56 protein-coding genes and 2 pseudogenes (2 of these 58 cut by a window edge) are annotated in these 55424 nt (G+C 71.7%); 38 read left to right on the top strand and 20 right to left on the bottom strand.

Annotated elements, in window-relative coordinates; all coding sequences use genetic code 11:
- Window positions 1-269, bottom strand: the 5' portion of a protein-coding gene (locus AB0H71_RS06080) for an HSP20 family small heat-shock protein (protein WP_357015317.1). 178 nt of this gene lie to the left of the window's left edge; 269 of the gene's 447 nt are visible here — the first part of the coding sequence; it begins with the start codon at window positions 267-269; its stop codon lies beyond the left edge, outside the window.
- A 137-nt stretch (window positions 270-406) separates the two neighbouring features.
- Between AB0H71_RS06080 and AB0H71_RS06075 the strand changes: the two genes are divergently transcribed.
- Both AB0H71_RS06075 and AB0H71_RS06070 read left to right on the top strand, forming a co-directional pair.
- Window positions 407-739: a MerR family transcriptional regulator gene (locus AB0H71_RS06075; protein ID WP_357015315.1), complete on the top strand. Its 333-nt coding sequence runs from the start codon at window positions 407-409 to the stop codon at window positions 737-739.
- The gene (locus AB0H71_RS06070; RefSeq protein WP_357015313.1) at window positions 736-1473 is read left to right on the top strand and encodes an alpha/beta hydrolase; all 738 of its coding nucleotides are present in this window, start codon (window positions 736-738) and stop codon (window positions 1471-1473) included. Before AB0H71_RS06075 ends, AB0H71_RS06070 begins: the two co-directional genes overlap by 4 nt.
- A gap of 10 nt (window positions 1474-1483) precedes the next feature.
- Here AB0H71_RS06070 and AB0H71_RS06065 read toward each other — a convergent pair whose 3' ends face one another.
- Window positions 1484-1873, bottom strand: a complete 390-nt coding sequence (locus AB0H71_RS06065) for an antibiotic biosynthesis monooxygenase (RefSeq protein ID WP_357015311.1) — start codon at window positions 1871-1873, stop codon at window positions 1484-1486.
- Window positions 1874-2031: 158 nt separating this feature from the next.
- Window positions 2032-2619 (bottom strand): TetR/AcrR family transcriptional regulator, encoded by a 588-nt coding sequence (locus AB0H71_RS06060; protein ID WP_357015309.1) that lies wholly within the window; start codon window positions 2617-2619, stop codon window positions 2032-2034.
- Window positions 2620-2743: 124 nt separating this feature from the next.
- Here AB0H71_RS06060 and AB0H71_RS06055 point away from each other — a divergent pair, with 124 nt between their 5' ends.
- The 13 genes and pseudogenes from AB0H71_RS06055 to AB0H71_RS05995 all read left to right on the top strand — a co-directional run bounded on the left by AB0H71_RS06055 (window position 2744) and on the right by AB0H71_RS05995 (window position 17304).
- Window positions 2744-3193 (top strand): peroxiredoxin, encoded by a 450-nt coding sequence (locus AB0H71_RS06055; RefSeq protein ID WP_357015307.1) that lies wholly within the window; start codon window positions 2744-2746, stop codon window positions 3191-3193.
- A gap of 48 nt (window positions 3194-3241) precedes the next feature.
- Window positions 3242-3538, top strand: coding sequence for a hypothetical protein (locus tag AB0H71_RS06050; protein WP_357015305.1), 297 nt, complete (start codon window positions 3242-3244; stop codon window positions 3536-3538).
- Between the two features lie 325 nt (window positions 3539-3863).
- Window positions 3864-6587 carry a branched-chain amino acid ABC transporter permease/ATP-binding protein gene (locus tag AB0H71_RS06045; protein WP_357015303.1) on the top strand — a complete coding sequence of 908 codons (2724 nt, stop codon included), beginning with the start codon at window positions 3864-3866 and terminating at the stop codon, window positions 6585-6587.
- Entirely contained in the window at window positions 6584-7300 is a 717-nt protein-coding gene (locus AB0H71_RS06040) for an ABC transporter ATP-binding protein (RefSeq protein WP_357015301.1), read from the top strand. The genes AB0H71_RS06045 and AB0H71_RS06040 overlap by 4 nt, the downstream gene beginning before the upstream one ends.
- Before the next feature lie 25 nt (window positions 7301-7325).
- Window positions 7326-8573 (top strand): ABC transporter substrate-binding protein, encoded by a 1248-nt coding sequence (locus tag AB0H71_RS06035; protein ID WP_357015299.1) that lies wholly within the window; start codon window positions 7326-7328, stop codon window positions 8571-8573.
- A gap of 36 nt (window positions 8574-8609) precedes the next feature.
- On the top strand, window positions 8610-9665 hold the full coding sequence (locus tag AB0H71_RS06030; protein WP_357015297.1) for a dihydrodipicolinate reductase: 1056 nt from the start codon (window positions 8610-8612) through the stop codon (window positions 9663-9665).
- Between the two features lies 1 nt (window position 9666).
- A complete protein-coding gene (locus AB0H71_RS06025; protein ID WP_357015295.1) occupies window positions 9667-10158 on the top strand; it encodes an SRPBCC family protein in 492 nt (163 codons plus the stop codon).
- Window positions 10155-11017: pseudogene (locus AB0H71_RS06020) on the top strand (SDR family oxidoreductase). Before AB0H71_RS06025 ends, AB0H71_RS06020 begins: the two are co-directional and overlap by 4 nt.
- Window positions 11014-12060, top strand: a complete 1047-nt coding sequence (locus AB0H71_RS06015; RefSeq protein ID WP_357015293.1) for a dihydrodipicolinate reductase — start codon at window positions 11014-11016, stop codon at window positions 12058-12060. The pseudogene AB0H71_RS06020 and the gene AB0H71_RS06015 overlap by 4 nt, the downstream one beginning before the upstream one ends.
- Before the next feature lie 3 nt (window positions 12061-12063).
- Window positions 12064-14256, top strand: a complete 2193-nt coding sequence (locus AB0H71_RS06010) for a molybdopterin-dependent oxidoreductase (RefSeq protein WP_357015291.1) — start codon at window positions 12064-12066, stop codon at window positions 14254-14256.
- The gene (locus AB0H71_RS06005; protein ID WP_357015289.1) at window positions 14244-15317 is read left to right on the top strand and encodes a dihydrodipicolinate reductase; all 1074 of its coding nucleotides are present in this window, start codon (window positions 14244-14246) and stop codon (window positions 15315-15317) included. The genes AB0H71_RS06010 and AB0H71_RS06005 overlap by 13 nt, the downstream gene beginning before the upstream one ends.
- A 19-nt stretch (window positions 15318-15336) precedes the next feature.
- Entirely contained in the window at window positions 15337-16464 is a 1128-nt protein-coding gene (locus AB0H71_RS06000) for an NDMA-dependent alcohol dehydrogenase (protein WP_357015287.1), read from the top strand.
- Window positions 16465-16536: 72 nt separating this feature from the next.
- Complete coding sequence (locus tag AB0H71_RS05995; protein ID WP_357015285.1) at window positions 16537-17304, top strand: hypothetical protein; 768 nt, start codon at window positions 16537-16539, stop codon at window positions 17302-17304.
- Window positions 17305-17329: 25 nt separating this feature from the next.
- Here AB0H71_RS05995 and AB0H71_RS05990 read toward each other — a convergent pair whose 3' ends face one another.
- On the bottom strand, window positions 17330-18169 hold the full coding sequence (locus AB0H71_RS05990; RefSeq protein ID WP_357015283.1) for an SDR family NAD(P)-dependent oxidoreductase: 840 nt from the start codon (window positions 18167-18169) through the stop codon (window positions 17330-17332).
- A complete protein-coding gene (locus tag AB0H71_RS05985; RefSeq protein ID WP_357015280.1) occupies window positions 18166-18918 on the bottom strand; it encodes an SDR family NAD(P)-dependent oxidoreductase in 753 nt (250 codons plus the stop codon). The genes AB0H71_RS05990 and AB0H71_RS05985 overlap by 4 nt, the downstream gene beginning before the upstream one ends.
- An 81-nt stretch (window positions 18919-18999) precedes the next feature.
- Between AB0H71_RS05985 and AB0H71_RS05980 the strand changes: the two genes are divergently transcribed.
- Complete coding sequence (locus tag AB0H71_RS05980) at window positions 19000-20352, top strand: NAD(P)-binding domain-containing protein (protein ID WP_357015278.1); 1353 nt, start codon at window positions 19000-19002, stop codon at window positions 20350-20352.
- Complete coding sequence (locus AB0H71_RS05975; protein WP_357015276.1) at window positions 20352-21305, top strand: alpha/beta fold hydrolase; 954 nt, start codon at window positions 20352-20354, stop codon at window positions 21303-21305. Before AB0H71_RS05980 ends, AB0H71_RS05975 begins: the two co-directional genes overlap by 1 nt.
- A 94-nt stretch (window positions 21306-21399) precedes the next feature.
- Here the strand turns inward: AB0H71_RS05975 and AB0H71_RS05970 are convergent, their stop codons facing one another.
- The 4 genes from AB0H71_RS05970 to AB0H71_RS05955 all read right to left on the bottom strand — a co-directional run bounded on the left by AB0H71_RS05970 (window position 21400) and on the right by AB0H71_RS05955 (window position 24644).
- Window positions 21400-22701 carry an amidohydrolase family protein gene (locus AB0H71_RS05970; RefSeq protein ID WP_357015274.1) on the bottom strand — a complete coding sequence of 434 codons (1302 nt, stop codon included), beginning with the start codon at window positions 22699-22701 and terminating at the stop codon, window positions 21400-21402.
- 11 nt (window positions 22702-22712) lie between these two features.
- Window positions 22713-23897: an amidohydrolase family protein gene (locus tag AB0H71_RS05965; protein WP_357016197.1), complete on the bottom strand. Its 1185-nt coding sequence runs from the start codon at window positions 23895-23897 to the stop codon at window positions 22713-22715.
- 64 nt (window positions 23898-23961) lie between these two features.
- Window positions 23962-24354 (bottom strand): pyridoxamine 5'-phosphate oxidase family protein, encoded by a 393-nt coding sequence (locus tag AB0H71_RS05960; protein ID WP_357015272.1) that lies wholly within the window; start codon window positions 24352-24354, stop codon window positions 23962-23964.
- Window positions 24351-24644 carry a hypothetical protein gene (locus tag AB0H71_RS05955; protein ID WP_357015270.1) on the bottom strand — a complete coding sequence of 98 codons (294 nt, stop codon included), beginning with the start codon at window positions 24642-24644 and terminating at the stop codon, window positions 24351-24353. Before AB0H71_RS05955 ends, AB0H71_RS05960 begins: the two co-directional genes overlap by 4 nt.
- 103 nt (window positions 24645-24747) lie before the next feature.
- Here AB0H71_RS05955 and AB0H71_RS05950 point away from each other — a divergent pair, with 103 nt between their 5' ends.
- The 5 genes and pseudogenes from AB0H71_RS05950 (at window position 24748) to AB0H71_RS05930 (ending at window position 28584) form a co-directional block, all read left to right on the top strand.
- Window positions 24748-25362, top strand: coding sequence for a hypothetical protein (locus AB0H71_RS05950; RefSeq protein WP_357015268.1), 615 nt, complete (start codon window positions 24748-24750; stop codon window positions 25360-25362).
- Between the two features lie 13 nt (window positions 25363-25375).
- Window positions 25376-25807: an OB-fold domain-containing protein gene (locus AB0H71_RS05945; protein ID WP_357015266.1), complete on the top strand. Its 432-nt coding sequence runs from the start codon at window positions 25376-25378 to the stop codon at window positions 25805-25807.
- Window positions 25807-26958 carry a thiolase family protein gene (locus AB0H71_RS05940; protein ID WP_357015264.1) on the top strand — a complete coding sequence of 384 codons (1152 nt, stop codon included), beginning with the start codon at window positions 25807-25809 and terminating at the stop codon, window positions 26956-26958. The genes AB0H71_RS05945 and AB0H71_RS05940 overlap by 1 nt, the downstream gene beginning before the upstream one ends.
- Window positions 26958-27790, top strand: a pseudogene (locus tag AB0H71_RS05935) (NAD(P)-dependent oxidoreductase). Before AB0H71_RS05940 ends, AB0H71_RS05935 begins: the two are co-directional and overlap by 1 nt.
- Window positions 27787-28584, top strand: coding sequence for an enoyl-CoA hydratase-related protein (locus AB0H71_RS05930; protein WP_357015262.1), 798 nt, complete (start codon window positions 27787-27789; stop codon window positions 28582-28584). The pseudogene AB0H71_RS05935 and the gene AB0H71_RS05930 overlap by 4 nt, the downstream one beginning before the upstream one ends.
- Window positions 28585-28593: 9 nt before the next feature.
- Here the strand turns inward: AB0H71_RS05930 and AB0H71_RS05925 are convergent, their stop codons facing one another.
- The 3 genes from AB0H71_RS05925 to AB0H71_RS05915 form a co-directional block, all read right to left on the bottom strand.
- Window positions 28594-29658, bottom strand: coding sequence for a TIGR03857 family LLM class F420-dependent oxidoreductase (locus AB0H71_RS05925; protein ID WP_357015260.1), 1065 nt, complete (start codon window positions 29656-29658; stop codon window positions 28594-28596).
- Between the two features lie 17 nt (window positions 29659-29675).
- Window positions 29676-30473, bottom strand: coding sequence for an SDR family oxidoreductase (locus AB0H71_RS05920; protein WP_357015258.1), 798 nt, complete (start codon window positions 30471-30473; stop codon window positions 29676-29678).
- An 81-nt stretch (window positions 30474-30554) separates the two neighbouring features.
- Window positions 30555-31658 carry a phosphotransferase gene (locus AB0H71_RS05915; RefSeq protein ID WP_357015256.1) on the bottom strand — a complete coding sequence of 368 codons (1104 nt, stop codon included), beginning with the start codon at window positions 31656-31658 and terminating at the stop codon, window positions 30555-30557.
- Between the two features lie 207 nt (window positions 31659-31865).
- Here AB0H71_RS05915 and AB0H71_RS05910 point away from each other — a divergent pair, with 207 nt between their 5' ends.
- From AB0H71_RS05910 to AB0H71_RS05865, 10 genes are all read left to right on the top strand, one after another.
- Entirely contained in the window at window positions 31866-32726 is an 861-nt protein-coding gene (locus tag AB0H71_RS05910) for an ABC transporter permease (RefSeq protein WP_357015254.1), read from the top strand.
- Complete coding sequence (locus AB0H71_RS05905; protein ID WP_357015252.1) at window positions 32726-33580, top strand: ABC transporter permease; 855 nt, start codon at window positions 32726-32728, stop codon at window positions 33578-33580. The genes AB0H71_RS05910 and AB0H71_RS05905 overlap by 1 nt, the downstream gene beginning before the upstream one ends.
- A gap of 4 nt (window positions 33581-33584) precedes the next feature.
- On the top strand, window positions 33585-34829 hold the full coding sequence (locus AB0H71_RS05900; RefSeq protein WP_357015250.1) for an MCE family protein: 1245 nt from the start codon (window positions 33585-33587) through the stop codon (window positions 34827-34829).
- Window positions 34826-35866: an MlaD family protein gene (locus AB0H71_RS05895; RefSeq protein ID WP_357015248.1), complete on the top strand. Its 1041-nt coding sequence runs from the start codon at window positions 34826-34828 to the stop codon at window positions 35864-35866. The genes AB0H71_RS05900 and AB0H71_RS05895 overlap by 4 nt, the downstream gene beginning before the upstream one ends.
- A 5-nt stretch (window positions 35867-35871) precedes the next feature.
- Window positions 35872-36906 carry an MCE family protein gene (locus tag AB0H71_RS05890; protein ID WP_357015246.1) on the top strand — a complete coding sequence of 345 codons (1035 nt, stop codon included), beginning with the start codon at window positions 35872-35874 and terminating at the stop codon, window positions 36904-36906.
- Window positions 36903-37991 carry an MCE family protein gene (locus AB0H71_RS05885; RefSeq protein ID WP_357015243.1) on the top strand — a complete coding sequence of 363 codons (1089 nt, stop codon included), beginning with the start codon at window positions 36903-36905 and terminating at the stop codon, window positions 37989-37991. The genes AB0H71_RS05890 and AB0H71_RS05885 overlap by 4 nt, the downstream gene beginning before the upstream one ends.
- Window positions 37988-39064, top strand: coding sequence for an MlaD family protein (locus AB0H71_RS05880; RefSeq protein WP_357015241.1), 1077 nt, complete (start codon window positions 37988-37990; stop codon window positions 39062-39064). Before AB0H71_RS05885 ends, AB0H71_RS05880 begins: the two co-directional genes overlap by 4 nt.
- Window positions 39061-40338 (top strand): MlaD family protein, encoded by a 1278-nt coding sequence (locus tag AB0H71_RS05875; RefSeq protein ID WP_357015240.1) that lies wholly within the window; start codon window positions 39061-39063, stop codon window positions 40336-40338. Before AB0H71_RS05880 ends, AB0H71_RS05875 begins: the two co-directional genes overlap by 4 nt.
- A 116-nt stretch (window positions 40339-40454) precedes the next feature.
- On the top strand, window positions 40455-40973 hold the full coding sequence (locus AB0H71_RS05870; RefSeq protein WP_357016195.1) for a hypothetical protein: 519 nt from the start codon (window positions 40455-40457) through the stop codon (window positions 40971-40973).
- Window positions 40974-41085: 112 nt separating this feature from the next.
- The gene (locus AB0H71_RS05865) at window positions 41086-42144 is read left to right on the top strand and encodes a porin PorA family protein (RefSeq protein ID WP_357015238.1); all 1059 of its coding nucleotides are present in this window, start codon (window positions 41086-41088) and stop codon (window positions 42142-42144) included.
- A gap of 9 nt (window positions 42145-42153) precedes the next feature.
- Here the strand turns inward: AB0H71_RS05865 and AB0H71_RS05860 are convergent, their stop codons facing one another.
- Genes AB0H71_RS05860 through AB0H71_RS05830 form a run of 7 tightly spaced genes read right to left on the bottom strand, consistent with a single transcriptional unit; the run spans window position 42154 to window position 48549 of the window.
- Window positions 42154-43344: an acyl-CoA dehydrogenase family protein gene (locus tag AB0H71_RS05860; protein WP_357015237.1), complete on the bottom strand. Its 1191-nt coding sequence runs from the start codon at window positions 43342-43344 to the stop codon at window positions 42154-42156.
- Window positions 43341-44483, bottom strand: coding sequence for a CoA transferase (locus AB0H71_RS05855; RefSeq protein ID WP_357015235.1), 1143 nt, complete (start codon window positions 44481-44483; stop codon window positions 43341-43343). The genes AB0H71_RS05860 and AB0H71_RS05855 overlap by 4 nt, the downstream gene beginning before the upstream one ends.
- A complete protein-coding gene (locus tag AB0H71_RS05850) occupies window positions 44480-44932 on the bottom strand; it encodes a MaoC family dehydratase (RefSeq protein WP_357015233.1) in 453 nt (150 codons plus the stop codon). The genes AB0H71_RS05855 and AB0H71_RS05850 overlap by 4 nt, the downstream gene beginning before the upstream one ends.
- Before the next feature lies 1 nt (window position 44933).
- On the bottom strand, window positions 44934-46133 hold the full coding sequence (locus tag AB0H71_RS05845; RefSeq protein WP_357015231.1) for an acetyl-CoA C-acetyltransferase: 1200 nt from the start codon (window positions 46131-46133) through the stop codon (window positions 44934-44936).
- On the bottom strand, window positions 46126-46992 hold the full coding sequence (locus AB0H71_RS05840) for a MaoC family dehydratase N-terminal domain-containing protein (RefSeq protein ID WP_357015229.1): 867 nt from the start codon (window positions 46990-46992) through the stop codon (window positions 46126-46128). The genes AB0H71_RS05845 and AB0H71_RS05840 overlap by 8 nt, the downstream gene beginning before the upstream one ends.
- On the bottom strand, window positions 46989-47717 hold the full coding sequence (fabG, locus tag AB0H71_RS05835) for a 3-oxoacyl-ACP reductase FabG (RefSeq protein ID WP_357015227.1): 729 nt from the start codon (window positions 47715-47717) through the stop codon (window positions 46989-46991). The genes AB0H71_RS05840 and fabG overlap by 4 nt, the downstream gene beginning before the upstream one ends.
- Before the next feature lie 10 nt (window positions 47718-47727).
- Window positions 47728-48549, bottom strand: coding sequence for a mycofactocin-coupled SDR family oxidoreductase (locus AB0H71_RS05830; RefSeq protein WP_357015225.1), 822 nt, complete (start codon window positions 48547-48549; stop codon window positions 47728-47730).
- 174 nt (window positions 48550-48723) lie between these two features.
- Between AB0H71_RS05830 and AB0H71_RS05825 the strand changes: the two genes are divergently transcribed.
- The 5 genes from AB0H71_RS05825 to AB0H71_RS05805 are packed head-to-tail and all read left to right on the top strand — an operon-like array spanning window position 48724 to window position 53787.
- Window positions 48724-49533 carry an NAD(P)-binding domain-containing protein gene (locus AB0H71_RS05825; protein ID WP_357015223.1) on the top strand — a complete coding sequence of 270 codons (810 nt, stop codon included), beginning with the start codon at window positions 48724-48726 and terminating at the stop codon, window positions 49531-49533.
- A gap of 23 nt (window positions 49534-49556) precedes the next feature.
- Window positions 49557-51038 (top strand): aldehyde dehydrogenase family protein, encoded by a 1482-nt coding sequence (locus AB0H71_RS05820; RefSeq protein WP_357015221.1) that lies wholly within the window; start codon window positions 49557-49559, stop codon window positions 51036-51038.
- Window positions 51039-51064: 26 nt separating this feature from the next.
- Complete coding sequence (locus tag AB0H71_RS05815; protein ID WP_357015219.1) at window positions 51065-52738, top strand: acyl-CoA synthetase; 1674 nt, start codon at window positions 51065-51067, stop codon at window positions 52736-52738.
- Between the two features lie 44 nt (window positions 52739-52782).
- Entirely contained in the window at window positions 52783-53631 is an 849-nt protein-coding gene (locus AB0H71_RS05810) for an SDR family oxidoreductase (RefSeq protein ID WP_357015217.1), read from the top strand.
- Between the two features lie 27 nt (window positions 53632-53658).
- Complete coding sequence (locus AB0H71_RS05805; protein ID WP_357016192.1) at window positions 53659-53787, top strand: hypothetical protein; 129 nt, start codon at window positions 53659-53661, stop codon at window positions 53785-53787.
- Here AB0H71_RS05805 and AB0H71_RS05800 read toward each other — a convergent pair.
- Complete coding sequence (locus AB0H71_RS05800) at window positions 53772-54938, bottom strand: acyl-CoA dehydrogenase family protein (RefSeq protein ID WP_357015215.1); 1167 nt, start codon at window positions 54936-54938, stop codon at window positions 53772-53774. The genes AB0H71_RS05805 and AB0H71_RS05800 overlap by 16 nt on opposite strands.
- A 58-nt stretch (window positions 54939-54996) precedes the next feature.
- On the opposite strand from AB0H71_RS05800, the gene AB0H71_RS05795 reads away from it, so the two are divergent.
- Window positions 54997-55424, top strand: partial view of a DoxX family protein gene (locus AB0H71_RS05795; protein ID WP_357015213.1) — the 5' portion only. 79 nt of this gene lie beyond the right edge of the window; only the first 428 of its 507 coding nucleotides appear in the window; it begins with the start codon at window positions 54997-54999; its stop codon lies beyond the right edge, outside the window.

Raw genomic sequence — 55424 nt, 5'->3', positions numbered from 1 at the left:
CCGCGCGGACGCTCCGAGGCGATCATCGACCGCCCCTGGTCCAGCTGCGCGCGCTCGGCGCGCACCGTCACCACATTGCGCTCGACATCGAGGTCCAGCGAATCCGGGTCGATTCCGGGCAGGTCGAACTCCGCCACGAAGTCCGAGCCCTCGCGCCAGGCGTCCATCGGCATCACCGCCGGACGGGCCGCCGTGCCGAACACCTGCTGCGTGAATCGGTCCAGATCCCGGAACGGATCGGTACGCATCAGCATGGTCGCCACCTCCACTACTCCTTATCTCAGTGTGTGTGGTGCCAGGTAATCTCTGCCGCCTGGCATAGATATTATGTAGCACGCGGATCGGATGAGTGCAAGCGCCTCGATGAGATAATCTCGAAGCGCGAGGAAAAGGCGGTGAGTTGGCGATGGTGGACAGGTCGAGCGGCGGGGCGGTGCCGGTGCCCGGGTCGGATCGGGCGGTGTACGCGATCTCGGTGGCGGCCGAGCTGGCCGGCATCGCGGTCCAGACGCTGCGGCTCTACGAACAGCACGGGCTCATCACACCGGCCCGCAGCTCCGGCGGTACCCGCCGCTACAGCGGGGACGATCTCGTCCGGCTGCAACGTATCTCGGAGCTCAGCGGACAGGGGGTCAATCTGGCGGGGATCGGGCGGATCCTGGAGCTGGAGGACCACAATGCCGCGCTCACCGCCGAGCGCGATCAGCTCCGCGCCGACGCGGGCGAGCCGCGGGGGTGACGGTGGAGCCGGTGGTCGGCGTCGTGCGGACCGGGAGCGGCCCGGACGTGGTGCTGGTACACGGCGGGGCGGGGCCGACGGCGACCTGGGCGGGGCTCGAGTCGCTGCGGCCGCGGTGGACGCTGATGTCGGTGTACCGGCGCGGCTTCCCGCCCAGTCCGAGGCCGCCCGGCGGCGGTCAGGACTTCGAGGTCGACGCCGACGATCTCGCCGCGGTCATCGGCGACACGCGCCCGCACGTGGTCGCGCACTCCTACGGCACCCTCGGGGTGCTCGTCGCGGCTGCCCGCAGCCCCGCCTCCGTACGCTCGCTGACCATCATCGAACCGCCGCTGTACCACCTGGCCGAGGACGACCCGCGGGTGCGGGCGCTGCGGCGGCTCGGCGACACCGTGCTCACCGAGGGGCCCGCGACCGATCCCGCCCAGCTGCGCGAATTCCTCGCGCTCGCGGGCTCGCCCGAGTCGCTGTCCGCCGGGGCGATGGCTGCGGTGCGGCGCGCGCACGGCGCCCGGCTGCCGAGCGAGGCGCGCCCGCGGCTGGAGCTGATTCGCGCGCACGGCACGCCGGTACTGGTCGCCTCCGGCGGTCACTCTCCGGCCCTCGAGCAAGTCTGTGACGCACTCGCCGACGCCCTGGCCGCCCAGCGGGTGCGCGCACCGGGAGCGGGCCATTTCGTAGCGGCGGCACCGGGTTTCGCCGAGCGGCTGGAGCGATTCCTGCTCTCGGTGTGACGATCACCCGCTACTGCCGGGCGAGCCGTTCGCGGGCATCCGCCCAGGAGAGCGGGATCTGCTCCGGGCTCGCCGTGGAGGCGACGAACCCCGGTGTGCCCACCCGCCCCGCCATGTCGGCCAGCATGAGCGCGTGCGTGCCGCTGCGCACGAAGGCCTCCATCGCAGCCTCGTCGGACCACGCGGAGAGTGTCCAGAAGGTCTTGCGCGGCAGGCGGGCGTCCAGGGTGTAGCCGACGCAGCCCGGCGCCTGCCGCAGCTGTTTGCGAATTCGCAGGGTCCAGCGGAGGAAGCGGGGGATGTCGCCGTAGTGGTTCAGGGGCAGGCGCGAGGTGAGCACGTGCAGGGTCTCGCCGTCGGCGGGGCGGTGGATTCCGTGGGCCCAGGGCAGTGCGGGCATGAGCTTCCTTCCATAGTGGAATGTTGCTCCCAGCCTATGTGCACACCCGTAAACATTCAAGACCGCCTCGTAGTAGTCTCTCCCGTCCATCCAGTAGTTCCGGATGCGGGCGGAGTGCGGGATATCGGTGCGGATCGCGGCGGAGGTGCTCGCCGCCGTCAGCTCTCGGTGGCGATGGCGTCCACGATGAAGGCGACGATGGCCTCCTGCTGCGCGGGGTCGAGGATCGTCGACTGCCCGACGAAACCGGTTCGGGTGAGCAGGATTCCGATGAACGCCTCCCCGGCCAGCACCGGATCGCCGGTGAGCTCGCCGCGCCGGGCGGCGGAGCGGAAGACCTCCTCGACCACGGCCATGCAGCGGTCGATGGAGTCGCGGCGGAAGGCGGTGTAGATCGCCGGGTACTCCTGCGCCTCCTGGACGCAGCGCTGCAGGATCTCGATGCGGGGGCTGGTGAAGACGGCGGCCACCGCGGGGACGATGGCCATGAGGTCGGTGCGCAGCGCGCCGGTCCCCGGCACCGTGAGCCCCGCGGCGAGGCTGCCGAGCGCGTCGGTGATGAGCCGGTCGCGCTCCGGCCAGCGGGCGTAGATCCCGCGCTTGTCGACGCCGGCGCGGGCGGCGACGCGGTTGGTGGCGAAGCCCGCGATCCCGCGCTCCGCGAGCTCGTCGACGGCGGCCCGCAGCACCCGCGCGTCGATGGACGGGTCGCGGCGACGGCCCCGCGCCGGTGTCGCTGAACCCATTGCCAAACCTCACCCCATTCATGCACCATGGTGGTGCATTAATTCGGTCACCACCGAGGTGACCTGCGTATTCGCGCTGTACCCAGCCTATGGCATGGGCGCTCGAGTGGTCCGGGAGGACACGATGCTGCACGTGGGTGATCAGGCCCCCGAATTCGAACTGCTCGACCAGCGCGGTGATCTCGTCCGGTTGAGCACGGTTTTACAGGCCGGTCCGGTCGCGCTGTTCTTCTACCCGGCGGCGCTCAGCCCCGGCTGCACCAAAGAGGCGTGCCACTTCCGCGATATCGTCGGCGAGTTCGCGGCGCGCGGGGCGACGATCCTCGGGCTCAGCAATGACGATGTCGCCACCCAGAAGCGGTTCGACGAGAAGCACCGGCTGGGTTACCCGCTGCTGGCGGATGTGGACGGGAATGTCGCGAAGGCGTACGGCCTGAAGCGGCGGGTGCCAGGGCTGCCCGCGAAGCGGGCCACCTTCGTCGTCGGCACCGACGGGCGGGTGCTCGCCGCCGTGCACAGCGAGCTGAACATGAACATCCACGCGGACGAGGCGCTCGCGGCGCTGGCAAGCTGATCATGGTTTCACCAGCTCGACTGAAACATATACTGTAACGTTCTCTGCATGAGTACGGACGCGGTGGTGGGCGAGCCGGGGCCCGCCCACCGCGGCGCCCCGCGCTCCCGGCCGGCGCCGCGCCCGCCTGCTCGCGGCGATCTGATCGCCAGCGTCACCCGCGAGGTGCTCGACTTCTTCGGCGCCTGCCCGCGCTGCGGGTACCCGGCCCAGGAATCGGAGACAGTGCGTACCTTCGCCAAGGGGATCACCGAGCGAATCGTGTTCCGCACCTGCGGCCTGCCCTGCGGCTGGTTCATTTCGTCCGCGAGCGCGGGCGACAGCTATCCCGGTCACCGGGTGTAGGCCCGCGCCCGGTGGAGAGCGGGCGCGAGGCCGAAATCGCACTCGCCGGTCCGCGCCGCCGGAGTGCCGACGAGCCGCCGCTTACCGCGTCGTTCCGCGCGTGGTCCTGCGTATCCCTGCTGCTCACTGTGAGTGCCGGTGCTTCCCCGCAATTGCCGACGGGTTGACTATTGTGCTTACGGTAAAACCTACCGTACTGTTACCTGCGCCACACGAACAGCGGCAATACCGGGCGCCCGGTCGGTAACTCCGGCCCGCGGCGATCTCATCCCACAGTTAGGTACGCGATGCGTTCACCCACCCCTCCTCCCGCGATCGGGCCGGTATGACCGAGCATCTCCAGTTCCTGCTGCTCGGCATCGGCAGCGGCGGTGTCTTCGGCGCCCTCGCCATCGCGCTGGTGCTGGTCTACCGAAGCTCGGGTGTGCTCAACTTCGCGACCGGGGCGATCGCGCTGAACTGTGCCTACGTCTACGCCTTCCTGCGCAGGGGCGAGTTCGTGATCCTCGTGCCCGGGCTGCCGAAATCGGTCGATATCGGCGGCGACCCCGGCTTCGCGGTGTCCGCCGCGATCGCGGTGATCCTCTCGGCGCTCTTCGGGCTGGTGGTCTACGTCGTCGTCTTCCGGCCGCTGCGCAAGGCTCCGCCGGTCGCCCGCGCCGTCGCCTCGCTGGCCCTGATGATCCTGCTGGTCGCGGTCGCCGCCAAGCAGGTGGGAACGAACTCCATCGGTGTGAAGGCGATCTTCCCGGTCGATATCTGGACCGTCGGCGAGCTGCGGATCCCGCAGGACCGGATCTATTTCGGCATCAGCATCGTGGTGCTCGCGCTCGTCCTGGCGGCGCTGTACCGGTTCACCCGCTTCGGGCTGGCCACCCGCGCCACCGCCGAGAGCGAGGAGGGCGCCTACGTCAGCGGGCTCTCCCCGGACCGGATCGCCGCGGGCAACTGGATGATCGGCTCGGCGGTCGCGGGCCTGGCGGGCATCCTCATCGCGCCGATCGTACCGCTCAGCCCCATCGGCTACTCCCTGTTCATCGTGCCCGCGCTGGCGGCGGCGATCATCGGCCGGTTCTCCTCGGTCGTCGCCGCGGTCGCCGCCGGGCTGGTGATCGGCATGCTGCAGTCCGACGCCACCTACCTGTCGCGCACCTACGAGTGGCTGCCCTCCAGCGGGCTGGTGGAGCTGGTGCCGCTGATCGTCATCCTGGTCGTGCTGGTGATCAGGGCCAGGCCGCTGCCCTCGCGCGGCGCGGTCATCGTGACCGAGCTCGGCACCGCGCCCTATCCGCGAAAGATCCTGCTGTGCACCGGAATCGGCGTGCTCGCCGCGGGGGCAGCACTGATTCTCTCCGGCGGCGACCTGCGGGTCGCGATCATCACGACGCTGATCCTGGCCATTATCGGCCTCTCCCAGGTCGTGGTGACCGGGTACGCGGGGCAGGTCTCGCTGGCGCAGCTCGCGCTGGCGGGCGCCGCGGCGCACCTCCTCGGCCCGATCGCCGCGGACTGGGGTATCCCGTTCCCGTTCGCGCCGCTGCTGGCGGCGGCGCTGGCGACCGTGCTCGGTGTCGTCGTCGGGCTGCCCGCCCTTCGCATCCGCGGGCTGACGGTCGCGGTCGTCACCCTGGCCCTGGCCTACGCCATCGAGGCGGTGTGGTTCCGCAATCTCGACCTGGTGCCGTCGAGCGGCATCGACATCCCGGATCCGGTGGTGTTCGGCCACAGCCTCGGTGTCGGCCGCGGCGAGAATTTCCCGCGGCTCGAGTTCGGGCTGCTGTGCCTGGCGGTGCTGGCAGTCGTCGGGGCGGGCGTGGCCTGGCTGCGGCGCAGCCGGCTCGGCACCCGGATGCTCGCGGTGCGCGCCAACGAGCGCTCGGCGGCGGCCTCCGGCGTCGACGTGGTGCGCACCAAGCTGGCGGCCTTCGCGATCGGCGCGTTCATCGCCGGGATCGGCGGCAGCCTGCTCGCCTACCAGCAGACCAATGTGTCGTTCCAGTCCTTCACCGCGCTGGCCGGGCTCAGCCTGTTCGCCATCGTCTACCTCGCCGGGACCACCTCGATCGCGGGCGGCCTGCTCAGCGGCGTGCTCGGCGCGGGGGGAGTGGCGTTCCTGCTGCTCGGGAACCTCGGTGACGCCGCGGGCTCCTGGTACCAGGTGATCGTCGGGGCCGGGTTGCTGATCACCGTGCTGACCAATCCGGAGGGCATCGTCGCCCCGGCACAGCGGGCGCTCGCCCGCACCGTGCGGAAGGCGGCGCCGCGGGCGGACACCGCACCGGCGCTTCCGCCGCGCACCGAGGCGGTGCCCGGCGCTCCGCTGCTGGTGCTGGACGGGGTGACGGTGCACTACGGCGGCGTTCTCGCCGTGGACGACGTGAGCTTCGCGGTGCCGGAGGCGGCGATCGTGGGGCTGATCGGCCCCAACGGGGCCGGCAAGACGACCCTGATCGACGCCATCAGCGGCGCTGTCCCCGCCGGCGGAAGCGTGGCGCTGGGCGGCGCGCGGCTCGACGGAATGAGCGTGCACCGCCGGATCCACGCCGGGCTGGGCCGGACCTTCCAGGCCATCGAGCTGTACGAGGACCTCAGCGTCCGGGAGAACGTCCTGGTCGGGCTCTCCGGCCGGAGCCGGGCCGAACAGGCGGGCAGCGCCGACGAGCTCGATGCGATCTTCGCCCTGCTCGGCCTGGTCGAGGTCTGCGACACCCCGGCGGGCGAGCTGTCCCAGGGGCAGCGGCAACTGGTCTCGATCGCCAGGGCGCTCGCGGGGAAACCCGCGGTGCTGCTGCTCGACGAACCCGCGGGGGGCCTGGACTCCGCCGAGAGCCGCTGGCTGGGCGAGCGGCTGCTGGCGATCCGGGCCAGCGGGGCGACGATCCTGCTCATCGAGCACGACATGAGCCTGGTGCTCGGCGTCTGCGATCAGGTGCAGGTGCTGAACTTCGGCCGGACGCTCGCCGCGGGCACCCCCGAGCAGATCCGCACCGATCCCAGGGTCGCCGAGGCCTACCTCGGCACCATGTTCGCCGAGGAGGTCGTCGGATGAGCCTGCGCCTGAACGGAATCACCGCCGGGTACGGCAAGCTCGCCATCGTCCGCGACCTGGACCTCGAGGTCCGCTCCGGGACGGTGACCGCGCTGCTCGGGCCGAACGGCGCCGGGAAGACGACGCTCATGCTGACCGCCGCCGGGCTGCTCCCGGCGCTGGGCGGGGAGATCGCCGTCGGCGGCACCCCGCTGCCGAAGGGCCGCCCCGCGCGCGCCAACCGGGCCGGGGTGGTGCTGGTCCCGGACAACCGGGCGCTCTTCACCGGCCTGACCGTCACCGAGAACCTCGCCATCGCCCGGCGCCGCACCGGCCGCCCGCTCGACGACATCTTCGACCTGATGCCCGCGCTGCGGCCGCGCCGGAAGGTGGCGGCGGGCGCGCTCTCCGGCGGCGAGCAGCAGATGCTCGCGGTCGGGCGCGCGCTGATCCAGGGCCCCCGGGTGCTGCTCATCGACGAGATGAGCATGGGGCTGGCGCCGGTCATCGTGGAGGAGCTGCTCCCGGCCGTGCGCCACATCGCGGACGAGGCCGGCGTGGCGGTCGTCCTGGTCGAACAACACGTGCGGCTGGCCCTCGCGGTCGCCGACGACGCCGTCGTGCTCGTGCACGGCGACGTGACCCTGCGCGGCACCGCCGCGGAGCTGCAGCGGGCGCCCGAGCGCCTGGAAGCCGCCTACCTCGGTGGCGGAACCCCCACCGCCACCGTCTGATTCATCCCGTCAACAGGAGATCGTCATGTCCTTCTTCACCCGTACCCGATGGGCGGTGCTGCCCTGTCTCGCCGTCTCGGCCGCGCTCCTCGCCACCAGCTGTTCCAGCGACGACGGCTCCGCTCCGAGCCCGGCCGACAAGTCGGTGCTCGGCCAGGAGAACAAGGCGACCGGCGCCCCGGTGCGGATCGGTCTGATCACCACCGGCCCCAAGGCGCCGGTCTACACCGAGGAACTCGAGGTGGCCCAGGCGACCGCCACCTACATCAACGACTACCTCGGCGGTCTCAACGGCCGCCCGATCGAGCTGATCCCCTGCGAGGACGAACTGCAGGTGAGCCTGGCGCGCAACTGCGCCAACAAGTTCGTCCAGTCCGACGCGGTCGCGGTGGTCAGCGGCGAGGCCAACAACGCCGACACCGTCGCCTCGATCACCTCGCCCTCGGCGCTGCCGTACCTCACCGCCGCGGGCGGGCAGCAGTCGCTGATGCTGCCGAACACCTACGTGCTGATCAACGCGCTCAACTCGCTGGCGGGCGTGCCCGCCGCGTATGCCAAGCAGCAGGGCTTCAAGAAGGTCGCCATCCTGGCGGTGGACTCGCCGACCGCCATCGACCCGCTGAAGCAGCTCGGGCCCTTCGCCTTCGGCAATGCGGGCGCGCAGGTCGATGTGGTGCCGGTGCCGCTCGGCACCGCGGATATGACCCCGCAGATCCAGGCCGCGCTGGCCAAGCAGCCCGAGATGTTCCACCTGCTCGGCGATGTCTCGTTCTGCACGGCGGCGATCAAGGCCATGCGGACGCTGAACACCCCGCAGCCGGTCATGGCGGTGACCCAGTGCGTCGGCGACGCCGACACCGCCGCGCAGATCCCCGGCGGGTACGAGGGCGTCAAGATCATCGTCAATACCGTGTTCGACCCCGCCCAGCCGGACACGAAGCTGTTCGACGCGGTCGTCGACGGCTCGGGCGCCAAGGATCCGAAGAAGGCCGCCTCGGTGTTCCGGACCCTGCTCGGCCTGCGCTCCGCGCTCGACGGCATGCCCGACGAACTCAGCAGGCAGTCGGTCAACGCGCGGCTCGGCGCCATGCCGCAGCCCGCGCCACTGCCGCTCTCCGCCGGCGGCACCTTCCAGTGCGGCAGCAAGCCCGTTCCGGTCGTCCCCAATATCTGCTCGGACGAGGCCCTGCTCGGCACGCTGGACGAGGACGGCACCCCGACCGATGTCGCCCCGATCGACACCAGCGGCATCTTCTCCATGCCGGGCCGCTGAACCGTGGCTATCGGAACGGAGCGACCGTACCGGGTCGTGCAGTGGGCGACCGGCAGCGTCGGCAAGGCCGCGCTCCGGCACTTCGCGCAGAGCCTGGTCTACGAGCTGGTGGGCGTGCTGGTCTTCTCCGCCGAGAAGGCGGGCAAGGACGCCGGTGAGATCGCCGGCATCGGCCCCATCGGGCTGGCCGCCACCGACGACGTGGAGCAGATCCTCGCGCTCGACGCCGACTGCGTCTTCTACTCGCCGCTGTGGCCGGACACCGATGCCGTCTGCCGGTTGCTGCGCAGCGGCAAGAACGTCGTCACCTCGACCGGGCCGTACTACCCGACCGAGATCGCGAAGGAGGACTTCGCGCGCATCGAACAGGCCTGCGCCGAGGGCGGCACCTCGTTCCACGGCGGCGGCATCCACCCGGGCTACGCAGGCGACCTGCTGCCGCTGACCCTGGCCCGGCTCGCCAGCCGGGTGGACCACATCCACGTGCACGAGGTGGTGAACTTCCGGCAGGAGCCGTCGAAGTACATCGAGTGGACCGGCATGGGCAAGACGCCCGAGCAGTTCCGGGCGGAGCCGGCGCTGCTCGGTGCCTCGGTGCCGTACTTCGCGCAGTCCATGGCGGTGATCGCCGATGGACTGGGCCGGACCGTCGACGAGGTCACCGTCGCCGAGATCGAGCTCGCCACCGCCACCGCGGACATCCACTACACCGGGACGGAGACCAGCGACATCCCCGGCGTGCACGGTGTGGTGCCCGCCGGGACGGTCGCCGGGCAGCATCACCGGTGGACGGCGTGGTCGGACGGGGTTCCGCTGATCACCTTCCACGCCAAGTACACGATGGGCGACGACGATATCGAGCCCGCGTGGAACTACGGCCACAGCCAGTACCTGCTGGTGATCGACGGCGACCCGCCGACCGAGCTGGTACTGCGCGCGGGCGCCGGGCCGGACGGGAACCCCGTCTACCTCGGCTACACCTGGACCGCCATGGCCGCGGTGAACGCCATCCCGGCGGTGGTCGCGGCCGCACCGGGGCCGCTCGGCCACCTCGATCTCGGCCTGCTCCGGTTGCCCGGGGTCGTACACTGAGATGCGGCGGATCCAGGCGGGCGAGGTACTGAGCGCCTCGATCGACATCGCCGCCCCGGCCGACGCGGTCTACGCGCTGGTCTCCGACATCACCCGAATACCCGAGTGGAGCCCGGAGACCGTGCGCGTGCGGCGGCTGGACCCGGCCGGGTTCCGCTCCTGGAACCGGCGGCGGCTCGGCGTCTGGCGCACGGACGCGAAGATCGTCGAATCGATTCCGGGCGAACGATTCTCGTTCGTGGTCCAGGCCATGGGCGGGGATTGGACGCAGTGGACGTACCGGCTCGAGCCGCGCGGTGACAGCACGCGACTGACCGAGGAATTCCGGATGTGCGTGGCGCTCCCCACCGCGATCCTCGCCTTCGAGTGGCTGTTCCTGCTGGTCCGGGACCGCCGGGCCGACCTGCGGCAGAACCTGGAGACCTCGGTCGCGCGCATCGGAACCATCATCGAATCCGGCGCCGCGCGCCGGCGAACGGGGGAACATCCGTGAAGTATCGAAATCGGGTCGCGGTCGTCACCGGCGCGGGCTCCGGCATCGGGCGGGCGCTGACCATCGCGCTCGCCGCCGATGGCGCCCGGGTGGCGGCCTCGGACATCGACGCGGCCGGGCTCGCCGCGACGAGCGCGGCCTGCGCGCCGGGCAGCGTCGCCACCTACCACCTCGACGTCGCCGACCGCGCCGCGGTGCGCGCACACGCCGAGCAGGTCGTGCCGAGCTGGGGCCGGCGTCGATGCTGTTCAACAATGCCGGTGTCGACCTCATGGCCGAGATCGAGAACATGGAGCCCGCGGATCTGGACTGGCTGTTCGGCATCAACTTCGGCGGCGTGGTGAACGGCACCACGGCTTTCCTGCCGCAGCTCATCGAGGCCGGGAGCCCGGACCGCCCGGCTCGGCTGATCAACCTGTCCAGCGCCTTCGGGCTGATCGCCGTGCCCGCGCAGGGCGCCTACTGCGCCTCGAAGTTCGCGGTGCGCGGGCTGACCGAGACGCTGCGCCAAGAGATGATCATGAACGCCCGCCCGGTGACCGTGCACTGCGTGCACCCGGGCGTGGTGAAGACCAACTTCGGCAGGAACATGCGCACCAGCGCCGAGGACGCCGAGGTGGCGCGGACGCTGTTCGACAAGGCCGCGCTGACCACGCCGGAGCGCACCGCGCGCACGATCCTGCGCGGCGTCGACCGGGGCAAGGCGCGGATCCTCGTCGGCCCGGACGGCCGCGTCGCCGCCGCGCTCCCGCGCCTGCTCGGCGTCTCCTACACGACGCTGCTCGCGCGCGGATCGCGCGTGACGTCGCGCCGACGCACAGAGAGTTCACCGTCCGTCGAGGAAAGGAATCCGCTGTGACACTGCGGATCGTGCAATGGACCACCGGCAATGTCGGGCGGGCGGCGCTGGGGTCGATCGTCGAGCGCGACGATATGGAGCTGGTCGGGCTGTACGCCTTCAGCGCCGACAAGGTGGGGCGGGACGCCGGTGACCTGGCCGGGCTCGGCCGCACCCTCGGTGTCGCGGCCACCGACGACATCGACGCCATCATCGCGCTGCGACCGGACTGCGTCTCCTACATGCCGCTCTTCCCCGACGTCGAGCACCTGAGCAGGCTGCTCGAGGCCGGGATCAATATCGTCACCACCGCGGAGTTCATGACCGGCGCCGCGCTGGGCGCCGAGTCGAAGGCCCGGCTGGAGCGGGCCGCCGCGGCCGGTGGCGCGAGCCTGTTCGGCAGCGGGGTGAATCCCGGGTGGATCGAGTACCTGGCCGCGGCCGCCTCCGGGGTGACGCGGAATCTGCGCTCGCTGCGCGTGATCGAACAGTTCGACCTCATGGTCCTCTCCGCGGACGGCAACCAGGACGACTTCGGCTGGGGCCGCCCGGCCGGCGACCCCGGCCACGCCGACGACGTCGCCACGGGTGTCGCGGAATTCCGCGACGCGGTGGAGGTGGCGGCGCGGGTGCTCGGCGTCGAGCTGGACGAGATCCGCTACGACGTCGAATTCGCCCACGCCACCGAGGATCTGACGGTCGCCGCGCGCACCGTCACCGCGGGGACCGTGGCCGGGATCGAAATCACCTGGTCCGGCATGGCGGGCGGGGCCGCGGTGATCGAGCTGGTCGCCCGCTGGACCCTGGGCACCAAGATCGAGCCGGCCTGGACCACCGACATGGGTTACACCGTCGAGGTGAACGCCGACCCGAGGGTGATCATGCGGGTCGACTTCCTCCCCGCGGATCTCGAGCGGATCACCGCCGAGGGCATGGCGTTCATGGGCACCGTGCTGACCGCCTCGCCCGCGATCAACGCAATCCCGGCGGTCGTGGCCGCCGCACCCGGCATCGTCACCTACGCTGAGCTGCCGCCGATCACGGCGAACCTCGCCGGGAGGTAGGCCATGACCGAGACCGCGGTGACCTTCTGCCGCATCTGCGAACCGCTCTGCGGCATGATCGCGACCGTCGAGGACGGGCGGCTGACCGCCCTGCGCCCGGACCGCGAACACCCGCTCTCCAGCGGCTTCGCCTGCCCCAAGGGGATCGCCTTCACCGAGGTGGTCAACGACCCCGACCGGGTCACCACCCCGCTGCGCCGGGGGCCGGACGGGTTCGAGGAGGTCTCCTGGGAGGAGGCCATGGCCGATATCGCCGGGCGCCTCACCCGGGTGCTGCGCGCGCACGGGTCGGGGGCGGTCGGCTGGTACATGGGCAACCCGGCCGCGTTCAGCTACTCGCACCTGGTGGGGGTGATCGCCTTCATCAAGGGCATCGGCAGGCATTCGCACTATTTCACCGCCTCTACCCAGGACACCAGCAGCAGGCTGCTGGCCAGCCAATTCCTCTACGGCTCCCCGCTGTCGGTGCCCATCCCCGACCTGAACCGCACCGACCTGCTGGTGGTGATGGGCGCGAATCCGCTGGTCTCGCACGGCAGTTTTCTCACCGCGCCCAGGATCAGGGACCGGCTGCGGGAGATCAACGCCCGCGGGCGGGTCGTGGTGATCGATCCGCGCCGCACCGAGACCGCCGCCGCGCACGAATGGCTCGGCATCGTCCCCGACACCGACGCCTTCCTGCTGCTCTCGCTGCTGCAGGTGCTGTTCGCCGAGGATCTCGCCCGGCCCGGTGCACGGGTCCGCGATCTGGGGTGGCTGCGCGCGCAGGCCGCGCCGTTCACCCCCGAGGCCACGGCGGAGTCGACGGGGATCGCGCCCGAGCAGGTGCGCGAGCTGGCCCGCGCGCTCGCCGGGACGCCGCGCGCCGCCGTCTACGGGCGCTTCGGCACCTGCGTCGGCCGGCACGGCACCCTGACGAATTACCTCATCGATGCCGTGAACCTGGTGGCGGGCAATCTCGACACCCCGGGCGGCAGCGTCTTCAGCACCCTCGGCATCCCCGGGCAGCGCTGGGCGATGATGGTCATGGGCGCGTTCCTGCGCCGCACCTACCGGCGCAAACGCGGCCGCATCGGCGGCTTCGGCCCGGTCATCGGGGCCGAGCCCGCCGCGCTCATGGCGAAGGAGATCACCACGCCCGGCCCGCGCCGGATCCGCGCGCTCTTCGTGAGCGCGGGCAACCCGGTGCTCTCGGTCCCCAACGGGGACGAACTGGAGGCGGCGACCGAGCAGCTCGATCTGATGGTCGCGCTGGACTTCTACCGCACCGAGACCGCGGCGCACTGCGACTACCTGCTGCCGGTGACCACCATGTACGAGCGCGACGATTTCGCGCTCACCTTCCAGCAGTTCCAGGCGACGCCGTTCCGGCAGGCGACCGAAGCCGTGGTGCGCCCGCCCGGCCAGGCGCGCACCGAGTGGGAGATTATCGACGACCTGATGCGGCGCATGACGAGGCGCACCCCGCTCTTCGCGGTGCTGGGGCTAGCCAGGTCCGTCGCGCACCGCCTCGGGCGCCGCTTCCACCCGCGTCCGCTGGCCGATCTGATCATCCGGCTCTCCGCCGGCGGACGTGCCGGGCTGACCTTCGACCGGCTCACCGGCGCACACCCGCACGGCGTCGTCGTGGCCCCTGACGTCCCGACCGGCGTGCTCGACCAGGTCCTGGCCTACGGCGACCGGCGCGTGCACCTCCGGCGCCCGGAGATCGCCGCCGAGCTCACGGCGCTCGCCGGAGACACCGGCACCGAGGGCTTCCCGCTGCGGCTGATCGGCATGCGCGAGCCGCGCTCGGAGAATTCCTGGATGCACAACGCGCCGCTGCTCCGGCGCGGACCGGACCGGCCGCACCGCGCGCTCATGCACGCCGCCGACGCCGCCGAGCGCGAAATCGCCGACGGCGCGACGGTGCGGGTGCGCTCGGCGACCGGAGCGATCGAGCTCCCGGTCGAGCTGACCGGCGATATCGTGCGCGGAGCGGTCGCCATTCCGCACGGGTACGGGCATCGGGGGACCGGGGGATGGCAGCTCGCCAACCGGGTCGGCGGGGTGAATGTCAACCTGCTGATGTCGAGCGAGCCGGGGGATATCGAGGCGCTGGCGGGGATGTCCCGGCTGACCGGCATTCCGATCAGCGTGCATCCCGTGAGAGAGACAGTTCCACCAACGAGACAGGCGAGACCATGCGCAGAGTAGTTCAGTTCTCCACCGGCAATGTCGGGCGGCATTCGCTGCGGGCCCTCATCGGCCGCCCCGACTTCGAGCTCGTCGGGGTGCACGCCGCGAGCCCGGCCAAGATCGGGCGCGACGCCGCCGAGCTGTGCGACTGGGACGAGCCGACCGGGGTGCTCGCCACCGACGACGTCGAGGCGCTGCTGGCGCTGAAACCGGACTGCGTCGTGTACACCGCGCTCGCCGAGACCAGGCCGGCGGAGGCGATCGAGGAGCTCTCGGCGATCCTCGCGGCGGGGATCAATGTGGTGGGGTCGTCGCTGGTATGGATGGTCGCCCCGCGGCACGCCGAGGACTGGGTGCGCGAGCCGCTGGAGAAGGCGTGCGCGGCGGGCGGCTCCTCGCTCTACATCAACGGCGTCGACCCGGGCTACTCCGGCGACACGCTGGTGCACACCGCACTCGGGCTGGTGACGCGCGCGGAGTCGGTCGCGGTGCAGGAGATCTTCGACTACGGCAACTACGACGACGCCGAATTCACCGGCGCCGCCATGGGATTCGGGGTCGCCGAGGACGCCGAGCTGCCGCCGCTGTACCTGCCGGGTGTGGTGGCGTCCATGTGGGGCGGGCAGGTGCGCAGCCTGGCCGCGGCGCTCGGCATCACCCTGGACGAGGTCAGGCAGCGCACCGAGCGGTGGTTCACCCCCGAGCGCATCGAGTGCACCATGATGACGGTGCAGCCGGGGCAGATGGCCGCGGTCCGGTTCGCCACCGAGGGGGTGCTGAACGGCAAGCCGGTGATCACGATGGAGCACGTCAACCGGCTCACCGCCGCCGCCGCGCCGGACTGGGACTTCCCGCCGGACGGGCACTCCGGCGTGCACCGGGTGGTGGTCGAGGGCGATCCGCGGATCGAGATCAACACCCACGTCTCGCACCCGATCTTCGATTCGACCGACGCGGGCTGCATCTCCACCGCGGCGCGGGTGGTCAACGCCATCGACTGGGTCTGCGCCGCCCCTGCCGGGCTGGTGTCGGTCGAGGACATTCCGCAGACGGCGGTGCTCAACGGGCTGGTGTGGTGAACGACCGGTCGTGCGGTCGATGAAGACCAAGGGTGCGCTGATCTGGGATTTCCATCAGCCGTGGTCGATCGAGGAGATCGAGATCGGGGAGCCGCGCGGCGGTGAGGTGAAGATCCGGATGGAGGCCGCCGGGCTCTGCCACTCCGATCACCACCTCGTGACCGGTGACATCCCGATGGCCTCCTTTCCGATCCTCGGCGGGCACGAGGGCGCGGGTGTCGTCATCGAGGTCAGCCCGGGAGTGGACGACATCGCGGTCGGTGACCATGTGGCGCTGTCGTTCATCCCGGCCTGTGGCCGATGTCCCTCCTGCCGGGCGGGCCGGACGAACCTGTGCGACCTCGGGGCCGGGTTGCTGGCCGGGGCCTCGGTCTCCGACGGGTCCTTCCGGGTGCGGGCGCGCGGGCAGGACGTGTACCCGATGTCGCTGCTCGGCACCTTCGCGCCGTACCTGGTGGTGCACCGCAGCTCCGTGGTGAAGATCGATCCGGAGATCCCGTTCGAGGTCGCGGCGCTGCTGAGTTGCGGCGTCACCACCGGGTTCGGCGCGGTGGCGCGGTCGGCGGACGTGCGGCCGGGTGAAGACGTCGCGGTGATCGGGATCGGCGGTCTCGGGGCGTCGGCCGTGCAGGCGGCGGTGCTGGCCGGGGCCCGCTACATCTTCGCGATCGATCCGGTGGCCTGGAAGCGCGAGCAGGCACTGCACTTCGGCGCGACCCACGCCTACCCGGACATCGGCGCCGCGCTGGCCGCCGTTCCCGAGCTGACGGCGGGCGGAATGGCGGCGAAGGTGATCGTCACCGTCGGCCGCATGGAGGGCCGGGACCTCGACATGTACCTGGCGCTCACCGCGAAGGCGGGCACCTGCGTCGTCGTGGCCATGGGCGGCGTCCTCGAGGCCGAGACGACCCTGAACCTCTCGGTGCTCACCCTGTTCCAGAAGAACGTCCAGGGGACGATCTTCGGCGCGGGCAACCCGCAGCACGACATTCCGCGGCTGCTGGCGCTCTACCGGGCGGGCAAGCTCAACCTCGACGACATGGTGACGCGCACCTACCGGCTGGAAGACGTCAACGACGGTTACCGGGACATGTTGGAGGGGCGCAATATCCGAGGCGTCATCACGTTCACCGACGCCGATCGATGAGGAGGTCACCGTGCCCGGACTCGACCTGACCTGCACGAGTGGGATGCTGACCTGTGGCGTCCCCCGCGGACGGTGCGCATCCCCGGCGAGGACGACCTCTACTGGGGCCCGATCCTGTGGATCGAACGCGACGGCGCACAGCACGCGTTCTCGGCCAACCTGACTCTGGCCGCCGAGCACGCCATGACGGTGATCCTCGGACCCGAACGGTACGTGTGGAAGGAAGACGACGTCATCGATGTGGTCTTGACTCCGCTGCCGTCGAACGTCACCCGGATCGACGTGCCGGGCCGGCCCGACGACGTCGGGTACACCAGCTCCGGGTGCACGGTGACCGGCACGATCGAGGGTTCGCCGATCGTGGGTGGCTACGGCGGCCTCGACCGCATGTACTGCCTGCCCGGCCTCAGCGCCCACGCGTCCAACATCGCCCATCTGGAGCACTACTGGTTCGTCTGGGGTGCGCAGTTCGAGGACGGCCACTGGGAGACCGGCAACACCATGCTCGGCGCGGGCGGCTATGCGACCGCCGGTTACCACCGTCAGGGTGAGCCGCCGGTCGTCGCCGTCGGCGGCGACGTCGGGTCGACGGTGCTCTGGGACACCAGGGACGGTGTCGCGCAGCCGTACGCCGCCAGCCTCGCCTTCGGCGGGCACACCTTCGATTTCCGCGGAACGCACAATGCGGCCGCCTGTGCCGCGGCGCTCGGGATAGCGTGGCTGCACGGCACCGTTCAGCGCGCGGGCGGGGAGCAGCCCGTGCGGAGCTGGTCGACCATGGAGGTCATCCAGCGGAACTGGGGCGGCCGGGACGGTGGCCGCGCCGTGCCGCGGGAATGACGTGGCGCACGCGCGGCGGCTCCGGTCAGCCCGCCGCCGGGCCGGTGACCGCTCGCGGTAGCCGGGTGCCGACGTAGCGCGCGGTCCGGCGAGCCAGGAAGCCCGGCGCGGCGCGGCCGACCAGCCACCCCAGCCGGGTGCGTCCCGGCACCACCACCCGGGCGCGATCGCGGGCGACCGCGGCCAGCACGTCGACGGCCAGCCGCTCCGGGGAGTACGCCCGCTCGGTGTTCTCGGCGCCGAGGAAGAACGCGCGGCCGGCGAAGCCGCTGCTGTCGGTGCTGTCGAGAATGGGCGTCTCGACCGCTGACGGGCACACCACGGTCACCCCGACGCCGTAGTGCACGGCCTCGGTCCGCAGCGCCTCGGAGAGCCCGACCACCGCGAACTTGGTGGCGCAGTAGCTGGTCAGCAACCCCGACGCCATGAGCCCCGCCGCCGAGGCGGTATTGACGATGTGCCCGCTACCCGCCGCGATCATCCGCGGATAGGCGGCCTGCACCCCGTGCACGACGCCGCGCAGGTTGATGTCGATGATGCGGTTCCACTGCTCGAGGGTCAGCTCCTCGGTGGGGCCGCCGATGACGATCCCGGCATTGTTGAACAGCAGATCCAGGGGCCAGGCCGCGTCGACCGCCGCCGCCACGGCGGCCGCGTCGGTGACGTCGAGTTCGACGGCGGTCGCGCTGCCGGGGCCCGGCGCGGAGGCCGCCACCCGGGCGGCGGCCTCCGCGTCGATATCGGCGCAGTGCACGTGCGCACCGGCTGCGGTGAGCGCGCGGGTGAGCGCGGCCCCGATGCCGGAGCCGCCGCCGGTGACGAGGGCGGTGCGGCCGGTGAAGCGCCCGCCGTACGGCTCGGTCATGCCAGCGCCGCCAGGTGCTTGCGCAGGTTCGGGTAGCGCATGAGGTGCGCGCCGCCATTGATGTCGAGCACCTCGCCGGTGATCCAGCTCGCCTCGTCCGAGCTCAGGAAGACCGCGGCGGCGGCGATCTCCTCCGGCTTCCCCGGGCGGCCGAGCGGGGTGTTCTCCAGGTAGTCCTCCCTGATCCCGGGGATGCCGTCGATCCCGGCGGTGAGCGGGGTGATGACCAGGCCCGGTGCGATGGCGTTCACCCGGATGCCGCGCGGCGCCAGCTCCAGCGCCGCGACCTGGGTGAGCATCGAGAGCCCCGCCTTCGAGGCGCAGTAGGCGGAGAGCCCCTCGCCGGGCTGCCTGCCGTTGAGCGAGGTCAGCGAGACGATCGCGCCGCCGTCGAGCAATGCCCGCGCGGCGTGCTTGAGGACCAGGAAGGCGCCGGCCAGGTTGATGTCGAGCACCCGCCGCCACTCGGCGGCGTCGTGGTCGACGATCGGGCCCCAGGTGCTGGTGCCGACGGTGTTGACGACGGTGTGCACGGCGCCTGCCTCGGTGAAGAGCGCCTGCACGGCCGCCTCGTCGGTGATCTCGACCTCGCGGCCGACACCTCCGACCTCCGCCGCCACCGCGCTCGCGCCGGCGCCGTCCCGATCGGCGACGACGACTTGTGCGCCGGTGGCGGCCAGCGCCCGCGCCGTCGCGGCGCCGAGCCCCGACGCACCGCCGATCACGACGGCAGTCCGATTGTTGCTCACGGTACCTCCGATTTGCTGTCCAACTTCTGTGGATTGCCATACTATTCGACTTACCGAAATACCAACAGAAAGTTCGACAACATGGGACTGTTCCAGCCGTCGTCGACGGCGATCATCGGCGCGGGCATCGCCGGGCTGACCGCGGGAAAGATGCTGAGTGACTACGGAGTCCCGTACACCTGCTTCGAGGCCTCCGACCGCATCGGCGGCAATTGGGCGTTCGGGAATCCGAACGGCAGTTCCAGCGCCTATCGCTCGCTGCACATCGACACCTCGAAGTACCAATTGTCTTTTCGCGACTTCCCCATCCCGGAGTCGTACCCGGACTTCCCGCACCACAGCCTGATCAAGCGCTACCTCGACGATTACGCCGACTCGTTCGACCTGCTCGATCAGATCGCCTTCGACACCGCGGTGGTCCGCGCCGAGCACCACGACGGGGGCGGCTGGACGCTGCACCTCGGCAACGGGGAGCGGCACAACGCCGAATTCCTGGTGGTCGCCAACGGGCACCACTGGGACCCGCGCTTCCCGGACTTTCCCGGGCACTTCGACGGCGAGGTGATCCACTCGCACGGCTACATCGACCCCGCGCACCCGCTCGACCTGCGCGACAAGCGCATCCTGGTGGTCGGCCTCGGCAACAGCGCCGCCGACATCACCGTGGAGCTGTCGTCCCGCTCCCTGGGCAATACCGTGCACCTGTCCACGCGCTCCGGCTCGTGGATCGTGCCCAAGTACATGGCGGGGCGGCCGGTCGACAAGTACGGCGCGGCGCTGCCCTTCGTCCCGCGCCCGGTCTACCGCGCTGCGGTGAACGCCTTCGCGGAGTTCATCTCGGGCAACCCCGAGCGCTGGGGGCTGCCGCGCCCGGAGCACCGGTTCCTGGACGCGCACGGCACCCAGTCGGTGGAGCTGCCGCTGCGGCTCGGCTCCGGCGACGTGCTGCCGAAGCCGAATATCTCCAGGCTGGACGGCGACCGGGTGCAGTTCGAGGACGGCAGCAGCGCCGAGATCGACGTCATCATCTACGCCACCGGGTACAACATCACCTTCCCGTTCTTCGACCCGGAGTTCCTCAGCGCACCGGGCAACCGCATCCGGCTCTACAAGCGGATCCTGCAACCGGGCAGGCGCGACCTGGCCTTCGCCGGGCTCGCGCAGTCGGTGCCGACGCTCTTCCCCTTCGTGGAGTGCCAGGCTCGGCTGATCGCCGCCTACGCGGCGGGCGAGTACCTGCCGCCGGAGGAAGCCGAGATGGAGCGGGTCATCACCGAGGACGAGCAGCGCTACCTCGGCCACGTGCTCGACCGGCCGCGCCACACCCAGCAGGTCGAGTTCTTCCCCTACGAGCGGCAGCTGCGCCTCGAGGAGCTGCCCGCGGGCAGGCGCCGAGCACAGGCGGCCGCGCGGGTGCGGGAGCTGGTGGCCTGATGGAGACAACGGCCTTCGACTCCGCCGGGGTGCGCTGCCACGCCTGGCATTTCCGGGCCGCCGACGATCGGCTCGCGGGGCCCGCCGGGCGCCCCGCCGTGGTCATGGCGCACGGCTTCGCCGGGACCAAGGACTCCGGTCTGGAGTCCTTCGCCCGGCACCTGGCCGCCGCGGGCGCCGAGGTGCTGGCCTTCGACTACCGCGGCTTCGGCGCCAGCGAGGGCGCCCCGCGACAGGTGATCTCCCCGGCCGGGCAGCTGGCCGACTACCGCGCGGCGCTCGACGCGGCCACCCGGCTCCCGGATGTCGACCCGAACCGGCTGGTGCTGTGGGGCGTCTCGATGGCGGGCGGCACCGTGCTCGAGGCCGCGGCCGGGCGCGACGACATCGCGGCCGTGATCGCGCTGACGCCGCTGGTCTCCGGCGCCGCGGTGGAGCGGCCCGCGCCGCTGCCCGCCGGTGCGGTGCCCGCCGCCGAACCGGGCTGGCACCGGGCGGGCACCACCGCGCGGCTGCTGCTCACCGCGGCCCGCGACCGCTGGGCCGCCGCGGCCGGGCGCGCGCGGATCACGCTTCCCGCGGTGGGCGAGCCGGGGGAGCTGGCGCTGCTCACGCTGCCCGGCGCCACCGCCGATTACGCCTCCATCGCGGGCCCCACCTGGCGCAACGAGGTGGCGGCGAGCATCGCGCTCGACGCGATCCGCAGTGCGCCGCTGCGCGCCGCGGCCGAGGTGCGCTGCCCGGTGCTGGTCCAGATCGCCGACTACGACCGCTACGCGCCGCCGTCGGCCGCGGTGAAGGCGGCGGCGCGGGCACGGGCGCGGGTGCGCCACTACCCGTGCGACCACTTCGACGTGTACCCGGGCAAGAGCCGCCACGAGCTGATCCGGGAGCACCAGGGGCGGTTCCTGAGCCAGGTGCTCGCCCCGGCCGCGTCGAGCGCCGCGCGGTGACCGCGATACTTCGCGCCGCCGTACCGCGCTGAGCGGTGCCGGAACCGCGAGAGCCCGGACACCCCCTGGTGTCCGGGCTCTCGCGATTCGGGGACTACTTCACCGTGTTCTGCGCGGTGGCGGCGGCGATCTGCGCCTGGAAGGCCGCCAGCTTCTCCGACGAGGAGGTCTGCTGGTGGCTGCGCGCCTTAATGCTCACATCGTGGCCGGCCGAGGCGGCGCGCAGCGCGCCGACCGTGGCCTTCTCCCGCGGGACGTGCTTGAACGGGTCGAACGAGTACCACTTCATGGCGTTCAGGTGCGTCATCTTGTCGGTCTCCTCGTCGGTGACGCCCTCCGCCGCGAAGACCCCGCTGAGCTCCTCCGGGGCACCCGGCCACATGGAGTCGCTGTGCGGGTAATCCATCTCCCACGCGATATTGTCGATCCCGATCTCGTTCCGCAGCCGGACCCCGATCGGGTCGCTGATGAAGCAGGTCAGGAAGTGGTCGCGGAAGACCTCGCTGGGCAGCTTGCCGCCGAAGTTCTGCTCGGTCCAGGTGGAGTGCATATCGAAGGTGCGGTCGATGCGCTCCAGGAAGTAGGGAATCCAGCCGGTGCCGCCCTCGGAGAGCCCGATCTTGAGATCCTTGTAGTCCTTGATCGGGCGCGACCACAGCAGGTCGGCGGCCGCGGAGACGATATTGAGCGGCTGCAGCGTGATCATGACGTCCGGCGGGGAGTCCGAGGCCGGGATGGAGAGCCTGCCGGACGAGCCGATGTGCACATTGAGCACCGTGTTCGTGTCGACCAGCGCCTCCCACAGCGGCTTCCAGTGCTCGTGGTGGAAGCTCGGGTAGCCCAGCGCCGCCGGGTTCTCGGTGAAGGTGAGCGAGTGCACGCCCTTCTTCGCCACCCGCCGCACCTCGGCGGCGCACAGCTCGGCGTCCCAGATCACCGGCAGCGCCATGGGGATGAAGCGGCCGGGGTAGGCGCCGCACCACTCGTCGATGTGCCAGTCGTTGTAGGCCCGCACCAGCGCCAGCGAGAAGTCGGAGTCCTCGGTGGCGAAGAGCCGCGCGGCGAAGCCGGGGAAGGACGGGAAGTTCATCTGCGCCAGCACGCCGCCGGCGTTCATGTCCTTGACCCGCTCGTCCACGTCGTAGCAGCCGGGGCGGATCTCGTCGAGGCCCTCGGGCTCCAGGCCGTACTCCTCCTTGGGGCGGCCCGCCACGGCATTGAGCGCCACGTTCGGGATGACGCGGTCGCGGAACTTCCACATGTCCGCGCCGTTCTCCATGTGCACCAACCGGGGTGCGTCGTCGGCGTACTTCGCCGGCAGGTGGTTGGCGAACATGTCGGGCGGTTCGATGATGTGGTCGTCGACGCTGATCAGGATCATGTCGTTCTTGTCCACGGTTTCCTCCTTCACACGGTGGCCGCGGCGGGCGCGGCCTGCGCTGCCGGGTCCGGGTTCTCGATCGGCAGCCCCATGAACCTGCGGGCGTTGTCGCCCATGAAGTCCCAGGTGCGCCGGGTGTCCATGCCCTCGGCGTACTTCCAGTACCCCTTGGGCTCGGGCAGCCCCTCCGGGTGCGGGTAATCCGAGCCGAACATGACCCGGTCCCAGCCGACGGTCTCCACCACGTCGGCGACCGAGCCCTCCCAGAACGGGCTCACCCAGATATTGCGCCGGAACACCTCGATCGGGTCCTCCGGGAAGTTCTGCGGCATCTTCTTGGTGAGATCGCGCAGGTCGTGGAAGAGCGGGTGGATCCACGAACTCCCGTTCTCCACGCTGGCGACGCGCAGCTTCGGGAAGCGGGTCAGCGTGCCGTGGCAGATGAGGCTGCCGATCATGTCCGAGATCTCCCGGTGCCCGAGAGCCAGCCAGCGGAAGGAGCTCATGGCCATGAAGTTCTTGGTGGCCGGTGGCTCCCACTTGTTCACGTACTCGTCCAGCGGGGGCTGGCTGGCGTGCAGCACGATCGGCAGATTCGCCGCCTCCACGTCGCGCCAGAAGGGGTCGAACTCGGGCAGCGCGGGGGAGCGCCAGCCGTTGACGCCCTTGACCGGAGCGGGCTTGATCAACGCGACCTTCGTGCCGTGCTCCAGGATGTACTCGAGCTCGCGGCGCGCGCCGTCCACCTCGGCGCAGTTGATGATCGGCGTGCTGAAGACGCGATCCTGGTAGGCGTAGGTCCAGTGCTCGAGCATCCAGCGGTTCAGCGCGTGGATGATCGCCATGGTCAGCTGCGGGTCGTCGGCGGCGGAGTGCTCGACCAGGCTGGCCAGGGTGGGGTAGTTCAGGGTCTCGCGCACCCCCTGGCGGTCCAGCTCGGCGATCCGGTCCTCGGGGTTGCGGGTGGCGGCGGGGGCATCGATGGCGTCGCCCTGCATCTCGCGCAGGGTGAGGCCGTCGGTGTTCTCGCCGGCGAAGAACTTCTCGTGCGCGCCCGGCGCGGCCACCCGGTCGAAGGTCGGGTTCGGGATGAAGTCGGTGATCCGGCCGTTGATCGCGAGCCGGGTGTGCCTGCCGATCTGCACGTACTGCACCGCCTGCCGGTACTGCTCGGGCAGGAATTTGGTCAGTGCGTCCGCGGTCTCGTACATGTGCGCGTCGGCATCGAAGATCGGAATCTCCGCGGGATGTGTCACAGGGCCCTCCTTCGGGCGGCTATTTGGCGACGAAGCGGGTGGTGTCCAGGATCAGCACCACCCGGTCGTCGATGTCGTCGGGCGGGCCGGCCGCGGTGTCGCCGTAGCGCTCGGCCAGCTCGGCGTAGAACTTGCCGTCCTGGTCGCCCTCGACGGTGACCAGCCAGCCGCGGGTCTCCAGCACCCGCGCGGGGGCGTCCGGGTCGGTGATGACGAACGAGTAGTTCGGATTGGCCTGCAGGCTGGTGAATTTGCGGCGCGGGATGGTGTGGCTCATTCGCAGGTGCGCACCGTCCCAGGTGAACCGCATGGGCGATTGATCCGGCGTCCCGTCCGGCGCGACGGTGGCGAGGACGCCGACTATCGGGCGGTGCAGAAGATCCTCCAGCCCGGAGGGAATTCTCGAGTTCATGGCTCCACCTCGTAGCAATTACCGTTGACCTTACCGTAAGGTACCATCACCGGGAAGTCGGCTGGGGCGAGGAGGGCGGGAAAATGACGAAGGTCCGCGCGGAACGGATCCCGCCGTACGCCCGTCGCGCGGCCGTGGCCGGATTCGTCGGGACCTTCGTCGAGTACTACGACTTCGCGCTCTACGGGGTGCTCGCGGTCTACTTCGCGCCGCTGTTCTTCCCCGCCGGCAACGACGCGGTCTCGCTGCTGCTCGGCACCTTCGCCTCCGGTGACTTCATGGCCGACCACGGCTGGCGCATCCCTTTCCTGGTCGCGGCGGTACTGACGCTGGTGATCCGGCGCCGCGTCGAGGACTCGCCGGAGTTCGCGCCTGGTGCGCGAGGACCGGATCGTGAAGTCACCGCTGCGCGTGGTGCTGGCCGGCTACCGGCGCGAGGTGCTGATCGCGGGCGCGAGCGCCATCGGGGTGAACGGCGCGGCGGGGGTGGCCCAGTGGTTCGGCGTCTACCTGGCGGGCAGCCGCGACCTGTCCGCCGCGTCGGTGCTGGCCGCGTACGCGACGGCCATGGTGCTCGGCGCGCTGTGGACCCCGCTGTGGGGCAGGCTCGCCGACCGGGTCGGCCAGCGCGAGCTGCTGACCGCGATCCTGTGCGGCTTCATCCTGCTCGCCGGGCCGATCCTCGCGCTGCTGGCGAGCACCGAGAACCCGGTGCTGCTGGCCGCGGGGATGACGGTCTACCTGACGCTCACCAATGCCGTGATGGCGCCCGGCTTCGGCCTGATCGCCGGGCTCTTCCCCGCGCCGGTGCGCTACACCGGCGCCAATCTCGGCCAGAACATCGGCACCGTGCTCGGCGGCGGCACCGCGCCGCTGGTCTGCGGCGCGCTGTTGCTCGCCACCGGCTCGGTCGCGGGCCCGGTGCTGTGGATCGTCGCGGTGAGCCTCGTCGCGCTCGCCGCCATCGCGGTGCTGCGCGCGGCCGCCGCCCCGCAGAAAGTCTCCTGAAAGGAATCACACGATGCCGAGAATGATCGCACCGGATATCTCGACCTGGCCGGAGGAGGATTACCAGCTGGTCGGCGGCGTCTGCGCCGACTGCGCCGCCGCCGTCTTCCCGCTGCAGGAGCTGTGCCCGCGGTGCAGCAAGCCCGCCGTCGAACGAGTCACCCTGCCGCGCACCGGAACCCTGGTCGCCTGGACCACGCAGGGGTTCCTGCCCGGAGCCCCGTACCTCGGCGACGAGACGCCGGAGACCTTCGTCCCGTTCGGGGTCGGGCTGGTCCAGCTCGGCGACGTCATCCGGGTCGAGGGCAGGCTCACCGAGAACGACCCCGAGAAGCTGACCTTCGGCATGCCGGTCGCGCTGACCGCCGTCCACCTCGGCACCGACGCCGCCGGTGACGAGGTGCTCACCTTCGCCTTCCAGCCGCTCTCCAGCAAGGAGTCCTGATGACCAACGAGGTAGCGATCATCGGCGTCGGGATGCACCCGTTCGGCCGCTTCGAGGGCAAGTCGGCCATGCGGATGGGCACCGACGCCATCCGGGCGGCGCTGGCCGACGCCGGGCTGGAGTGGAAGGACATGCAGTTCGCCGTCGGCGGCAGCTGGGAGGTCGCGAACCCGGACGCCATCGTCGGCATGATGGGGCTCACCGGCCTGCCGTTCACCAATGTCTTCAATGCCTGCGCGACCTCGGCGAGCGCCACCGAGGCCGTCGCCGACGCCATCCGGCTCGGCAAGTACGACATCGGCATCGCCATCGGCATGGACAAGCACCCGCGCGGCGCCTTCACCGTCGACCCGACGCTGGTCGGGATGCCGAAGTGGTACGGCGAGAACGGTCAGTACCTGACCACCCAGTTCTTCGGCATGAAGGCCAACCGCTACCTGAACGACCACGGCATCTCGCAACGCACCCTGGCGAAGGTGGCCGCCAAGAACTACCGCAACGGCGCGCTGAACCCGAACGCGTTCCGCCGCAAGCCGGTCGCCGAGGACGACATCCTGGCCGCGCCCATGCTCAACTACCCGCTCACGCACTACATGTTCTGCGCCCCCGACGAGGGCGCCGCCGCGGTGATCATGTGCCGGGCCGACATCGCGCACCGCTTCTCCGCGCGCAAGCCGGTGTACGTGCGCGCCGTCGAGATCCGCACCCGCGCCTACGGCGCCTACGAGGTGAACACCACCTACGCGCCGGTCCAGGAGGAGGCAGCGCCGTCGGTGCACGCCGCGCGGGCGGCGTTCGAGGCGGCCGGGATCTCCCCGGCCGATATCGACGTCGCGCAGCTCCAGGACACCGACGCGGGCGCCGAGGTCATCCACATGGCCGAAACCGGGCTCTGCGCGCACGGCGACCAGGAGAAGCTCATCGCCGAGGGCGCCACCGAGATCACCGGCTCGCTGCCGGTGAACACCGACGGCGGGCTCATCGCCAATGGCGAGCCGATCGGCGCCTCCGGCATGCGGCAGCTGCACGAGCTGGTGCACCAGCTGCGCGGCACCGCGGGGGAGCGGCAGGTCGCGGGCGCGCCGAAGGCCGGGTTCGCCCTGCTCTACGGCGCGCCGGGCACCGCGGGCGCGACGATCGTCACCACCTGATGGGGTCACTCGCGGGCCGGACCTTGATCATGTCCGGCGGCAGCAGGGGATCGGGCTGGCGATCGCGCTGCGCGCGGCGGCCGACGGCGCGAACATCACGCTCATCGCCAAGACCGACGAGCCGCACCCGAAGCTGCCCGGCACGATCCACACCGCCGGTGCCGAGATCGAGCGGGCGGGCGGGGCGGTGCTGAAGGTCGTCGGCGACATCCGCGACGACGACACCGTCGCCGCGGCGGTCGAGGAGACGGCCGAGCGGTTCGGCGGGATCGACCTGGTGGTCAACAATGCCTCCGCGATCGACCTCGGCGGCACCGAGACGCTGCCGATGAAGCGCTACGACCTCATGCAGGACATCAACTGCCGGGGTACCTTCCTGCTGTCCAAGCTCGCGATCCCGTGGCTGCGGAAGTCCGCCGCCGCCGGGCGCGATCCGCAGGTGCTCACCCTGTCGCCGCCGCTGAACCTCGATCCGCGCTGGGCGGGGTCGTGCCTGGCCTACACCATCGCCAAGTACGGGATGTCGCTGACGACGCTCGGGCTTGCGGAGGAGCTGCGCGGTGACGGAATCGGGGTGAACTCGCTGTGGCCGCGCACCACGATCGGCACCGCCGCCATCCGCAACCGGCCGGGGGGCGCGGAGCGGTTCGCCGCCTCGCGCACCCCCGAGATCTGCGCGGACGCCGCCTATCTGCTGCTCACCGCCCCGGCCACGACCACCGGCAATTTCTTCCTGGACGAGGAGGTACTGCGCGCGCACGGGGTCACCGACCTGGACCGGTACCGGGTCACCCCCGGCGACGGCCCGCTCACCGAGGACATGTTCCTGTGAGCGTGCTGCTGCGCTCCGACCGGGACGGGGTGCGCACCCTCACCCTGAACCGGCCGGAGCGGCGCAATGCGCTGAACCCGGAGCTGTGGGCGGCGCTGGCCGACGCGCTGTGGGAGGTCGCGCGCGACCGCGCGGTGCGCGCGCTGGTGCTGACCGGCTCCGGCGGGGCCTTCTGCGCGGGTGCGGACGTGGTGAACAGCGACCCGTACGCGGCGCCGTTCGAGAAGCTGCGGGCGATCACCGACGTGGCCGCGCACCTGCACGAGCTGCCGATCCCGACCATCGCCAAGGTGCGCGGCGCCGCCGTCGGCGCGGGCTGGAATCTCGCGCTCGGCTGCGATTTCGTCATCGCCACCCCCGGGGCGCGGTTCTCGCAGATCTTCGCCCAGCGCGGGCTCTCCCTCGATTGCGGTGGTTCCTGGCTGCTGCCCAAACTGATCGGGCTGCAACAGGCCAAGCGGCTGGCGCTGCTCGCCGAGACCATCGACGCCGCCGAAGCGCACGCCCTCGGACTGGTCACCTGGCTCACGCCGGAGGATGAGCTCGACGCCTTCGCCGACGCCACCGCCGCCCGGCTCGCCGCCGGGCCGCCGGTGGCGCTGGCGCAGATCAAGGGGCTGCTCAACGAGGGGGCCGATCGGAGCATGCGGGAGGCGCTGGCCGGGGAGGCGCGCGCCCAGTCCGTCGCCTTCGCCACCGCCGACGTGCCGGAGGCGTACGCGGCCTTCCGGGAGAAGCGCGATCCGGTGTTCACCGGGGAGTGGAATGTGCGCAGGCCCGATCCCGCGCACTGAATCCCCCGGTCAGCTGATCGGCTGGGCCTCGACGGTGTCGGCCGCCCGGTAGGCCGCGACGATCGGGGCGAGTTCGTCGGCGGTCGCGCCGTGCAGGATGACCCGGTCCGCGCCGTGCTCGAACTCGGCGCGGATGCGGGCGGCGCACTCCTCGGGGGTGCCGGTGGCGGCGCTCTCGGTCCAGGAAGCGGGCAGCAGCTCCTCGATGTGCCGGAGCTGCTCGTCGGTGGCCACGCGGTCGATGGCGCCGGGGATCGACTGGACCACGCTGTCCTCGCGGAATCGCCGCAGGACGGCCGGATCCCAGTCGTTGGTGCGCACCATGAGGTCGCCGTAACCCTGGAGGTAGGTGGCGAGCCGCCCGACCAGCCGCGCGCGCCGCACCTCCTCGGGCAGGTGGTCGCCGATGGTCGCCAGGCACGACCACACCCGGACCTGATCGGGGTCGCGTCCGGCGTCGACGGCCGCGCGCTTCACGGTGTCCGAACACCGGCGCAGCGTCTCGGGCCCGAAATAGGTGTGCAGCACGACGTCATCGAAGGCCCGGCCGCCCAGCGCCAGGCTCTTCGGGCCGAAGGCGACCAGGCCGAGCGGGATCTCCTCCCGGAAGTTGCCGTCCAGGTAGAGCGTGCGGTACTGCCCGAGCGGGCCGTCGTAGTCGTTGATCACCCCGCCGCTCCAGAGCGTGCGCATGACCCGCGCGAACTCCTCCATCTGCGCGGTGGTCACCGACGGAATGCCGAACAGGTCGTACAGCCCGGGCACGCCGCGGCCGATGCCGAGCGTGAACCGCCCGCCGGAGAGCCGGTGCAGGGTGGTCGCCCAGGAGGCGGTGATCAGCGGGTGGCGGGTGTTGTGGTTGGTCGCGGCGGTGGCGACGCGCAGCCGGGTGGTGGCCGCGCAGGCGGCGGTGCTGAGCGTGGCCGCCTCCTTGATGTTCCAGCGCTCGGAGACGAAGGCGGTGCCGAAGCCGAGCTCCTCGCCGCGCCGTGCTTCGTCGAGCACGCCGGCGGGGCCGGCGCCGCCGGCGCCGGGCAGGAGGTAGTAGCCGAGTTCGTCGAGGATGCGGGTCATGGTGTGCTCCGGGGAGGTCAGGTGAAATCGGAGCCGCCGTCGACATTCACGTCGGCGCCGGTGGTGTAGGTATTGCGCCGGGAGGCGAGGAAGGTGGCGACCGGGGCGATCTCCTCGGGGCGTCCGGCGCGCGGCAGGTGCGCGGGGTGGCCGAAGTGCTCGCCGATCGCGCGCATGAGCTCGTTCGGGTCGTCGGTGTGCACGCCCGCCGAGCGGGCCCAGTCGAGCAGCGCCGGGGTCACGAAGGTGCCCGGGGAGACCACGTTGACCAGGATCTCCTCCGGTGCCAGCAGCAGCGAGAGGTTTTTGGAGATGCTGGTGACCATGGCCTTGGCGGCGGTGTAGGCCACCAGGTTCACGCTCTGGCGCTGGGTCGAGTGCGCCGAGAAATTGACGATGCGCGCCCATTCGGCGCGGCGCAGCAGCGGGAGCGCCGCCTGGACGCAGTGCACCATGGGCATGGCGCCGTAGTCGACCGCCTCGCGCCAGCTCGCCGGGGTCAGCGTGTCGAAGCGGCCCTGCACGTTCGGGCCCGCAGCGTTGATCAGGGCATTGAGCGCGCCGTCCCAGCGTTCGGCCAGCTCGTCGAAGACGCGGCGCACGGCGTCGGGATCGCTGGCGTCGGCGGGGATTCCGACCGCGTCCGGGCTGCCGCGTTCGGCCAGGTCGCGGGCGGCGGCGGCCACGTCGGCGGCGGTGCGGCCGACCACCGCGACCCGCGCGCCCTCCTCGGCCAGGCACTGCGCGGTGGCCAGCCCCATGCCGCGGCTGCCGCCGACCACGACCGCGGTCGCGTTCTCGAACCCCAGATCCATGCTCGACCTCTCCGATCGGTGCCGCCCGCGGGCGGCGCTCCTACCGAGAGGCTAACAGTAAGACTCTCGACAGCGGTGGTTTCAGGCCGGTGCCGCGGCCGCGCGGACGAGATCGAGGGTGCCGAGTTCGCGGATGGCCCGGCAGCTGCGGCGCAGCATCACCCGGAAGAGGTCGTCGCCGCGGTCGGTGGTGGCGGCGAAGGCGGCGCCGAGCGCGATGATCAGCGGCCCCTGCAGCATGCCGAGGCGGTAGTCGGCCAGGCAGGTCTCCAGGTCGTAGCCGGGCACGCCGTGCCGGAGCAGCTCGGCGTGGTAGGCCGCGACCAGGCGCTGCTCGGCGTGGGCGCGCAGCTCGGGGTCGAGGCAGGTGCCGATGAAGTAGGCCAGGTCGCGGGCGGGCAGCCCGACGCCGAGGGTCTGCCAGTCCACGACGAAGAGCCGGTCGGCGTCGAGCAGCAGGTTGTCCAGCCGGTAGTCGCCGTGCATGAGCGCGTAGCGGCCGGTGTCGGTGCGCAGCCACGGCACCATGAGCTCGAGCGCGAGCCGCAGGGTCTCCCGGTCGGTGTCGTCCAGGAAGGGGCCGAAGCGCTCCAGGATCGCGGGGGCGACCATCTCGACGACCTGGCCGAGCCCGCCCGCCGCGGCCAGGTCGCCCGGCTTGGGCATGGAGCCGACGGGCAGTTCGAGCCAGGACGCATCGCACCAGGACGGGGCGTGCAGCCCGGCGAGGGCGGTCACGGCCCGGCGCGCGGTCTCCTCGTCGCAGCCCGCGACCTGATCGCCCTGCGCCGCGGGGTCGAGGTCGTCGAGCAGCAGCACGTACTCCGAGCCGTCCTCGTTGACCGCGCTGTAGTGGCAGCGGGGCACCGGCACGCTGGTCCGGTGCGCCACGGCGGAGTAGAACTCGACCTCGGCCAGGTAGCCGAGCGTGACCCCGGCGCGCACCGAGCCGTCCTGGGCGGGCAGCTTCGCCACGAAGCTGCGCGGCCGGTCGCTCGGGGTCGCGTAGTCGACGGTGAGGCGGTACGTCGCCCCGGTCTGACCGGTGCCGACCGGCGTGACGGCGACGCCGGTGACCGCGACCGGCGCCGGGTCGGCGAGAGCGGCGCCGAGCCACTCCGGGGTGAGCCCCTCCGGCCCGAGCGGTATCCCGAGGTCGTCCGTGCGGAGCTCTCGTGCGGTCATGGTCAACCTCCAGGGCGAACTGTTATGGCAACGGTAGAGGTTACCGTGACGGAATCCCGTCCGGGCCGGATCGGCGAACCGGGTCCGGGATCGCTGGAACAGGTTATAGTTATGCCAACGGTAAGAGTCACTGTATAGTGATGTCCGTGCGTTTGCCCGAGGCAGACGGCCGCCCGGATATTGGGAAACAGATCGGGAAAGAATGCGATGACGACCACTGGTGTGCCCCGAAAGGGCGATATCGCGGCATCGCGGGAAGTCGGGCGCTGGCTGCGGGGCTGGGTCGATCGCCATCCCGGAACCGCGATGGCCACCGTCGGCGGTCAATTCCTGCTCGGCGTGCACACGGTGAAGCACCTCGTGCTCGATCTCGGCTCCGGGAAATTCCCGTTCCGGGAGGCAGTGCGGCAGGGCGCCTTCATGGCGAATACCGCGCTGCTGCCGACGATCTTCGTCGCGCTCCCCATCGGGGTGACGCTCTCCATCCAGTTCGGCCTGCTGGCCGGGCAGGTGGGGGCGACCTCGCTGGCGGGCGCGGCCAGCGGGCTCGCCGTCATCCGGCAGGGCGCCCCGATGGTGGCGGCGCTGCTGATGGCGGCCGCGGTCGGCTCGGCCATCTGCGCCGACCTGGGCTCGCGCAAGATCCGCGAGGAACTCGACGCCATGGAGATCATGGGGGTGTCGGTGGTCCGCCGCCTGGTCGTGCCGCGCTTCGCCGCCGCGATCCTGGTCGGCGTCGGGCTCACCGGGGTCGTCTGCTTCGTCGGATTCCTGGCCGGGTACGTGTTCAACGTCGTGGTGCAGGACGGCGCGCCGGGCAGCTTCGTCGCCTCCTTCGCCTCCTTTGCGACCGTCGGCGACCTGGTGCTGACCCTGGTCAAGGCGGTCGTCTACGGCGCGATCGTCGCGGTGGTCGCCTGCGAGAAGGGGCTCACCACCAGGGGCGGGCCGGCCGGTGTCGCCAATGCGGTGAATTCCACGGTGGTCTCCTCGATCCTGCTGCTGATGGCGGTCAATGTGCTCTTCACCCAGCTGTACATGGTCTTCTTTCCGCGGCAGGGGTTGTGATGGCTGCTCCGTATCGGCCGTTCGGCACCCGGAATCTGGCGGTCGCCGGGTCGGCGATCGGTGATTCCTTCCAGCGCCTCGGGCACATGCTGACTTTCTTCGTGCGCGCCGTCGCGGGCATTCCGGTGATGTTCCGGCATTACCGCGGGGAATTCGTGAAAATCCTCTCGGATATCACCTGGGGCAATGGGTCGCTGGTGGTGGGCGGCGGCACCGCGGGCGTGGTGATCGTGCTCGGCGCGGCCGGTGGCGCGATCGTCGGGCTGGAGGGGTACAACGCGCTGCACCTGCTCGGCATGGAGCCCGCGGTCGGGCTGGTCGCCTCCACCGCCTCCACCAGGGAGCTGGCGCCGATCATGGCCTCGCTGGCCTTCGCCGCGCAGGCGGGCTGCCGCTTCACCGCGCAGCTCGGCGCCATGGGGATCGCCGAGGAGATCGACGCGATGGAATCGATGGCGGTGCACGCCATTCCATTCCTGGTGACGACGCGGCTGGTGGCCTCGGTGGTCGCGGTGATTCCGCTGTACCTGGTGTGCCTGGCCGCCAACTACCTGGCGGTCGAGATCGTGGTGGCGAGCTCGGGCGGGCTCGCCACCGGGACCTACCAGCACTACTTCCAGCTCGTGCTGACCGGCCCCGACATCCTCTACTCGCTGCTCAAGACGGTGGTGTTCGTGCTGCTCACCTCCACCCTGCAGTGCTACTACGGCTTCTACGCCGCCGGTGGCCCGCAGGGCGTCGGGATCGCGGCCGGCCGCGCCATGCGGGCCGCGATCTCGGTGATGATCGTCGTCAATCTGCTGCTCACCATTGCCATCTGGGGCATCGGGACCAGCGCCAGGCTGGGTGGGTGAGCGCGTGCCGGTGATTCTGGACAAGGACGGCCGCGGGCCGTCGGCGACGGCGCTGATGGTGCGCGGGCTCGTGCTGCTGCTGCTCATCACCGCCGGGGTGACGGCGGTGCTGCTGAAATCCGCGGGCCGGTTCGACGAACGGGTGGAGGTCACCGCGCTGCTCGAGCAGGTCGGCGACGGCCTGCCGCCGCGCTCGGACGTGAAATTCCGCGGGGTGCTGGTCGGCACCGTCGCCGCGGTCAGCCCCGCGACGGGCACCGAGCCGAATCAGGTGCTGCTGCAACTGGACCCGGGCTACGTCGCGGGGATCCCGGCCAGCGTGACGGCGCGGGTGGTGCCGAGCAACCTGTTCGCGGTCTCCTCGGTGCAGCTGGTCGACAACGGCCCCGCCCCCGCGCTCACCGCGGGCGCCGAGATCGCGCAGGATCGCAGCCTCTCCACGGTGCAGCTGCAGACCGCGCTGACCAAGCTGCGCGATATCCTCGCGGCGAGCGCCAGGGTCGGGCAGAGCGATGTCGTCGGCGTGCTCACCGTGGTGGCCGAGGCCACCGACCGCCGCGGCGCGGAGGTGGTGAACACCGGAGCCCAGCTCGACCGCATCACCCGCGAGTTCAACGCGCTCGTCGCCCCGCCCGGCACGGCGTCGACCCTGGGCGCGCTCACCGAATCGGTCCGCGGCCTCGCCGACGCCGCCCCCGAGCTGCTCGACACGCTGCACCACGCGGTGCTGCCGATGCAGGCGCTCGCCGAGCACGAGCAGCGGCTGCTCGACCTCATCGGCGCGGGCACCGCCACCCTCGGCACGGTGGACGGCGGACTGGAGCGCCACGGTGCCGAGCTGACCGGGGCGATCGACCAGTTCACGCCGGTCATGGAGGTGGTGGCCGCCGGCTCGCCGAGTTTCACCGGGATCGTGGGCAGTATTCGGCACTTCGCGGACCGGTGGTTCGCCGAATTCTGGCGCCCCGACCTGCAGAACGGCATCGGCAAGTTCCAGATCCGGCTCTCCGCGGATACCCCGTACGTCCGGGCCGACTGCCCGCGCTACGGCGCCTTAGAGGGGCCGAGCTGCCGGACCGCACCGCTGGAGCCGTACGTGGCCCCGCCACCGGCGGGCTTCGAACCCACCGCGGTGCCCGCCCCGGAGCTGAGCGAGCTGATCACCCGGCTGCTCGGCGGCGATGCCGACGGCGCCGATCGGCTGCTCGGCGGGTTGCTCGGCGAGCTGCCGAGGGAGGGGGACCGATGACCGGATTCCGGCGCGCGGCGGTCGGGCTGAGCCTGTTCCTGGTGGTGTCGTTCGCGCTCATCTGGATGACCTTCGTGACCCTGAACCGCGGCGTCGACGGCGAGACCCGGACCTACACCGCGCTGTTCAGCGATGTCACCGGGCTGCGGGTGGGTGACGACGTGCGGATGGCGGGCGTGCGGGTCGGCCGGGTGGACGCCGTCGAGCTGGACGGCAGCACCGCGAGGGTGGGTTTCCGGGTCGACGCGGGCCAGCGGCTGTACCGCGACACCATCGCCTCGATCACCTACCAGAACGTCATCGGGCAGCGGTACGTCGGGCTGGCCCGCGGCCCGGCACCGGACCCCGAGCCGCTGGCGGGCGGCGGGGAGATCCCGCTCGCGCACACCGAGCCGTCCTTCGACCTCTCGGCGCTGCTCAACGGTTTCGAGCCGCTCTTCGCCGGGCTCGACCCCGCCCGCGTGGACGACCTGACCGCCGCCCTGGTGCGGGCGCTGCAGGGCGACGCCGGCTCACTCACGGTGCTGATCGAGCAGATGTCGGCCCTGGCGCAGTCGGTGGCCGGGCCGGATCAGGTGCTCGGTGCGGTCATCGGCAACCTGAACACGGTGGTGAGCGGGCTGGCGCTGCGCAGCGGCGAGCTGCGCACCCTGATCACCCGGACCCGCACGATCGTCGACGGCCTCGCCCGGCACCGTGAGGAGTTCCTCACCACGCTCTCCGACACCGCCGCGGTCACCCAGCGGATCGCCACCATCGTCGAGCAGGACCGGCCCGCGCTGGACGACATGCTGAACAGGCAGCCGGGCTTCACCCGGCACTTCCTGGAGCACAAGGACCAGTTCGCCTATCTCGGATTCAACCTCCCCGCGCTGCTCAAGGGCATCGCGCGGGTGAGCCAGGAGGGTTCGTACTTGAACGTCTATCTGTGCAATCTGAACTTCACCGCGCTGCCCGCGCTGTCCCGGGTGATTCCGGGCATCGTGGCGCTGGCCTCGCCGAGCGGGACGGCTCAGCAGTCCCCGATCTGCCGGTGACGGGGATGCGCACGCGACGGCAGTGGTGGGGGAATCCCTCCTCCTTCGGCCCGCGCACCATCGGCGTGCTCGCCCTGGCCACGCTCACCGTCGTGCTGCTCGCGGCACTGGGCGTGAACAACCTCGGCCCGGGGCAGCGCAGCTACGAGTTCGAGTTCGCGCAGGCCGCGGGGCTCAGCGTGGGGGACCGGGTCACCGTGGCAGGCGTCGGCGTCGGCACCGTCACCGAACAGCGGCTCGCCGGCGATCACGTGCTGGTCACCGCGCGCATCGAGGACAGCGTGCGGGTCGGCGCCGAGACGAAGGCGGCGATCAAGCTGACCACGCTGCTCGGCGCCCGCTACCTGGAGCTGAGCCCGGCCGGGGACGGGTCCCCGCCGGACGATCGCATCACGCTGTCGCACACCAGCGTCCCCTACGACCTGCAGCAGGCGCTGGAGAACGCCGCCACCACCTTCGACCAGGTCGACGCCGCCCAGATCGGGCGCTCGCTCGATACCCTCGCCACCCAGCTCGACGGGCTGCCCGCCGTGCTGCCCGAGGTGCTGGCCAATGTCCGCTCCCTGGCCCAGCTGCTCGGCGACCGCCGCGCCGAACTCGGGTCGCTGCTGGCCGGGGTCAGGGAGCTGACCACCGTCCTGCGCCAGCAGCAGGACGATCTGGCCACGGTGGCCACCGTCGGCCGGGATCTGCTGCGCGACATCGTGGCCCGCCGTGACGCGCTCACGGGGCTGATCACCGCGACCACCCGGCTGGTGGAGCAGGTGCGCGGGCTCGTGGTGAACGACCGGGCCGGAATCGACGAGCTGGTGCGCGGGCTGGAAGGGCTGCTCGGCAGCCTCGCCCGGCACCAGGACCTGCTGCGCTCGATCCTGGAGATCCTGCCGGTGCCGGTGCGCAACCTGACCAATGCCTCCGGCACCGGCAACGACGTCGACTTCACCGCCCCGGCCGGCGTGCTGGTCGACTCCTGGATGTGCGCGCTCTCCGGCCGCGCGAACGGGCTGAACCTGCCCCCGTACTTCGGAGACTGCCGATGAGCGTGCTGCGAACCCTCCTCCTGATCGTCCTGGTCGTCGCCGCCGGGGGCTGCGCGGTGCCGGGCGGCCCCGACCGGATCGCGGTCGTCGCCGCCTTCGACAACAGCGCGGGGCTCTACGTCGGCAATGCCGTCGCCGTGCTCGGCATGCCGATCGGAAAGGTCACCGCCATCACCCCGCGCGGCGACCACATCGACGTCGCCATGGAACTCGACGCCGACGTGCCGATCCCGGCCGACGCCACCGCCGTCATGCTCTCCACCTCGGTGCTGACCGACCGCCACATCGAGTTCACCCCGCCCTACCGCGGCGGCCCCGCCCTGGCCGACGGCGCCCGGATCACGCCCGAGCACACCAGGACCCCGGTCGGGATCGACCGGCTGGTCGGCGCCGCCGAGCGGATGTCGGGCGAGCTGGGCGGCGACGGCGCCGGGAACGGCCCGATCGCCCGGCTGCTCGACGTCGCCGCCGCCAGCACCGGCAACCGCGGCGACGACATGCGGGCCACCCTGGACGAGCTCGCCCGCGCCCTGCGGGTCGGCGACGACGGCGGCGCGCAGACCCGCGACACCGTCACCGCCATCGTGGACCAGCTCTCCGAGCTGACCGGCGCCGCGGCCCGCAATGAGCAGACCATCGCCGAATTCGGCACCTCCGCCGGGCAGCTCGGCGATGTGCTGGCCGACCTGGAGATCGGCTCCGGCGATACCGGCGCGCAGCTCACCGCCCTGCTGACCGAGGCCGAGCAGCTGCTCGCCGACAATCGGGAACCGCTGCGCGCCACTACCGCCGACGCGAACGTGGTGCTCGGCGCGGTCGCCGAGTACCGGGACCAGGTTGCGGAGTTCCTTGACCTGACGCCCATGCTGCTGGCCAATGGCTACAACGCCGTCGATATCCCGAACCGGGGCTTCCGGGTGCGGGCGCTGCTGGACAAGGTCTTCTTCGACGGCCAGATCGTCAAGGAGGTCTGCAATATTCTCGGCTTGCGCCAGCTCGGCTGTGCCACCGGAACGCTGCGGGACTTCGGCCCCGACTTCGGGATCAGCGACCTGCTCGAGGCGATGGCGACGGTGCCGCGATGATCACGCGGATCGCCGTCCTGGCGCTGTGTCTGTGCACCACCGGCTGCGGGGTCGGGCTGCAGGACGTCCCGCTCGCACCACCCGGCACCGACTCCGGCTACACCGTGCGCGCCACCTTCGCCAGCGCGCTGAACCTGCCGGACCGGGCCGCCGTGCGGCTGCTCGGCGCCGAGGTCGGCGAGGTGCGGCAGATGGAGGTGCGCGACTACACCGCCGTCGTCACGCTGCGGATCGACGAGGGGGTGCGGCTCCCGGCGGGCACCAGGGCCGAGCTGCGCACCGCCACCCCGCTCGGGGATGTCTTCGTCGCGCTCACCCCGCCCGCCGACGTCACCCCGGCGGTGCTGCGCGACGGCGACGAGATCCCGCTCGCCGCGACCCGTGCCGCCGCCACCGTCGAGGAGCTGCTCACCACCGCCGCCCTGCTCGTCAACGGCGGCGCCATCCGCAATCTCACCGACGTAGTGGACGGGCTCGGGAGCTCCGTCGGCACGCGCGGCGAGCGGCTGGACGCGCTGCTCGACCAGTCGACCACGCTGGTGCGGACGCTGTCCGCGCGCTCCGGCGAGATCCAGGCGGCGCTCGCCGAGACGGCCAGGCTCACCGGCGAGCTCTCCGCCCGGCAACCCGATATCGACGCCTTCCTCACCGCCGCCGGCCCCGCCGCGCAGACCGCCGACACTGCGGCGCCACGGGCCCTCGCCCTGATCCGGGTGCTCGACCAGCTGAGCGGCGAGCTGTCCCGCATGCCCGGGATCCGCGGCGACTCGGTCGGGCTCGTGGCGAACCTGGGCCGGCTCGCCGCCGAGCTCAACAACGCCGCCACCAGCCCGGACGGCAGCCTCGTCACGCTCAACGCCCTGATCCCCACCCTGCTCAAACTGACCAGCGGGACCTCGGCGCACGGCAATATCGATCTGGAGGATTTCGCCGTGGGCGCACTCGCCGACCCCGCGCACGAGGCCGACCCCGGCAGCCGCATCCCGGACGGCGGCGACCTGAGCACGATCGTCGGCAGCCTCACCTACACGCTGCTGAAACTGCAGGACCGGCTGAACGGGGCCGGGCGATGAGCCGGGCGGCCGCGCTCGCCGATCTCCCGGCCCGCGCCCTGCTCGCCACCGTGCGGGCGCTGGTGCCGCGCCGGCTCGCGCTCTCCGCGGCGGGGCTGGTGGTGACGCTGGTCGCCGCGGGCGGCTACCTCACCTTCGGCGCGCTCGGCGCCGACCCGGCCGCGGAGACCTTCACCGTGCGGGTCCGGCTCGCCGAATCCGGCGGGCTGCTGCCCGGCCAGGAGGTGACGCTGCGCGGGTTCCCGGTCGGGCACGTCCGCGCCATCCACCTCGAGGGCGGCGGGGTGGTGGCGGAGGCGGAGATCGATGCCGCGTACCCGGTGCCGGACGACGGCGCCGTCCAGGTCGTCGATCTCTCCACCGCGGGGGAGCAGTACCTGGACTTCCGGCCGACCCGGGAATCCGGCCCCTACCTGCGCGACGGCTCGGTGATCGGGGTCGAGCGGACCGCGACCCCGGTGCCGCTGTGGCGGCTGCTCGGCACCCTCGATTCCACGCTGGCGCAGGTCGATCCGGGCCGGCTGCAGGCCGTGGTGGACGAGCTGGGCGCGGGTCCGGAGGCGCCGCGCAAGCTGAGCGACATCGTGCAGGGCGGGATGTTCCTGGTGTCCACGCTGGATTCGGTGCTGCCGCAGACGGTGTCGCTCATCCGCGATACCGCCGTCGTCTCGTCCACGGTGGCGGGCGGCACCGACGAGCTGCGCGCGCTCGCGGCCGATACCGCGCAGACGCTGCGCGGGGTCGAGGCCAAGACCGGCGGTTACGTCCGGTTGCTCGACACCGCGCCGGGCACGCTGGCCGCGGTGGACTCGGTGCTGAGCGACAATGGCGGCTCGATCGTCGGGCTGCTCACGGGGTTGTCCACGCTCGCGGAGATGACCAACTCCCGGGTGCCCGCGCTGCGGGAGTTCTTCTTCCCGGCCCAGCGGGCGGGGTCCGCGCTGGACGCGCTGTCGATGGTGATCCGCGACGGCGGGATCTGGGGGCTGGTGAACCTCTACCCCCGCTACTCCTGCGACTACCGGGTGCCGAGGCACGCACCGTCGGTGCCCGACTACCCCGAGCCCTACCTCTACACCGGCTGCCCGGCGAACGACCCCTCCATCCTGGTGCGCGGCGCGAACAATGCCCCGCGCCCGCCGGGCGCGGCGATTCCCGGGCTCGCCCCGCCGGGCGCCGATCCGAGCGCCACCACCGGACCCGCGCCGACCGGGCCGTGGACGATCCCGCTGCCGGTCGAGGACACCCGCACCACCGTCCAGCCGCCGCGCTGAGCACCGACCACCGAGGAGTATCGATGTCGAAGAACTCGAGTGCCGCCGAACCTACCGAGCCCACCGCGACGGCCGAGTCCGAGGTGGCGCCCGAGGCCGGGAATCCGGAGTTCGTGATGCCGGGCAAGGCGAAGCTCGTGCTGCTCGTGCTGGTCGCGACGGTGCGCCGCTTCGCCCTGCCGATCATCGCCGCGGTGGCCGTCGCCGCGCTGGTCGCGGTGGCGATCCTGGCCTGGCAGCTGAAGCAGCAGCGCGACGTCGACGATGCCGCCGCCGCGGCGCTGGATGCCGCCCGCGCCTACGGCACCACGCTGACCAGCGTGGACTCCGACAACCTGGACCACGGCTTCGCCGCCGTCCTGGACGGCTCGACCGGCGAGTTCAAGGACATGTACTCCCGCTCCAGCGGCCAGCTCCGCCAGCTGCTGGTGGACAACAAGGCGACGGGGCAGGGCACCGTGCTCGACGCTGCGGTGAAATCGGCGACCGAGACGAAGGTCGAAGTCCTGCTCTTCATCGACCAGACGGTGACCAATGCCGCCGCCCAGGATCCGAGGGTGGACCGCAGCCGGGTGGCCATGACCATGGAGCTGGTCGACGGCCGCTGGCTCGCCAGCCGCGTCTACCTGCCCTGATCCGGGAATCGAAAATACCGGCGGCGGAAAGTACTTCGTTTCCGACCGGCAGAGCAACAGTTGTGACTACGGTCGAACCGCTCGTCTTTGCCGATATAGGGAGTGTCGTTCTGTGACACGCAAGATTCTCGTTTCCGCCCTCGCCGTTCTCGGTGTCCTGCTGGTGGCCGCGGCCGTGCTCGCGCCCGGGCAGCTACGCGACTCCGCGGTCCGGGTACCGGTCGATTTCACCCAGGAGACGGTGCTGGCGGGCACCGCGAGCCTGCTCGACCGGTCCAGCGTGATGGTGCCGGGGCCGCTGAAGGTGGACGAGGGCACCGAGATCCGGATCGATACCCTGACGAAGGCCGAATCGAGCACCGACAGCGGTGATCTCGTGGTGCGGACCGAGGCGAAGGGCGTCACCGGCGCGGGAACGGAGTTCCACAGCGCGGTCGATGTCGTGACCGTCGACCCCGGCAGCCGGATCGCGGTCGCCGTACCGGAATCGACCATGCAGGCGCCCGCGGCCGCCACGGCCAAGCCGACTCCCGCGCGCACCGGGACCTACTGGACCTTCCCCGCCGACACCCCGCGCGCCGACCTCCCGTACTTCGACACCGCCACCCTGACCCCGGTGACCGCCAGGTACCTCGATGCCGACCGGGCGATCGAGGGGCAGCCGGTGCTGCACTTCCGCTTCGAGGTGCGCGACTACGACATGGCGGGCTCGCCCGCGAACAGCCAGCCGGCTCGGCTCCCGCTGCCCGCCGCCAAGTGGGGGCTGCCCGGTGACGACGTGCTCACCATGAACCTGTACTACACGCTGGTGCAGGACATGTGGGTGGAGCCGGAGACCGGGAGCGTCGTGGACACCGTCGTCCAGCCGACCTCGTACTTCGCCGCCGCCCCCGGCGACCCGAACCGGGTCGTGGTGTACGCGGGGGAGCTGCGGTTCACCCCGGAGACGGTGTCCGCGCTGGCGCGCTCCGCGCAGGACGGGCGGGAATCGCTGCGGCTGGTCTTCGTCTACGTGCCGATCGGCATCGCCGTCGTCGGCGGGCTGCTGGTCCTCATCGCCGCCTACCTGGCCGTCCGCAGCCGTCGCCCGGGTTCCGGCGGCGGAACCGCCGGCCCCGCCACGGCTCCCGCAGCGGAGGACCGGCCGGACCCCGTCACCGCCGGTAGCTGAGCGGCGGCTTCAGAGCCGGTAGTCGGTGAGCACCCCGCGGGCGATGATCCGCTTCTGGATCTCGCTGGTCCCCTCGCCGATGAGCAGGAACGGCGCCTCCCGCATGAGCCGCTCGATCTCGTACTCACTGGAGTACCCGTACCCGCCGTGGATGCGGAACCCCGCCTGCGTCACCTCGTTGCAGAACTCGCTGGCGAGGTACTTCGCCATCCCGGCGGCGACATCGCTGCGCTCCCCGGAGTCCTTGAGCCGGGCCGCGTTCACCATCATGAGGTGCGCCGCCTCCACCTTGGTCGCCATCTCGGCCAGCGCGAACTCGATGGCCTGGTGCTGCACGATGGGCTTGCCGAAGGCCGAGCGCTGCTGCGCGTAGCGGGCCCCGAGCTCGAAGGCGCGAATGGCGATCCCGCAGGCGCGGGCGGCCACATTGACCCGCCCCACCTCGATGCCGTCCATCATCTGCCGGAAGCCGCGGCCCGGCGCCTCGCCGAGCACGGTGTCCGCCGCGGCGCGGTAGCCGTCGAGCAGCAGTTCGGTGGTGTCGATGCCCTTGTACCCCATCTTGTGGATGCGTCCGGGAATGGTGAGCCCGGGCGCGACCTCGCCGAGCCCGGCGGGCTTCTCGATGAGAAAGGCCGTGAGGTTGTCGTGCGGCCGCTCGGCGCCCTCGTCGGTGCGGACGAGCACCGCAACGAGGGTGGCCGTGGAGCCGTTGGTGAGCCACATCTTCCGGCCGTCGAGGGTGTACCCGCCGTCGGCGCCGCGCACCGCCTTCGTGCGGATCGCCGCCACATCGGAGCCCAGTTCGGGCTCGGACATGGAGAAGGCGCCGCGCACCTCGCCGGTCGCCATCCGGGGCAGGAAGCGCGCCTTCTGCTCCGGCGTGCCGTGCCGCTGCAGCAGGTAGGCGACGATGAAGTGGGTGTTGATCACCCCGGAGACGCTCATCCAGCCCCTGGCCAGCTCCTCCACGCACAGCGCGTAGGTGAGCAGCGATTCGCCGAGCCCGCCGTACTCCTCGGGGATCATCAGCCCGAACAGCCCCAGCTCGGCCATCCGGTCCACGATGGCCTGCGGGTAGGTGTCGGTGTGCTCGAGCTCCTGGGCGACCGGGATGATCTCCCTGTCCACGAAGGTGCGGACGGTGGCGAGGATGTCGGTCTGGATGTCGGTCAGGCCGTGGGTCTGCGCGAGTTTCACGAGGGGTTCCGTTCCTGCAGCAGGGCTTCGGTGTCGGCGCCGAGGAGTGGCGCCGGGCCGGCGGGGGCGTGCGCGCCGTTCACCGTCATGGGGGAGCCGGGGGCGGGGAGGTCGCCGATGCCGGGCTGGTGCACGGTGGTGAAGAGCGGGTTGGCGGTGACCCGGGGGCTGTCGACCAGCTCGAGGAAGCTGCGGTAGCGGTCCCACAGCAGCGAGGTTCCGGTCAGGGCTTTTTCGACCTCGGAGCCGGTGCGCTCGCGGAACCAGGGGGTGAAGAGGCCGGTCAGGACGGCGCGGTGGCGGTAGCGGTCGCCCTCGTCGGCGAAGTCGGCGTCCAGCGCCTTCGCCAGCGCTTCGACGGGGGCTCCGGTGCCGGTGAGGGTGACGAGGTCGGTGAAGTGCCTGGCGGTGAGCGCGACGATCATGAAGGTGGTGCCGTCGGCGGCGGTGAACGGCGCGCCGTACTGCCCGAAGAGCGCGTTGCCGATGCGCGGGCGCTCGGTGCGGTTCACCGCCGCTTCGGCGAGGAAGCCGAGGTGTCCGGCTATCGCCAGTGCCACGTTCTCCAGGGGAAGCACGATCCGGCTGCCCTCCCCGGTGGTGTCGCGGTGGCGCACGGCGGCGGTGATGGACAGCGCCGCGTAGAGCCCGCAGGCGACATCCCAGGCGGGCAGGACGTGGTTCACCGGTCCGCTGTGGTCCGCCGGGCCGGTCACAAGCGGGAAACCGGTGGCGGCGTTGACGGTGTAGTCGACGGCGGTGCCGCCGTCGGCCCGTCCGGTGATCTCCAGATGGATGAGGTCCGGGCGCCGCTCCCGGAGCGCGTCGTACCCGTGCCAGGGCCGGGCGGCATTGGTGAGCACGATGCCGCTGCCCGCGGTGATCAGCCCGAGCACCGCGGCCCTGCCCTCCGGCGCGCGCAGATCGACGGTCACCGAGCGCTTGCCCTTGTTGAGTCCCGTCCAGTACAGGCTCTCGCCCGCGTCGGTGCGCGGCCAGCGCCGGTAGTCGGGGCCGCCGCCGAGCGGGTCGACCCGGATCACCTCGGCGCCGAGCTGGGCCAGGGTGAGCCCGGCCAGCGGGGCCGCGACGAAGCTGGAGAGCTCCACGATCCGCAGCCCGGCCAGGGGAGCGTTCACAGCAGCACCAGGGTGCGGGTCTCCGCCACACACGCCGGTTTGGCGCTGCCTTCGTTCTCCACTGTCCAGCGCAGGGTCAGCATCGCCCGGCCCTCGCCCTCGTCGACCTCGGCGACGGTAGCCGAAGCGCGGACCCTGGTGCCCGCGCGCACGGGCGCCGGGAACCGGACGCTGTTGCTGCCGTAATTGATGCGCGCACTGCCGAACTGCAGCGAGAACAGGTCACGCCCGAGCAGCGGCAGGAGCGAAAGCGTTAGGTACCCGTGCGCGATGGTGCTCCCGTACGGGCCGTCGGCCGCGCGGACGGGGTCGACGTGGATCCACTGGTCGTCGCCGGTGGCGGCGGCAAAGGTGTCGATCCGGTCCTGGTCGACGGTCAGCCACTCGCCGGGGCCGATGACCGTGCCGACGGCGCCGCGCAGCGTGTCGAGCGAACGGAAGACGCGCATGTCAGGCCACCTTCTCGAAGACGGCGGCGAGCCCCTGCCCGCCGCCGATGCACATGGTCTCCAGCCCGTACCGCAGGTCGCGGCGGTGCAGTTCGCGGGCCAGGGTGGCCAGCATGCGGGTGCCGGTGGCGCCGACCGGGTGGCCGAGCGAGATGCCGGAGCCGTGCACGTTGACCCGCTCCAGGTCGGCCTCGCCGAACTCCCACTCGCGCAGCACCGCCAGCGCCTGGGCGGCGAACGCCTCGTTCAGCTCGATCAGGTCGATATCGGTCAGGGTGAGGCCCAGCTGCGCGAGCGCGGCGTCGGTGGCGGGCACCGGCCCGATGCCCATGAGGCTCGGCTCGACCCCGGCCACCGCCCAGGCGGCGAGCCGCACCAGCGGGGTCAGCCCGAGCCGGTCGGCCGTGGCGCGGGTGGTGACCAGGCAGACCGCGGCGGCATCGTTCTGACCGCTGGAGTTGCCCGCGGTGACCGTGGAGTCCGGGTCGATCTTCGCGCGGACCGGCTTCAGCTTCGCCAGCGCCTCCAGGGTGGTGTCGGCGCGCGGGTGCTCGTCGGTGTCGACCGACCCGGTCCGGGTCGGCACGGGAACGATCTGCTCGGCGGCCGCGCCGGACTCGATGGCGGCGACGGCATGGCGGTGCGAGCGCAGCGCCAGCGCGTCCTGTTCGGCGCGCGGGATGGCGTACTTGCGGCGCAGGTTCTCCGCGGTCTCCAGCATGCCGCCGGGCACCGGATGGTGCTTGCCGCCCGCGGTCTCCCGCGCCCGGACCAGCCCGTCGTGCATGGTGACGCCGCTGCGGGCGGCGCCCCACCGGATATCGGTGGAGTAGAACGGGACATTGCTCATGCTCTCCGCGCCGCCGGCCACCACCACCTCGTTGGCACCGCTGCCCACCTGCAGCACCGCCTGGATCACCGACTGCAGCCCGGAGCCGCAGCGGCGATCCAGCTGCATGCCGCCGACGGTCACCGGCAGCCCGGTGTCCAGGGCGACCACCCGGCCGAGCGCGGGCGCCTCGCTGTTCGGATTGCAGTTGCCGAGGATCACGTCCTCGATCAGCTCCGGCGCGATGCCGGTGCGGTCGAGGAGTCCGCGCAGCGCGACCACGCCGAGTTCGGCGGCGGTGAGTGCGGCGAGCGCGCCCCCGTAGCGGCCGACGGGCGTACGGACGGGTTCGCAGATGACGACATCACGCATGGGTTATCGGCTCCGGGTTCGAGAATTCGGCGGTGAGCACAGAGTGGGTGACGGCGGTGCCGGTGGCGGCGAGCTCGGTGCCGTCGGTGCCGGGCGAGGTGCGGCGCAACCGGACCGGGTCACCGCAGAAGATCGGGGCGAGGTTGCGGTGGCGGAGCAGGAGCGGCGTGTCCGGGTGGTCGACGCGCAGCGTCTCGGCCAGCGCCAGCGTCGTGAGCGGGCCGTGCACGACCAGCCCCGGATACCCCTCGACGCCGGTGGCATAGGGCTGGTCGTAGTGGATGCGGTGCGCGTTCGCCGTGGCGGAGCTGAACCGCATGAGCACGGTGGGATCGGTCCGCAGCTCCCACTCGCCGGGCCCGTGCCGCACCAGCGGAACCCCGACCGGGTCGGCGGCCGCGGCAGCCGAGGCGGTCCCGGGAGCGCCCGCCTCGCGGTAGATCAGATCCTGCCGCTCGCGCACGGCGACCACACCGTCCGAACCGGTCAGCGTGATGTCGACGACCACGACCACCAGCTCCCCGCTGCGCCCGCGCTTGAGCGTCACCGCGCTCACCGTCGCCTCCCGCCGGACCGTGCTCCCCACCAGCAGCGGCGCCTCGAACGACACCTCGCCCCCGGCGAACATCCGCCGCGGCAACTCCACCGGCGGCAGGAAACTGCCCCGCCGCGGATGCCCGTCCGGCCCGATCTCCGCGGCGGCGGGCCAGCGCGCCAGCGCCGCCCAGTGCCACAGCGGCGGCAGCGGATCACCCGCCCCCACCGCAGGCGCGCCGCTGCCGAGCAGCGCGGTGAGCGCCGCCACCGGCCCCGGATCCAGGTACTCCTCGGTGACGACGGTGTGCGGTTCCCAGCTCACATGAACCGCCCTCCGGTGACCTCGAGTGCGGTGCCGGTCATGTACGACGACAGATCGGAGGCCAGGAACAGCGCCACCCCGGCCACCTCGGCCGGCTCACCGGCCCGGCCGAGCGGAATCTCCGCCATCTTCTGATCCCAGACCTTCTCCGGCATGGCGGTGGTCATCGGGGTGCGGATGAGCCCGGGCTGGATGGCATTGACCCGGACGTTGAACCGGGCCACCTCCTTGGCGGCGGCCTTGGTCAGCCCGACGATCCCCGCCTTGGCGGCGGAGTAGTTGGTCTGCCCCGCCAGCCCGACCTTGCCCGAGAGCGAGGAGAGGTTCACGATGCTCCCGCGGCCCTGCTCCCGCATGATCGCCGCCGCCAGCCGGGTACCGTGCCAGCTTCCCTTGAGGTGCACTGCGATGACCTGGTCGAACTGCTCCTCGGTCATGGTCCGCATGGTGGCGTCGCGGGTGATGCCCGCGTTGTTGACCATGATGTCGAGCGCGCCGAACTCGGTCACCGCGACATCCAGTAGCGCGGCCACGTCGTCGGCGGAGGTGACGTCGCACCGCACCGCCCTGGCGACATCCGCGCCGAGGCGCTCGGCGGCATCACCCGGCTCGAGGTCGCCGACGACCACCGCGGCGCCATTGCGCACGAACGTCTCGGCGATGGCGAAGCCGATGCCCTGGGCGCCGCCGGTGACGACGGCGACCCGGCCTGCGAGAAGCGACATGGAAGTCCTTTCAGTACTGGGTGACGCCCTGGTCGACGGCGACGCTCGCCGCCGTCATGGCGCGGGACCGATCCGAGGCCAGCCAGCACACCGTCTCGGCGATGTCCTCGGGCTCGGCCACCCACAGTGGCAGGAAAGGGGTGATCATGTGGGCGAGTGGCGGGTTGGTCTCGATGGCGCGGCCGAGCGCGGCGACCATGTCGCCGGTGCCCATCGGGGTGTTGACCGCCCCCGGGTGCACGCTGTTGACCCGGATCCGGTGCTTGCCCAGTTCGGCGGCGAGGGCGCGGGCCATGCCGGTGACGGCGTGTTTGCTGGCGGTGTAGTGCACCATGAACGGCTGCATTTTCAACCCGGCGGCGGAGCTGATCAGGATGATCGAGCCACCCCGGTCACCGGCGATGATGTGCGGCGCCCCGGCGCGCACCGTGTTCCAGACGCCGGTGACATTGATGTCGAGGGTGTCGCGGAAGGATTCGTCGGTGATCGCGTCCCAGGTCTCCGGAATGCTGATGCCCGCGTTGGCGACGACGACATCCAACCGGCCCAGCTCGGCGACGCCGGCGTCGACCGCGGCCCGCAGCCCGGCCGCGTCGCGCACATCCACTGCTGAGGCCAGGATGCGGCGCCCGGTCGCCTCGACCAGCCGCACCGTCTCGGCCAGGTCGTCCGGGGTCGGGGAGTCGTAGGGCACGGCGGGCGGCAGCGGACCGGCGATATCGACCGCGATGATGTCGGTGCCCTCGCCCGCCAGCCGCAGCGCGTGCGCCCTGCCCTGGCCGCGCGCGGCCCCCGTGATGAGAACGACCCTGCCCTCGAGCTCGCCCGCCATTGCACTCCTCGATCGCTTCCGCCGCGGGCAAGCCCCGTGCCGTTCTGTATATAGTAAGCACAACGGTAAAAGCTCCGGAAGCGCTCCGCCCCGTGCGCGGCGGTGCTACGGTCTGTCTTACCGAAGGGTTATCCGTCCGCATCCTCGCGCGGGCGTCGCTGAAGGAGTGCGCGGATGTCGCAGATCGTCGGTTTCATCGGGGCGGGCCGGATGGGCAGGCCCATGGTGCGCCGGTTGCTCGAGGCCGGGCACCGGGTGCGGGTCTTCGCCCGCCGGGACGAGGTCCGCGAGCGGGTGCGCGGGTGGGGTGCGGAGTTGGCGGCGACGCCCGCCGGGGTCGCGGACGGCGCCGGTGCGGTGCTCACCTGCCTGTTCTCCGACGACCAGCTGATCGAGGTGCTCGGCGGGGCCGACGGCGTACTCGCCGCCGCGGAGCCCGGCGTGCCGGTGGTCTCGCACAGCACCGGGACCGTGGCGACGGTGACGGCGCTCGCCACCGCGCATCCCGGCCGGGGCGTGCTGCTCGACGGCCCGGTCAGCGGCACCGCCGACGATATCGCCGCCGGGCGGCTGACGGTGCTGCTCGGCGGGCCGGAGGAGACGGTCGCCCGTGCGCTCCCGGTGCTCGTCGCCTACTCCGACCCGGTGATCACCACCGGGGCGCTCGGCACCGCGCTGAGCGTGAAGCTGGTGAACAACGCGCTCTTCGCCGCCAATGCCCAGCTGGTGGCGGCGGCGGTGCGGGTGGGGGAGCAGCTCGGCACCTCCGGCGAGCAGCTGCTGGCCGCGCTCGCGCGATGCAGCGGCGAGAGCTACGCCGCGGGCGCGGTGCGGGCCACCGGCGGGCTGCCGTCCTTCACCGCCAATGCCGCCCCCTTCCTGCGCAAGGACGTGGCCGCGTGCCTCTCGGCCGCCGGTGATCTCGGGGTCGACCTCGGGGAGCTGGCCTCCGTGATCCGGACCGGACCGCTGGAACTCGCCTGATCCGCACCGCGAAAGGCCCGACGATGAACCTCCCGCTGACCGAATCGGAGCCGGATGCGGCCCGCACCGGCGCCCGCGAACTCCTGGAACTGCAACAGGCCGCCTTCCTGTGCGAGGGGCCGCCGACGGCGGCGGTCCGGCGCGAGCGGATCGACCGGCTCACCGCGATGGTGCTCGACAATGCCGACGCCTACGTCGAGGCGCTGGTCGCCGACTACGGCACCCGCTCGCCCACCGGCATCCGCTTCGCCGAGATCGTCGGCATGCTGTCGGTGCTCGAACACACCCGTTCGCACGTCCGGAGCTGGATGCGCTCGCGCAACCCCAGCCCGGCGGCGCGGTTGATGGGCATCCGCGCCGAGGTGCAGCCGACCCCGCTCGGCGTGGTCGGCATCGTCGGGCCGTGGAACTTCCCGCTCAACCTGGTCATCCTGCCCGCAGCGGCCGCCTTCGCGGCGGGCAACCGCGTGATGATCAAGATGTCGGAGGTCACCGCGCGCACCGCCGAACTCACCGCCCGGCTCGCGGCCGAGTACTTCGACCCGGCCGAGCTGGCCGTGGTCACCGGCGGGCCCGATGTCGCCGCCGCCTTCACCGCGCTCCCCTTCGACCACCTGTTCTTCACCGGCTCGCCGCGGATCGGGCAGCTCGTGGCCCGGGCCGCGGCGGAGAACCTGGTGCCGGTGACCCTGGAGCTGGGCGGCAAGAACCCGGTCGTGGTCGGCCGCGCCGCCGATATCGGGCGGGCGGCGCGCCGGATCGCGCGGGCCAGGATGGTCAACGGCGGCCAGGTCTGCGTCTGCCCCGACTACGTCTTCGTGCCGGAGGAGCACTTCGCCGAGTTCACCGGCGCGCTGCGCACCGAGCTGCGCACGCTCTACCCCGCCATCCAGGACGACGCCGACTACACCGCCAGCGTCGACCGCGCCAACTACGACCGGGTGGTCGGGCTCATCGAGGACGCCCGCACCCGCGGCGCCGAGGTCGAATCGCTGGCCCCGCCGCACGAGCCCGCGGCCGACCCGGTCACCCGCAAGATCGCGCCCACCCTCATCACCGGCGTCACCGACGACATGCGGGTGGCGCGGGAGGAGGTCTTCGGGCCGGTGCTCGCGCTGCGCCCCTACCGCGAGCTGGCCGAGGTGACCGGCCACGTCGCCGCCGGGCACTCGCCGCTGGTCGCCTACTGGTTCGGCCCCGACGACGCCGACTTCCGGACCTTCGTCCGGAACACCCGCAGCGGCGGGGTCGCGCGCAACGACTTCGCCATCCACATGTTCCCCAGCGACGCGCCCTTCGGCGGCGTCGGCCACAGCGGCATGGGCGCCTACCACGGCAAGGCGGGGTTCGACACCTTCAGCCACCACCGCACCGTGGTCGGCTCCGCGCTGCCGTTCCCGGTGACCGCGCTGGCCGCGCCGCCCTTCACCCCGTTCCTGCGCAACGGCGTCGGCCTGGCGCTGCGCGCCGCCGCCTTCCGCGCCCGCCGCCGGCTCGGCCGGTGAGCACCCCCGACCTCGAGGAGACAGCAGTGTCCCGCTCCGTGACGACCGAGTTCACCCTCGTGCACACCGCCGACGTGGTGGCCGCGCAGATCCCCGGCCGCGAGCTGGTGGTGCACGGCGACCGCCGCTACACCTACGCGGAGATCGCCGAGCGTTCCCGGCGGCTCGCCGCCTACCTGCACGCCCAGGGGCTCGGCTGCCACCGGGAGCGCGACGAGCTCGCCGGGCACGAGGTCGGGCAGGACCTGGTCGGGATCTACGCCCACAACGGCCCCGAGTTCGTCGAGGGCATCGTCGGCGCGCTGCGCGCCCGGGTGGCGCCGTTCAACGTCAACTACCGCTACGTGCGCGACGAACTGCGGCACCTGATCGGCGATTCCGGCGCCACCGCGCTGATCTACCACGCCGCCTTCGCGCCCCGGCTGGCCGAGGTGCTGCCCGAGCTGCCGCACCTGCGGGTGCTCGTCCAGATCGCCGACGGCTCCGGCAATGCCCTGCTCGACGGCGCTGTCGATTACGAGACCGCGCTCGCCGCGGCCGACCCGGAGGCGCTGCCGGTCGAGCCGACGCCGGACGATCTCTACGTGCTCTACACCGGCGGCACCACCGGCATGCCCAAGGGCGTGCTCTGGCGCCAGCACGACCTCTTCGTCGCCGCCTGCGGCGGGCGGGACATGAACACCGGCGCGGTGGTGGAGTCCTACGACATCATCGCCGAGCGGGTCGCGGCGAACCCCGGCCTGAAGCTCATGATCCTGCCGCCGCTCATCCACGGCGCCGCGCAGTGGGCCGCGCTGACCGCGCTCAGCTCCGGGCAGACCGTGGTCTTCCCGCCGACCGTCGAGCGCATCGACGCCGACGAGGTGGTGCGCACCATCGAGCGCGAGCGGGTCGCGGTCGTCACCCTGGTCGGCGACGCCATGGCCCGGCCGCTGCTCGCGGCGATCGAATCCGGCATCGCCGACGTCTCCTCGCTGGTGGCCATCGGCAATGGCGGTGCCGTGCTGAGCCCCGCGCTCAAGGAGCGGCTGCTCGCCGCCAAGCCCGGGCTGGTGATCATCGACGGCGTCGGCTCCTCCGAAGGCGGGGCGCAGATGTCCCAGGTCTCCGCCGCCGGTGCGCCTTCCACCGGCACCTTCACCGCCGGTCCGCACACCCGTGTGGTCGCCGAGGATCTCGGCTCGGTGCTCGAGCCCGGGCACGAGGGGATCGGCTGGCTCGCCCAGCGCGGCTACGCGCCGCTCGGCTACAAGGGCGACGCCGCCAAGACCGCCGCGACCTTCCCGGTCATCGACGGCACCCGCTTCTCGCTGCCCGGCGACCGGGCCCGGCACCTGGCCGGTGGCGGGATCGAGCTGCTCGGACGGGACTCCATGACCATCAATACCGGTGGCGAGAAGGTCTTCGCCGAGGAGGTCGAGATCGCGCTGGGGTCGCACCCCGCCGTCGCCGACGTGATCGTGGTCGGGCGGCCGAGCGAGCGCTGGGGGCAGGAGGTGGTGGCGGTGGTGGCGCTCGCCGACGGTGCGTCCGCTACTCCCGAGGAGCTCACCGCGCACGGCGGGCAGAGCCTGGCCCGGTACAAGCTGCCCAAGGCCGTGGTGTTCCGGCCGTCGCTCACCCGGAGCCCGGCCGGTAAGCCCGACTACCGCTGGGCGCGGGAGCAGGCAACTCTTCCGCACGGAGATGCCGCTGTGTAGCGTCCGATAACGGTATTCCACGAGGGCAATCGGAAGGCGTCGCGATGGTCGATACACAGGGCACGGTCTCGATCGTCACCGGCGGCGCGGGCGGCATGGGGGCGGCCACCGCCGCGATCCTCGGCCGGGAGCACACCGTGGTCATCGCCGACAACCGCGCCGACCGGCTCGGCGCCGCCGCCCGCGCGCTCTCGGAGCAGGGCATCACCCCCACGCCGATCGTCTGCGACGTCACCGACCCGGAGGCGGTCGACCGGCTCTTCGCGACCGCCACCGGACTCGGAACGCTCGTGGCGGTCGTGCACACCGCCGGGGTGAGCCCCAGCATGGGCGACGCGGCGTCCATGCTGCGGGTCAACGCGCTCGGCACGCTCACCGTGAACGAGGCGTTCTACGGCTTCGCGGGCGACGGCGCCGCGATCGTCAATGTCGCCTCCATGGCCGCCCACGTGCTCCCCGCCGAAGCCGTTCCCGCGCAGCATTTTCCACTGGCTCTTCGTGATAAGGATGCGTTCCTCGGCGCGCTGGAGGAGGCGTGCGCCCTCGCCCCCGAGGAGGCGCGCTCCGGCTACGCCTACGCCATCGGCAAGAGCTTCGTGCGCTGGTACAGCGCCGCGCAGGCCGAGCGCTTCAACGGCCGCGGGCTGCGCATCGTCTCGGTGTCGCCCGGTTCGATCGACACCGAGATGGGGCGCCTGGAGGCCGAGGCGGGTGCCGGCGCGATGGTCGCCGACTTCGCGGTGCCGCGGTGGGGCCGGGCCGAGGAGATGGCGGAGCTGCTCGCCTTCTGCGTCAGCGCGAAGGCCGGCTACCTTACGGGTACCGACATCCTCTCCGACGGCGGGGTGATCGCCTCCATGCACGAGCGCTCCCGGGCCGCTGCCGGAGAGTAGTTCCCTCAGCACCGTCGGCGGCCTGTCCTGCTGCTCCGCCGCCCCGGTGACTTTATGGGCGGCATCTGGGAACTCCCGAGCGGCGAGGTCGAATGCGGCGAGGCGCCCGTCACCGACGCCGTCGCGCAGACCCTGGAGAGCTATCGCGCGCGCTGAGCGGCGCGCACCAGACCGCCGCCGATGATGAGGCGCTGGATCTCGCTGGTGCCCTCGTAGAGCCGCAGCAGGCGGACATCGCGGTAGATGCGCTCCACGGCGACGTCGCGCATGTACCCGGTGCCGCCGTGCACCTGGACCGCGAGATCGGCCACCTTCCCGGCCATCTCGGTGCAGTACAACTTGGCGACCGACGGCGCGATCCGGCGATCCTCCTCGCTGACCCACAGCCGGGCCGCGTCGCGGACGAGCGCGCGCCCGGCCATCACCCCGGTCTGCATGTCCGCGAGCATGGCCTGGACCAGCTGGAATTCGCCGATGGCGGTGCCGCCCTGGGTGGCTCCCGCGGCATAGGCGACGGATTCGTCCAGGGCGCGCTGGGCGGCGCCGACGGCGAGGGCGGCGATGTGGACGCGGCCGCGGGCGAGCGAGCTCATGGCGGCGCGGTAGCCGACGTCCTCGCTGCCGCCGACCAGGGCGTCCGCGCCCACCCGGACGTTCTGGAAGCGGACCTCGGCGGTCCACGCCCCCTCCTGGCCCATCTTGCGATCTTTGGGCCCGACTTCGACGCCGGGGGTGCGTGCGGGGACTAGGAACACCGCGATCCGCTCGGGGGCCGTGCGGGCGAACACCACGAACAGATCGGCGACCGGGGCGTTGGTGATGAAGCGCTTCTGTCCGTCGATGACCCAGTCGTCGCCGTCGCGGGCGGCGGTGGTGCGCAGGGAGGCGGGGTTGGAGCCCGCGCCCTCCTCGGTCAGCGCGAACGAGGCGACCACGCTCCCGGACGCGATATCGGCGAGCCAGCGCTGTTTCTGCTGGTCGGTGCCGTAGCCGACGAGTACCTGCCCGGCGATGCCGTTGTTGGTGCCGAACAGGGACCGCAGGGCGAGGGTGGTGTAGCCGAACTCCAGCGCCAGCTCGACGTCTTGCGCCAGGTTCAGCCCGAGCCCGCCCCACTCCGGCGGCAGCGCGTAGCCGAAGAGCCCCATGGTCTTGGCCTGCTCGACGATGTCGTCGGGGACACGGTCGTTCGCGGCGATCTCCCGCTCCCGGGGCAGCACGAGCTCCCGGACGAACTTGCGGGTCTGGGCCAGGATCTCGCGGAACTCGTCCTCGGTCACCGCGTCGTCTCCGGGCGCACTCGTCATCGCCGATCCTCCTCGTTGTGTATGTGCTTACTGTAAGACTAGCGGTAAGTTGGTCGCCATGACGGCGTTCGAAACGGGTGTGCTGATCCTGCGGTTGTGCCTCGGGCTGACGATGGCGGCGCACGGTTATGCGAAGTTCTTCTCCGGTGGGCGGATCGCGGGGACCGCGGCCTGGTTCGACGGTATGGGAATGCGGCCCGGTGCGCTGCACGCGCGGCTCGCGGCGGGGACCGAGGTCGGTGCGGGGCTCGCGCTCGCGGCCGGGTTCCTCACTCCGCTCGCCGCGGCCGCGTTCGTCGCGCTGATGCTGGTGGCGGCGTGGACGGTGCATCGAGCGCACGGGTTCTTCATCGTGGGCAATGGCTGGGAGTACAACCTGGTGCTCGCCGTGTCGGCGGTGGCGGTGGCCACGCTGGGGGCGGGGCGGATCTCGCTGGACCAGCTGTTCTTCGGTGCCGACGCGCCGGACGGGTGGTTCGGGCTGGT

It is taken from the genome of Nocardia sp. NPDC050697 (assembly GCF_040654395.1).
Lineage (GTDB): Bacteria > Actinomycetota > Actinomycetes > Mycobacteriales > Mycobacteriaceae > Nocardia.
The sequence above is the reverse complement of the archived record's forward strand: the minus strand, read 5'-3'. Positions and strand labels throughout refer to the sequence as shown.

Excerpts from the sequence above, each read along its gene's own strand:
- AB0H71_RS06010 (WP_357015291.1), top strand. The coding sequence starts at position 12,064 with ATGACCGAGACCGCGGTGACCTTCTGCCGCATCTGCGAACCGCTCTGC.
- AB0H71_RS06000 (WP_357015287.1), top strand. The coding sequence starts at position 15,337 with ATGAAGACCAAGGGTGCGCTGATCTGGGATTTCCATCAGCCGTGGTCG.
- AB0H71_RS06055 (WP_357015307.1), top strand. The coding sequence starts at position 2,744 with ATGCTGCACGTGGGTGATCAGGCCCCCGAATTCGAACTGCTCGACCAG.
- AB0H71_RS05905 (WP_357015252.1), top strand. The coding sequence starts at position 32,726 with ATGGCTGCTCCGTATCGGCCGTTCGGCACCCGGAATCTGGCGGTCGCC.
- fabG (WP_357015227.1), bottom strand. The coding sequence starts at position 47,717 with ATGTCGCTTCTCGCAGGCCGGGTCGCCGTCGTCACCGGCGGCGCCCAG.
- AB0H71_RS05920 (WP_357015258.1), bottom strand. The coding sequence starts at position 30,473 with ATGGATCTGGGGTTCGAGAACGCGACCGCGGTCGTGGTCGGCGGCAGC.
- AB0H71_RS05830 (WP_357015225.1), bottom strand. The coding sequence starts at position 48,549 with ATGGCGGGCGAGCTCGAGGGCAGGGTCGTTCTCATCACGGGGGCCGCG.
- AB0H71_RS06040 (WP_357015301.1), top strand. The coding sequence starts at position 6,584 with ATGAGCCTGCGCCTGAACGGAATCACCGCCGGGTACGGCAAGCTCGCC.
- AB0H71_RS05810 (WP_357015217.1), top strand. The coding sequence starts at position 52,783 with ATGGTCGATACACAGGGCACGGTCTCGATCGTCACCGGCGGCGCGGGC.
- AB0H71_RS05895 (WP_357015248.1), top strand. The coding sequence starts at position 34,826 with ATGACCGGATTCCGGCGCGCGGCGGTCGGGCTGAGCCTGTTCCTGGTG.
- AB0H71_RS05845 (WP_357015231.1), bottom strand. The coding sequence starts at position 46,133 with ATGCGTGATGTCGTCATCTGCGAACCCGTCCGTACGCCCGTCGGCCGC.
- AB0H71_RS05820 (WP_357015221.1), top strand. The coding sequence starts at position 49,557 with ATGAACCTCCCGCTGACCGAATCGGAGCCGGATGCGGCCCGCACCGGC.
- AB0H71_RS06050 (WP_357015305.1), top strand. The coding sequence starts at position 3,242 with ATGAGTACGGACGCGGTGGTGGGCGAGCCGGGGCCCGCCCACCGCGGC.
- AB0H71_RS05965 (WP_357016197.1), bottom strand. The coding sequence starts at position 23,897 with ATGTACGAGACCGCGGACGCACTGACCAAATTCCTGCCCGAGCAGTAC.
- AB0H71_RS05980 (WP_357015278.1), top strand. The coding sequence starts at position 19,000 with ATGGGACTGTTCCAGCCGTCGTCGACGGCGATCATCGGCGCGGGCATC.
- AB0H71_RS05940 (WP_357015264.1), top strand. The coding sequence starts at position 25,807 with ATGACCAACGAGGTAGCGATCATCGGCGTCGGGATGCACCCGTTCGGC.
- AB0H71_RS05960 (WP_357015272.1), bottom strand. The coding sequence starts at position 24,354 with ATGAACTCGAGAATTCCCTCCGGGCTGGAGGATCTTCTGCACCGCCCG.
- AB0H71_RS05945 (WP_357015266.1), top strand. The coding sequence starts at position 25,376 with ATGCCGAGAATGATCGCACCGGATATCTCGACCTGGCCGGAGGAGGAT.
- AB0H71_RS05975 (WP_357015276.1), top strand. The coding sequence starts at position 20,352 with ATGGAGACAACGGCCTTCGACTCCGCCGGGGTGCGCTGCCACGCCTGG.
- AB0H71_RS05890 (WP_357015246.1), top strand. The coding sequence starts at position 35,872 with ATGCGCACGCGACGGCAGTGGTGGGGGAATCCCTCCTCCTTCGGCCCG.
- AB0H71_RS06060 (WP_357015309.1), bottom strand. The coding sequence starts at position 2,619 with ATGGGTTCAGCGACACCGGCGCGGGGCCGTCGCCGCGACCCGTCCATC.
- AB0H71_RS05990 (WP_357015283.1), bottom strand. The coding sequence starts at position 18,169 with ATGACCGAGCCGTACGGCGGGCGCTTCACCGGCCGCACCGCCCTCGTC.
- AB0H71_RS05850 (WP_357015233.1), bottom strand. The coding sequence starts at position 44,932 with ATGCGCGTCTTCCGTTCGCTCGACACGCTGCGCGGCGCCGTCGGCACG.
- AB0H71_RS05875 (WP_357015240.1), top strand. The coding sequence starts at position 39,061 with ATGAGCCGGGCGGCCGCGCTCGCCGATCTCCCGGCCCGCGCCCTGCTC.
- AB0H71_RS06075 (WP_357015315.1), top strand. The coding sequence starts at position 407 with ATGGTGGACAGGTCGAGCGGCGGGGCGGTGCCGGTGCCCGGGTCGGAT.
- AB0H71_RS06065 (WP_357015311.1), bottom strand. The coding sequence starts at position 1,873 with ATGCCCGCACTGCCCTGGGCCCACGGAATCCACCGCCCCGCCGACGGC.
- AB0H71_RS06035 (WP_357015299.1), top strand. The coding sequence starts at position 7,326 with ATGTCCTTCTTCACCCGTACCCGATGGGCGGTGCTGCCCTGTCTCGCC.
- AB0H71_RS06005 (WP_357015289.1), top strand. The coding sequence starts at position 14,244 with ATGCGCAGAGTAGTTCAGTTCTCCACCGGCAATGTCGGGCGGCATTCG.
- AB0H71_RS05800 (WP_357015215.1), bottom strand. The coding sequence starts at position 54,938 with ATGACGAGTGCGCCCGGAGACGACGCGGTGACCGAGGACGAGTTCCGC.
- AB0H71_RS05825 (WP_357015223.1), top strand. The coding sequence starts at position 48,724 with ATGTCGCAGATCGTCGGTTTCATCGGGGCGGGCCGGATGGGCAGGCCC.
- AB0H71_RS06025 (WP_357015295.1), top strand. The coding sequence starts at position 9,667 with ATGCGGCGGATCCAGGCGGGCGAGGTACTGAGCGCCTCGATCGACATC.
- AB0H71_RS05925 (WP_357015260.1), bottom strand. The coding sequence starts at position 29,658 with ATGACCCGCATCCTCGACGAACTCGGCTACTACCTCCTGCCCGGCGCC.
- AB0H71_RS05870 (WP_357016195.1), top strand. The coding sequence starts at position 40,455 with ATGCCGGGCAAGGCGAAGCTCGTGCTGCTCGTGCTGGTCGCGACGGTG.
- AB0H71_RS05885 (WP_357015243.1), top strand. The coding sequence starts at position 36,903 with ATGAGCGTGCTGCGAACCCTCCTCCTGATCGTCCTGGTCGTCGCCGCC.
- AB0H71_RS05880 (WP_357015241.1), top strand. The coding sequence starts at position 37,988 with ATGATCACGCGGATCGCCGTCCTGGCGCTGTGTCTGTGCACCACCGGC.
- AB0H71_RS05915 (WP_357015256.1), bottom strand. The coding sequence starts at position 31,658 with ATGACCGCACGAGAGCTCCGCACGGACGACCTCGGGATACCGCTCGGG.
- AB0H71_RS06045 (WP_357015303.1), top strand. The coding sequence starts at position 3,864 with ATGACCGAGCATCTCCAGTTCCTGCTGCTCGGCATCGGCAGCGGCGGT.
- AB0H71_RS05910 (WP_357015254.1), top strand. The coding sequence starts at position 31,866 with ATGACGACCACTGGTGTGCCCCGAAAGGGCGATATCGCGGCATCGCGG.